The organism is Paenibacillus helianthi (assembly GCF_001909055.1).
Taxonomy (GTDB): domain Bacteria; phylum Bacillota; class Bacilli; order Paenibacillales; family Paenibacillaceae; genus Paenibacillus_AQ; species Paenibacillus_AQ helianthi.
Genome location: NZ_LVWI01000063.1, coordinates 1 through 45,034 on the forward strand (window position 1 = coordinate 1; position 45,034 = coordinate 45,034).

36 protein-coding genes and 1 pseudogene are annotated in these 45,034 nt (G+C 47.1%); 28 read left to right on the forward strand and 9 right to left on the reverse strand.

What is annotated here, in order from left to right; genetic code table 11:
• A pseudogene (locus tag A3844_RS23380) lies at positions 1 to 187 on the reverse strand (IS110 family transposase); the annotation flags it as partial.
• A 153-nt stretch (positions 188 to 340) separates the two neighbouring features.
• Between A3844_RS23380 and A3844_RS23385 the strand changes: the two are divergent.
• Genes A3844_RS23385 through A3844_RS23400 form a run of 4 tightly spaced genes read left to right on the forward strand, consistent with a single transcriptional unit; the run spans position 341 to position 5,190 of the window.
• Positions 341 to 2,818 (forward strand): ABC transporter permease, encoded by a 2,478-nt coding sequence (locus tag A3844_RS23385; RefSeq protein WP_074108621.1) that lies wholly within the window; start codon positions 341 to 343, stop codon positions 2,816 to 2,818.
• Positions 2,819 to 2,835: 17 nt separating this feature from the next.
• Positions 2,836 to 3,555 (forward strand): ABC transporter ATP-binding protein, encoded by a 720-nt coding sequence (locus tag A3844_RS23390; RefSeq protein ID WP_074108622.1) that lies wholly within the window; start codon positions 2,836 to 2,838, stop codon positions 3,553 to 3,555.
• Entirely contained in the window at positions 3,552 to 4,457 is a 906-nt protein-coding gene (locus tag A3844_RS23395) for an ABC transporter ATP-binding protein (protein ID WP_074100015.1), read from the forward strand. Before A3844_RS23390 ends, A3844_RS23395 begins: the two co-directional genes overlap by 4 nt.
• A 7-nt stretch (positions 4,458 to 4,464) precedes the next feature.
• Complete coding sequence (locus A3844_RS23400) at positions 4,465 to 5,190, forward strand: ABC transporter permease (RefSeq protein WP_074108623.1); 726 nt, start codon at positions 4,465 to 4,467, stop codon at positions 5,188 to 5,190.
• Between the two features lie 146 nt (positions 5,191 to 5,336).
• Here A3844_RS23400 and A3844_RS23405 read toward each other — a convergent pair whose 3' ends face one another.
• Complete coding sequence (locus A3844_RS23405) at positions 5,337 to 6,155, reverse strand: SDR family oxidoreductase (protein ID WP_074108624.1); 819 nt, start codon at positions 6,153 to 6,155, stop codon at positions 5,337 to 5,339.
• 41 nt (positions 6,156 to 6,196) lie between these two features.
• Complete coding sequence (locus A3844_RS23410; RefSeq protein ID WP_083606984.1) at positions 6,197 to 6,727, reverse strand: PadR family transcriptional regulator; 531 nt, start codon at positions 6,725 to 6,727, stop codon at positions 6,197 to 6,199.
• A 287-nt stretch (positions 6,728 to 7,014) separates the two neighbouring features.
• On the opposite strand from A3844_RS23410, the gene A3844_RS23415 reads away from it, so the two are divergent.
• A complete protein-coding gene (locus A3844_RS23415) occupies positions 7,015 to 8,268 on the forward strand; it encodes an acyltransferase family protein (protein ID WP_074108625.1) in 1,254 nt (417 codons plus the stop codon).
• Here A3844_RS23415 and A3844_RS23420 read toward each other — a convergent pair.
• A complete protein-coding gene (locus A3844_RS23420) occupies positions 8,259 to 8,792 on the reverse strand; it encodes a TetR/AcrR family transcriptional regulator (RefSeq protein WP_074088252.1) in 534 nt (177 codons plus the stop codon). The genes A3844_RS23415 and A3844_RS23420 overlap by 10 nt on opposite strands.
• Before the next feature lie 116 nt (positions 8,793 to 8,908).
• On the opposite strand from A3844_RS23420, the gene A3844_RS23425 reads away from it, so the two are divergent.
• The 3 genes from A3844_RS23425 (at position 8,909) to A3844_RS23435 (ending at position 11,886) form a co-directional block, all read left to right on the forward strand.
• A complete protein-coding gene (locus tag A3844_RS23425) occupies positions 8,909 to 9,952 on the forward strand; it encodes an SDR family oxidoreductase (RefSeq protein ID WP_074108626.1) in 1,044 nt (347 codons plus the stop codon).
• A gap of 87 nt (positions 9,953 to 10,039) precedes the next feature.
• On the forward strand, positions 10,040 to 11,146 hold the full coding sequence (locus A3844_RS23430) for a phosphotransferase enzyme family protein (RefSeq protein ID WP_208619453.1): 1,107 nt from the start codon (positions 10,040 to 10,042) through the stop codon (positions 11,144 to 11,146).
• Between the two features lie 359 nt (positions 11,147 to 11,505).
• The gene (locus A3844_RS23435; RefSeq protein WP_074108627.1) at positions 11,506 to 11,886 is read left to right on the forward strand and encodes a hypothetical protein; all 381 of its coding nucleotides are present in this window, start codon (positions 11,506 to 11,508) and stop codon (positions 11,884 to 11,886) included.
• Positions 11,887 to 11,993: 107 nt separating this feature from the next.
• On the opposite strand, the gene A3844_RS23440 is transcribed toward A3844_RS23435, so the two are convergent.
• Positions 11,994 to 13,346, reverse strand: coding sequence for an MATE family efflux transporter (locus tag A3844_RS23440; protein WP_074088255.1), 1,353 nt, complete (start codon positions 13,344 to 13,346; stop codon positions 11,994 to 11,996).
• A gap of 133 nt (positions 13,347 to 13,479) precedes the next feature.
• Here A3844_RS23440 and A3844_RS23445 point away from each other — a divergent pair, with 133 nt between their 5' ends.
• Together A3844_RS23445 and A3844_RS23450 are read left to right on the forward strand one after the other, a co-directional pair.
• A complete protein-coding gene (locus A3844_RS23445; RefSeq protein ID WP_074108628.1) occupies positions 13,480 to 14,160 on the forward strand; it encodes a TetR/AcrR family transcriptional regulator in 681 nt (226 codons plus the stop codon).
• Positions 14,161 to 14,318: 158 nt separating this feature from the next.
• Positions 14,319 to 15,095: a hypothetical protein gene (locus A3844_RS23450; protein WP_074088257.1), complete on the forward strand. Its 777-nt coding sequence runs from the start codon at positions 14,319 to 14,321 to the stop codon at positions 15,093 to 15,095.
• 132 nt (positions 15,096 to 15,227) lie between these two features.
• Here A3844_RS23450 and A3844_RS23455 read toward each other — a convergent pair whose 3' ends face one another.
• A complete protein-coding gene (locus A3844_RS23455; RefSeq protein WP_074088258.1) occupies positions 15,228 to 16,721 on the reverse strand; it encodes a peptide MFS transporter in 1,494 nt (497 codons plus the stop codon).
• Between the two features lie 245 nt (positions 16,722 to 16,966).
• On the opposite strand from A3844_RS23455, the gene A3844_RS23460 reads away from it, so the two are divergent.
• From A3844_RS23460 to A3844_RS23480, 5 genes are all read left to right on the forward strand, one after another.
• Positions 16,967 to 17,938, forward strand: coding sequence for a helix-turn-helix transcriptional regulator (locus A3844_RS23460; protein ID WP_074088259.1), 972 nt, complete (start codon positions 16,967 to 16,969; stop codon positions 17,936 to 17,938).
• A 410-nt stretch (positions 17,939 to 18,348) separates the two neighbouring features.
• Positions 18,349 to 19,026, forward strand: a complete 678-nt coding sequence (gene pnuC, locus A3844_RS23465) for a nicotinamide riboside transporter PnuC (protein ID WP_074088260.1) — start codon at positions 18,349 to 18,351, stop codon at positions 19,024 to 19,026.
• On the forward strand, positions 19,023 to 20,033 hold the full coding sequence (locus tag A3844_RS23470) for an AAA family ATPase (RefSeq protein ID WP_074088261.1): 1,011 nt from the start codon (positions 19,023 to 19,025) through the stop codon (positions 20,031 to 20,033). The genes pnuC and A3844_RS23470 overlap by 4 nt, the downstream gene beginning before the upstream one ends.
• A 27-nt stretch (positions 20,034 to 20,060) precedes the next feature.
• Entirely contained in the window at positions 20,061 to 20,951 is an 891-nt protein-coding gene (locus A3844_RS23475; protein ID WP_074088262.1) for an NUDIX hydrolase, read from the forward strand.
• A gap of 198 nt (positions 20,952 to 21,149) precedes the next feature.
• A complete protein-coding gene (locus tag A3844_RS23480) occupies positions 21,150 to 22,418 on the forward strand; it encodes an amidohydrolase family protein (RefSeq protein ID WP_074088263.1) in 1,269 nt (422 codons plus the stop codon).
• Positions 22,419 to 22,475: 57 nt separating this feature from the next.
• Here A3844_RS23480 and A3844_RS23485 read toward each other — a convergent pair whose 3' ends face one another.
• Positions 22,476 to 23,558, reverse strand: coding sequence for a GntR family transcriptional regulator (locus tag A3844_RS23485; protein ID WP_074088264.1), 1,083 nt, complete (start codon positions 23,556 to 23,558; stop codon positions 22,476 to 22,478).
• A 291-nt stretch (positions 23,559 to 23,849) separates the two neighbouring features.
• Here A3844_RS23485 and A3844_RS23490 point away from each other — a divergent pair, with 291 nt between their 5' ends.
• From A3844_RS23490 to helD, 4 genes are all read left to right on the forward strand, one after another.
• A complete protein-coding gene (locus A3844_RS23490) occupies positions 23,850 to 25,463 on the forward strand; it encodes a xylulokinase (RefSeq protein WP_074088265.1) in 1,614 nt (537 codons plus the stop codon).
• A gap of 1 nt (position 25,464) precedes the next feature.
• Positions 25,465 to 26,160 carry an L-ribulose-5-phosphate 4-epimerase gene (locus tag A3844_RS23495; protein WP_074088266.1) on the forward strand — a complete coding sequence of 232 codons (696 nt, stop codon included), beginning with the start codon at positions 25,465 to 25,467 and terminating at the stop codon, positions 26,158 to 26,160.
• Between the two features lie 34 nt (positions 26,161 to 26,194).
• Complete coding sequence (gene araA / locus A3844_RS23500) at positions 26,195 to 27,619, forward strand: L-arabinose isomerase (protein ID WP_074088267.1); 1,425 nt, start codon at positions 26,195 to 26,197, stop codon at positions 27,617 to 27,619.
• Between the two features lie 332 nt (positions 27,620 to 27,951).
• Entirely contained in the window at positions 27,952 to 30,363 is a 2,412-nt protein-coding gene (gene helD, locus A3844_RS23505; protein WP_074108639.1) for an RNA polymerase recycling motor HelD, read from the forward strand.
• On the opposite strand, the gene A3844_RS23510 is transcribed toward helD, so the two are convergent.
• Positions 30,355 to 31,290: a helix-turn-helix transcriptional regulator gene (locus A3844_RS23510; RefSeq protein ID WP_074108629.1), complete on the reverse strand. Its 936-nt coding sequence runs from the start codon at positions 31,288 to 31,290 to the stop codon at positions 30,355 to 30,357. The two genes, helD and A3844_RS23510, sit on opposite strands and share 9 nt — an antisense overlap.
• Positions 31,291 to 31,368: 78 nt before the next feature.
• On the opposite strand from A3844_RS23510, the gene A3844_RS23515 reads away from it, so the two are divergent.
• The 8 genes from A3844_RS23515 (at position 31,369) to A3844_RS23550 (ending at position 42,905) form a co-directional block, all read left to right on the forward strand.
• Positions 31,369 to 31,899 (forward strand): dihydrofolate reductase family protein, encoded by a 531-nt coding sequence (locus A3844_RS23515; RefSeq protein WP_074108630.1) that lies wholly within the window; start codon positions 31,369 to 31,371, stop codon positions 31,897 to 31,899.
• A gap of 141 nt (positions 31,900 to 32,040) precedes the next feature.
• The gene (locus A3844_RS23520) at positions 32,041 to 32,580 is read left to right on the forward strand and encodes a DinB family protein (protein WP_074108631.1); all 540 of its coding nucleotides are present in this window, start codon (positions 32,041 to 32,043) and stop codon (positions 32,578 to 32,580) included.
• Entirely contained in the window at positions 32,568 to 33,014 is a 447-nt protein-coding gene (locus A3844_RS23525; protein ID WP_074108632.1) for an EVE domain-containing protein, read from the forward strand. The genes A3844_RS23520 and A3844_RS23525 overlap by 13 nt, the downstream gene beginning before the upstream one ends.
• A 299-nt stretch (positions 33,015 to 33,313) precedes the next feature.
• A complete protein-coding gene (locus A3844_RS23530) occupies positions 33,314 to 34,837 on the forward strand; it encodes a malate:quinone oxidoreductase (RefSeq protein WP_074088272.1) in 1,524 nt (507 codons plus the stop codon).
• A gap of 305 nt (positions 34,838 to 35,142) precedes the next feature.
• Positions 35,143 to 36,168 carry a sugar phosphate nucleotidyltransferase gene (locus A3844_RS23535; RefSeq protein WP_074108633.1) on the forward strand — a complete coding sequence of 342 codons (1,026 nt, stop codon included), beginning with the start codon at positions 35,143 to 35,145 and terminating at the stop codon, positions 36,166 to 36,168.
• Between the two features lie 134 nt (positions 36,169 to 36,302).
• Positions 36,303 to 37,502, forward strand: a complete 1,200-nt coding sequence (locus tag A3844_RS23540) for a glycosyltransferase family 8 protein (protein ID WP_074108634.1) — start codon at positions 36,303 to 36,305, stop codon at positions 37,500 to 37,502.
• A gap of 248 nt (positions 37,503 to 37,750) precedes the next feature.
• On the forward strand, positions 37,751 to 38,668 hold the full coding sequence (gene hprK / locus A3844_RS23545) for an HPr(Ser) kinase/phosphatase (protein WP_074108635.1): 918 nt from the start codon (positions 37,751 to 37,753) through the stop codon (positions 38,666 to 38,668).
• Positions 38,669 to 38,906: 238 nt separating this feature from the next.
• The gene (locus tag A3844_RS23550) at positions 38,907 to 42,905 is read left to right on the forward strand and encodes a glycosyl hydrolase 53 family protein (protein WP_074108636.1); all 3,999 of its coding nucleotides are present in this window, start codon (positions 38,907 to 38,909) and stop codon (positions 42,903 to 42,905) included.
• A 457-nt stretch (positions 42,906 to 43,362) separates the two neighbouring features.
• On the opposite strand, the gene A3844_RS23555 is transcribed toward A3844_RS23550, so the two are convergent.
• Entirely contained in the window at positions 43,363 to 44,730 is a 1,368-nt protein-coding gene (locus A3844_RS23555) for an erythromycin esterase family protein (protein ID WP_083606985.1), read from the reverse strand.
• Positions 44,731 to 44,831: 101 nt separating this feature from the next.
• On the opposite strand from A3844_RS23555, the gene A3844_RS33185 reads away from it, so the two are divergent.
• The coding region (locus tag A3844_RS33185) for a hypothetical protein (RefSeq protein WP_208619398.1) at positions 44,832 to 45,034 on the forward strand (203 nt) is incomplete at its 3' end.

A 45,034-nucleotide genomic window follows, 5' to 3' on the forward strand; every position in this document is an offset into this window, starting at 1 on the left:
ACTGTACCAGTTGCTCCAGACCTGTTCGTGTATTGGAGAATACACAATCTTTCCCCAGTTCAATTCCCCGAAAGTCAATGGCTCGGGCCACATGGGTTTCCTTAGCGATGTCTGCCCCTACGACAAGGGTCTTGTCGGAAATTCTCATAATCCGTTGATTCTGTTTCTTCGATTGTTTATACTTCATGTTGAGTGCCTCCTGCGCTGGAATTTGTTCTCTGGACGGAACGTTTCCCAGTATACAGCTGGCGCTTTTTTCATTCAAACCTCAAATTAATTCATTACAGGAATGGCTCCTTACAATGAAATCATGAAGCACAAATGTTAGGAGTGGAATGCTGTGGGATTATTTCTGAAATTTGTTATGACATCAGCGATGGAGAAGAAGGGGAAGTTTATCATGCTTCTATTTGCTATCCTGATGAGTGCTACTTTGTTCATTGCAAGCTTGGGAGTCACAGACGTTATGATGAATAACTACATCGAGTCCTATACTCAGGTGATGGAGAACAAAGAGATTTCAATTAAAAGCAAAGACCCAAGCGTTGGAATTCAATTAGATGAGGTGAATTTGAAAGGGGTACAAGATATCGTTCCCCAATTAGAATTGAAGGGGATTTACCGCCATGACTTGGATAACAGTACAGTGACAGTCCTCGGCAGGAACACACAAGATATCATCACTAAAAACATTAATGAAAAAAGAGCACTGGACCATTTTCATGGTGCAACATGCATTATTTCACAGAAAGTGAGTCAGGATCTTCATTTGAAAGTGAATGATACCTTACAGCTTAATGTGAATCATCAGGACATAACCGTTCAAGTAGCGGGACTGTTCCTGAATGAGGGGATCTTTTTTGGAGATACCAACGAAGCGTTCCAAATGATTGTACCGTACGATTTTCTGGCTGGGCAATCGAATATGCCGGGAATGTACAACAACATTATCGCTACAGGAACAGGACCATCTACTCAAGCGTCAATTGATGAGTTTAATAGTGCCAATGAAAACTATGTTGCAAGAACAAGTTTTACGGATCAACAAGGAATGCTGAATGCAATTAAAGAAGGAAGAATCATCTGTTTTGCCCTGTTAGCCGTCGTAATGTTACTCAGTGCGGTGATTATCTCCAGTTCTTTCAGACTCATTATTGCAGAAAGAATGCCTGTGATTGGCACTTTTTTTAGTCAAGGGGCTACGAAACCTAACATTATTAACGTTCTACTATTGGAAAGCATCCTTTTTGGCGCAATTGGCGGTGTTCTATCATTTTTAGCTGGTAGTGGAATCACCTATGGAGCAGCTTACTTTCTGTCCCCGCATAGAGAGTATGGGATATTCAAATGGCCCACCATCCCCATCTATTACTTTGTATTGGCAGTTCTGTTTGGAATCTTGTTGTCTGTGATTTCATCGATCCTCCCCATTCTGCAAATCAATAAACTATCCATCAAGGATGTCATATTGGGAGCAGCTGTAGAGAACAGAGCAGGCAATAATACAAGAAAGCTATTAGGCAGTGGCTTTCTTGTCATTTCTCTCTTATTGTTTCTTGTGCAAATAGACGGGATCGTAAGCATTCAGTGTATTCTGCTCATTGCGGGGATTTTATTAGTTCTCCCGAATCTGATTCATGTGGTAACAGCTAAGCTATATGGGATACTCAAGGACAAAGTACCTGTATTGGCTCTAGCCCTTAATAATATCCGGACTTCGAAAGAACTGTTAGGCAACATTACCTTAATGCTGATCGCAGCATTATCGGTAATTACGATCACATCCGTTGGTGATAGTATTCGAACAGTTATGACAGATGGTTTTAACAGAAATAACTTTCAGATACAGATTACGGTTCCGTCAGAAGCTGGCAATATTACGGACACTCTAATGAAAAATGAGCTGAACCGCAGTGATATAGAACAAGATACGCTTCAGAAGCTAAAAGTATTTGGGGGCCAGCGTAACGGAACAGCTTTTCAGATTGCGGGAATAGATAAAGATAAGTATTTAAGCTATGACGGGTATATTGACTGGACAAAGCCTAAGAACCTAAACATATATGAGGAATTCAAGAATGCCAAGGTACCTTCGGTCATTGTCTCCAAAAGTATGGCTAAAGCCCTCGGTATACAAGCTGGAGATAAGCTGCCACTAACGGTTAATCAAACTGAAAAGGAATTGTATGTTACAGGACTTGTAGATATGAAGATGCTGTACGGGGGCTATGTTGTATTAGTAGATAATGATGTGTTACAGCAACAATTTAATTATGTTGGTACGAATATGATTAATGCTAAGGCAACGGGAAACGATGTGAAATTAAGAGATGACCTGCGGAAACAATTGAGCAATTATAACGTAAAGGTAGTGACGTATGAGGAACTAGAAAGAGCCAATATTGCTGAAAACGAAAAGACCATTGCGGCATTTAGCCTGTTCTCATTGATGGCCTTGGTCATTGCGTCGTTCGGTGTATTAAACAACACCAAAATCAGTTATTTAAACTCAAAGAAGAACATCGCTCTGTTGCACGCAATCGGGTTAAGCAGACAACAGAAGAATAGGTTATTGCTGTTCCAGTCTATTTTTGTGGTGCTTTGGGTGATGCTCCTGCTTATCCCTTGTTCCTATGCGATGATATTTCTGACAAAAGACTTACTGAGCCTCATCGGAATGCTATATGATATCAGGCTAAATCTAATATATGTTCCGTTAGTATTAGGATTCTTGCTAGTTTTAATTGTCCTTTCCACACTTCCAGTCCTCTTAAATGGCAAGAGATTTTCAATAATTAATGAAATGAAATACGAATAGAAGGATAGGTGAGTGTGATGAACAACAGCATCGAAATCATAAATTTAAATAAATCATTCTATATGGGCAAGGAAGAGGTACAAGTATTAAATGATCTGAGCTTTTCGGTAGAAAAGGGTAGTTTTCTCTCCATCATGGGACCTTCAGGCTGTGGGAAATCTACATTGCTATATTTGCTTGGCGGCCTGGATGACCCAACTTCTGGACAGATTATAATCAATGGAAAAGACATAGGTAAATTAAAGGAAGATGAAAAAGCAAAGATGAAACGCAGGGACGTAGGCTTTGTATTTCAATTTCATAACTTGGTGCCTAATCTGTCGGTTGAGGATAATATCCTCCTGCCCATTATATTAGATGGTAGGAGTGTAAAGGATTATCGTATAGAATTGAAGGGAATTCTTGATTTGATAAAACTGTCTCATAAGAGAACAGCAACGCCCAGAGAATTATCAGGTGGGCAGCAACAAAGAATTGCCGTCGCAAGAGCCTTGCTGTTTCAACCGGAGATTATTCTTGCTGATGAACCTATAGGTAATCTGGATTCCCACAATGGTGCTACTATTATGGAGCTGTTTCAGAGTATTAATAGGGAGTTCGGAAAAACGATTATTCAGGTTACCCATTCAGAAGCATCTACGCTATATGGCGACTCTGTTATTCATTTAAAAGATGGCGTAATTGAGTCGCAGGAATCCCTACGACCCTGCGGGAGAGGAGTGATTACTACTTTATGATGGTGTTAGAAACCAATGGATTGACCAAAAAATATAATGACCAGCTTGTAGTAAATAATCTCAATATGCATGTGCGGCAAGGGGAGATTTATGCTTTACTTGGCCGTAATGGTGCCGGAAAGACGACAACTTTAAAGATGGTGATGGGTTTGGTAAAACAAACCCGTGGGGAGATTACCGTTTTCGGTGAAAAACTGACTACGTCCAATACAGGAGGATATAGAAGGATCGGGGCACTTATTGAAGCCCCGGCCTTTTATGAAAACTTAACGGCTATAGAAAATTTGAACTTGATTGCTTCTTTGCGGGGTATCCATAACAAAAACGCAGTGAACAACACATTGGAATTAGTAGGATTGGAGAAAGATACAAACAAGAAATCAGGAAAATTCTCTTTGGGCATGAAGCAACGCCTTGGAATTGCATTGGCCTTAATGCATGATCCTGAATTTATTATTTTGGACGAACCAACGAATAGCCTTGACCCAGCAGGTATTCAGCAAATGCGTTCACTCATTCTCAGGCTAAGTAAAGAAGCAGGAACGTCCATACTCATTTCTAGTCATATTCTAAGTGAGGTGGAACAGCTTGCCGATACCATAGGAATTATTCATCAAGGCTGCCTAGTTGAAGAAGTCCCCATGAATGAAATAAGACGGCGTAATCGCCATTTTATAAAAATGGTAGTATCCAACACAGCCTTAGCCGTACCCATTTTAGAGAAGCAGTTAGGGATTACCGATTTCGATGTTGAAAGCGACTATATTCTAAAAATTTATGAAATAGAAAGAAACATGGAGGACGTAAACAGGTATTTTCATGATGCCCATATTGGTGTTAGCGAAATCAGCATGAACAAAGGGAATTTGGAAGAATACTTTATGAAAATAACAGGGGGGTGAACTAATATTGTTTAGATTCATTCGAGCTGAGTTTATGAAACTCAAAGGCTCCAGTATAATCTGGGTTTGCCTTGCTGCTTGTTGTCTTCTTCCGTTAATCGGTTTTGTTGTAAATCTAGAGGCATCTACTCAAACCACATGGGTCTCCTACTCCGCTCAAAATTTATGGTTGGCAATATTACTGTTGTGGCCATGCGTATTTGGACTTATTGGTACTTATATCTTCACAAGGGAATCCATAGAGAATACATACCGGAACCTGTTTATCATCCCTGTTGGTCGTGTACGATTAGCCCTAGCAAAATTAGCTACACTACTTCTAATTATTTTAGCGATGGTCTCTCTATCCTACTTGCTCAACTTTCTTGGCTTGTTTATTGGAATCCCTTTTGAAACGGCTTCGTTTTGGGATGGGTTGATAACTTATTTGAAGTCTGGCTTACTTATGTTCTTTAGCCTTTTACCCGTTCTATCGGTCGCGGTAATTTGCCGTAAAGGTTATCTTATCGCTATTTGTGCAACGATGATGTACACAGTGTTATCTTTTGTTGGAGTCTGGTCATCTATGCTATCCTCTATCTTACCTATCGTTACAATTCTGAGGGTCCTCCAGGTTACATCCATTAAGATTGAATATGCATTTCCCATGAGTGTTTCATATTCTTGTATGGCGGCTATTGGCGTTGTTTCCGTGGTCAGTATTTTATGGGTACTAAAAAAACAGGATTTATAGGTTGTTATCTTTATCAGGCGAATGCGCAGCAGGCATGTGTTCGACGATGATACAAACGGCAACTTCGGGGTTTTGGGCGATCTGCTGCATCTTGCCTGAGGTCGTGTAATTTATTGCAGAACGATTATTTCAAATTCTCCCCTTTTTCAAGAAAAATGCTGAGCGATATTAGTTAAATACTCTGTTTCATCCGTATTTTCTTTCATATGAATGAGCATCTTGGCATCTTCTCCAACTACATATCGGAATTGACTTGTACCGTCTGTGGCCGCTTGGTATATGGTTTCGGCAACAATTTCTGGAGGCGAAGCGTATGCCGGGTATTTTTCCATCTCAGCCAATTTACCCCGAAACGCAGTAGTAAATGGCAGATAGTCTGTTAAAGCATCATCAAAAAAGAATTCCATTGATCTTCCACCAAAGTCCGTATTAATAGCACCTGGTTCAATCAATTTTACTTTGATGTTTTGTGATGCTAATTCATAAGATACGGACTCAGAAAAACCCTCCACTGCAAATTTGGATGAATGATACAGAGACATCGTGGGAAAGGTCACTTTCCCTCCCATAGAAGAGACATTGATCAGCAAACCTTCTTGATTCGATCTAAAATGTGGTAGCATGGCTGTAGTCATACTGATTAGACCAAAAACGTTCACTTCAAACTGTCTTCTAATCTGCTCATCCGTAGCTGCTTCTATAAGACCCATTGTTCCATATCCAGCATTATTGAGAAGAACATCAATTTTACCAAACCGCTGAGTCGCTTCCGCTAACGCAGATTGAATCGTATCTTTTTTCTCGACATCAAGCCTTAGCACTAACACATTATCTAGTGAAATGAACTCAGTTTCTTGTTCAGGTGAGCGCATCGTGGCTACAACGTTCCATCCTCTTTCGGCAAAATGTTTTACTGTAGCTCTCCCAATGCCCGATGAAGCACCCGTGATAAAAATTGTTTTCATAAAAATTCCTCCTAAAAGTTTTGGATTCACTACATTCAGTTCTACTCTTGCACTAACTTCTCGAGGCTTACCAATCCCTCGGCAATGGTCGTAAGTTTAGCCTTATATTCTTCTATCCCAATTTGAATGCAGATGATCTGCGCTGGATGCATTTCATCTTTATGAAGCGAATATTGCTCTAATAATTGATCTAATTTTGTGTGTGATTCCTCTTGGGCTTGCTTCAACCAAATAATCAACTTGTCATACCCGACGAATTCACCAAAATATAGCCTCATCATAAAATCAGATTTCCTGATGCTGTCTGCTACCAGCGGCGCCAGTAAATAGGCTTTAAAACGTTCTCTGCCTTTAGGCGTTATATATATAAGATTTTTGTTAGGCTTACCATCCTGGAGCACATTTTCCTTAGTGATCAACCCCTCCTTTTCCATTCGGGCAAGCGTGGGATAGATCGTTCCATAACTAGAACTATAGAAATTAGAGAATACATTTTCTAATAACTGTTTTATTTGGTATCCAGTCAACGCTCCTTTCATAAGCGTGCCTAAAATAACATCCTGACTGTTCAAAATTGGACCTCCTTGTAGTTTGGGGGGATTTGTATACCGCGATCAAAATATATCACAGTGTTATATATCGAGTCAATACATACTGGTTCAATATATAAAACACTTTTTCCCACTGAATAATACAATCGTTGAAGGATTTTCCTGTGATTTCTTGAAAGATAGGAGTACCTGAAATCGATGTACGGCGCCATTGGAAATGGGAGTAGCGGGCACGCAGATGTAGTGTTCTAGGCTTCGGGGGCGATCATCCGTTTGGGAATCATTTGCGAGAAGGGGAAAATGAACTGATGTCAAAGATTCAGTTAGGCAGTACCCGATTAACAGGAGCGGATGGCATTCGTGCGATCGCTTGCCTGTCCGTCATCCTGCATCATTTGTCACAACGGCTGATGATGCCCGCACAAAAGCCCTGGTTTCAGGATGTGCAATCGGTTTTCTTGCTAGGGAACAGCGGGGTTAGCTTGTTTTTCTTGTTAAGCGGATTTTTGCTGTCATCCCCCTTTTGGAGCGCTTACTTAGAGAATGAGCCGTATCCGAGTATCCGGACGTATGCATTGCGCCGTGCTGCAAGAATTATGCCCGGCTTCTATGTATCATTCCTGGTTTGTCTGTTGCTTGTATGGAGGCTGGACATTCCTACGGAGTTCATGTGGCGGCGAGTCCTAACGGGGTTCACGTTCACGACGGGTTTCCACTATACAACGTTTTTCCCGTCCGACTTGAATGGGCCACTCTGGTCGATCAGCTTCGAGGTGTTTTGCTACGTGCTTATGCCTTTGTTAATGGCGGTATTGTTTGTGCTCAGCAAGCGGCGTTCGTTTGGAAAAGCGATCTTATTCTGGGTCATCGCGTTTGGATTGGTGCTTGCCGTAAACGCTCTCATCCATCAGTGGTTTACGCCAAGCGAGCAGGACCGGGGCTGGGATTATGGCCTAATTGGTGGTGCGAAATTCTGGATGCCGAATTACAATCCCGTCGGATTCTTCGGCCACTTCTCGATCGGCATCCTGGCCGCAGGCGTAACGACCGCGATCATGCAGCGCGGCACTGCAGTAGAACGGCTCCGCAAGCTCGGGGTGTTCGACGCCGTTGGAGCAGCCGCTGTGGGGCTTGCCGGTTTGCTGATCTGGCGTATGCGCCACCAGGGCGAATTTGACTTCAGCCTCCAGCAGCAGCCATACTACTTCCCGGCTTATGCCATTTTGTTCGGATTCGTGCTGCTGTCGGCACCGTTCAGCGTGATCGTAGGCCGCTTGCTTGATAACCGCTTTTTCCGGTTTACCGCAAAAATTTCGTTCGGTCTGTATATTTGGCACTATTTGTTCATTACGTTAATCGAAAAGTACGGCATCCAGGATTACCACTATTCCGGGATTAGGGACGTCTGGCGATGGCTCGGCATCAGTATATCCGTCGTCGCAATCTCGTATGCGGCGGCCACGATATCATATTATGTCATAGAGCAGCCGTTCATCAATTGGTCAAAGGGCAAGCCGTTCTTTCGGCACAAGCGGGCGGATACACACTCTTTTTATTTATGAAAAAGCCGAATGAGGGATGAGATTTCTTCTAAGGTTTCCTTTTGACCATTTTTGATCCACATCACCCAAATTTCAAACACACCGGCACTCATGAAGTCAATCCAATAGCTCCGTTTCGCACCTGTCCAGTCCGGGAAGGGAATGATCTCATCATAGAACTGGGCAATATGGTGCTTAAAGATTTGATACAGCAGCTCTTTGTAATCATTATCAATGGCTGTGTGGAAATCATTGGATAGGGCATGGAAAAAATTCGTCAAATCTGTTACTTTCTGCTCATGGCTGGTCTGAAAGGCAATTTTATTAAAGATATCTGCATATTTAGGTTCATAGTACTCTTCTAATACTTGTTCAAGACTTTCGTAATTCCTATAAAATGCCATTCGGCTGACGCCGGCTTTCTTGACGACTTCTGAAATGGTTAGTTTGGATAATGGCTTTGTCTGTAAAAGCTCCAGTAATGCAATAGTAATCCATTCTTTTGTGTCCCTTTTTATATTTTGGGCGTGCTCCGTTGCTGCCATAACACTTCCTCCATTCTGTCACAGATGTTTGTTGTCCACTTGTTTTAGATCCTGTTCGGTCCTAAAATAGTGTACATCCGTTACAGTTGTAACGTCAATGGAGAGGAGCGCTCGAGATGCCACAAAATAACAATCCCTTGGTGCTTGTGACCGGAGGTTCGGGATTCATAGCTGTTCATATCATTTTGAAATTACTAATGCAAGAATATCGTGTGCGGACAACACTTCGTACCATGGGCAGACAAGATGAAGTAAAAGCCATGCTAAGGTCAGGCGGGGTGACTAATTTTGCAGGTTTGTCATTCATTCAAGCGGATTTATCCTCCGATATGAACTGGGCTGAGGCAGTGAAAGGCGCGGAATATGTCATCCACGTGGCTTCTCCGACACCCAATAAAGTTTATAAAAATGAAAATGAAATGATTGGGCCCGCACGTGAAGGTGTTCTGCGAGTGTTGCGGGCGTCACGTGATGCAGGGGTTAAACGTGTAGTGCTAACTTCTGCCTTCGGGGCGATTGGTGTGGGACATAAGCATCATAAAGGGCCTTATACCGAAAAAGATTGGTCCAATACAGACGCAAACATTCATCCCTATCAAAAATCGAAGACACTTGCAGAAAGGGCGGCTTGGGATTTTATCCGTCAAGAAGGAAATGGATTAGAACTGGCAACGGTAAATCCCGTTGGTGTAATGGGGCCCATTCTAGGCAATGATTATTCTCATTCCAATGAGACCGTTCGCCAAATGATAGAAGGCAAGCTAAAGTCTGTCCCTAAAATTTATTCGGATTATGTAGATGTCCGGGATGTTGCGGAGTTGCATATATTGGCTATGGTTCGCCCCGAAGCAAGCGGGGAGCGTTTTATAGCTTCCAGTGCGGAGAATCTGTCGATGCTCGATATTGCAAAGATCCTGAAGAAGCATTTAGGGGAAGATGCGAGAAACATACCCAACAGCGAGCTTCCAAATATCGCGGTACGTATTGTGGCGGTGTTTAACCCTAAATTGAGAATGATTGCAAAACTCTTGGGAGAGGATATGTCCACTAGTAATCAAAAAGCCAAACAATTACTTGGCTGGACCCCGCGTCCGGCTGAAGAAGCCATTATAGCAACGGGTAGGAGCATGGTGAAAATCATCAAAGGGCAGATGAAGTAATCGAGAGCACAAAAAGAAGCTTGGCTTTAGGTCAATTTAATTATACTGAAAGTTTACCTAGAATTCGCATGGTGCGGCAGGTAAAATATGTTAAAGAGTTTTTTTACTGGAGGAGATATTATAAATTATAACGAGGTTGTTGAAATCAGTGATGCATATTTACTTCCATTTGTATCAGAGTTGTACCGATTGGAAGGCTACGAAATGAAGCCGGTTAAGGAACATAAGAGAGGGCGTAATGTCGTTTATACCTGTGTGAAGGAAGGCACTGATGCAAAAATACTCAGAATCTCCTTCATAAATGACAGAAGCCGGGAAGATTTGCTAGGGGAACTTGAGTATGTCAGGTATTTATTCGAGCATGGCGGCAGTGTCTCGAATGTAGTCAGTTCCCAGGATGGGAATCTGCTGGAAGAGATAACTCATAATCATCACACCTTTTTTGTCTGCCTGTTTGAAAAGGCTAAAGGAAAAATGCTTGTGGAAAACCATTATCGGTATCGGGAAGGCGTTCCTCTTTCTGAATACTATTATAACTGCGGTAAAGTTCTGGGGAAGCTGCACGAATTGTCAAAAGGGTATGCTCCAGTCCATCCCCGGTACAGTTTTTTTGATAAATACAATGCCGAATATATCGATAAACTGATCCCCAACTCGTTATCTTTGCTTAAGGAGAAGTTGTTAGGGCTCCTTAAAACCTTGGAAGGGTTGGACAGGAACCATGAGTCGTTCGGTATGATTCATTTTGATTATAACGATGGGAATTATTTTATTGATTTTGATACCGGGCAAATAACCGTTTATGATTTCGATAATTCTTGTTTCGGTTGGTATATGTTTGACTTGGCCAGTATCTGGGGTAACGGAATGGGCTGGATACAATCTGAACCAGACACCGGTAAACGCAAAAAATTTATGGAGGATTATTTTGAAAGAGTCCTCGCGGGGTACAGATCCGAAACCAGGCTTGATCATTCATTGTTGAATAGTTTGCCCTTGCTTATTCAAGCAAACCTCATGGAGGGTATTATAGATGCATTCGAGGTCATGCGAAACAACGGCGAAGAGCCGGAATGTGATGAGGAGCTGTCCTATTATATAAAATGCCTGGAAGACGATATCCTGTATTTCGGTTTTTTCCATGAGGTTTATTCGTGTGAAGAACCCTTTAAGTATGAGAAACGAAATATGTAGTCTTTTTGTAGCATCCTTCGTATTACAAGTAGAGGCAAGTTTTTTGTAGAAAAGCTCACGGGAGCCTGTATTTACATCATACCGATCATAGGAGCAGGGTAGGTTACTCGTCGGGATGATATGTAGATATTTTTCCTGTGGGCTTGTTTATGTTACAAATGACACTTGAAGGGACTTTTACCATCCTTGGTGGGTCTTTGGTATGGTTGAAACAAGCGGCAGACTGGGACTATGCGACGATTATTTTTCGATATGGGGATGAAATGTTGTCATGGCGGGGCCGGCTGGGTAATAGAGATAATTAGAACTTTCGAATTGGCTTAATTTGGATGGGGAGCCACGGAAATGGGGGGAAGATCATGGCGGCACAGACAGTGTCAGGCATCAGCCCGGTACAGGCTATTGCAGCTTACGGTGACACACAAAGCGATGTCAGTTCCATGGAGAAACAGCGCAACCGGTTGCTGATGGAACTGGACAAGGTGAATGAAGCGCAGGGCGGAGAGATGCAGACGCCTTATCGCCGGGAGCAGCTGCAGCGGCAAATTCGACTGCTGGAGGCCCAGCTAGTGCAGAAAAGCGGAAGCAGCACCTCGGTCCATTTTGTACCGGCTCCTCCGCTTCAAGACCATCTCCCGGTCTGGCAAACGGAACGAATGGGAGGACTTAAGGGCATCGTACTGACCGATCCACGGACGGCGACGGTCAACTCAGAGGGCCATTTCAATGCGTTGATTTAGACAAGAAGGCGAAGGTGCAAAAAGTATCCGGTGATGCACCGGCTTTTTGCACCTTCTTTTTTTAAAGAGAGAACTCCGGAATTGGCTGATTTGGGTGAATATAATTTCTACTGTACCAAATAGTCTAATTCCGGCTGTAATTTGTTCCGCAGAACATACAGCATGAAGGCACCGACAAGGAATGCGGCGGCATCCGCAATGACAAGCGACCAGACCACCCCGTGGAAGCCGTTCATTTCATTGGCGATATAAAGCACAGGAATCAGTGTAACGCCTTGAATGATCGACATAATAAATGCGGCCGTTCCTTGCGCTGTTGCCTGGAAGACTCCGGTGAACAGAGTGGTCATTCCTGTAATGAACAAGGATAAGAACGTCACATGCAGAATGTAGCTGCCCATTTCAATTAAATGCGGGTCATTTGTAAATAGCCCAATTAAATGGTCGGCAACGAAGTAGACGATGATACCGAATACGGCTGCTAACCCCACAATCGCTTTGATCGTAAATCCAATGGTATTTTTCATGCGCAATTTATCCGCTGTAAAAGAGAAGGCAATGAGCGGCACGACCCCCTCGCATAAGCCCATCAGAATAAACTCAGGAAATTGCAATAAACGTGATGAAATTCCGTAAGCCGCGATGGCTGCATCCCCGTATTCGACAAGAAAATGGTTGAAGATCAGCGACATGGCCCCCAAAAAGATGCTCATAATAAAGACGGGAACCCCGATTTTGAATACATTGCCCAGAATGTCTTTGGTAGCCTTAAACCATTTTACGGAGATCGTTAAAAATTGGCTTTTATTTCTCATATAGAGGGCAAAGTATACACTCGCAACTATGTTGGAAACGACCGTAGCTGACGCAACGCCGATCACGTCCCAATGGAACACGAAGATGACGAGCGCATCGAGAATGATATTTACAACAACACTTAGAATCATCCCGGTCATCGATGTGATGGCTGCACCCTCCGAACGCACGATATTCTCCAGCGTGAAGAATAATACAACGAATGGTGAACCTATAAGCATAATAGTGACATAGTCTTTCGTAAATCCGAAGGAGTCAGGTGTTGCCCCCAGGCCATGAACGATGAGATTGATGAGCGGGAGGCCCACGGCCATCGCGATAAGACCGAGAACTAAGCTGCTGTAAAAAGCGAATGAAGACACATGCTTTACGTCATCGTACTTTTTCTCACCTAGCATCCGGGAGATGTAGGTACCGCTGCCCATGCCAATCAAGTTGCCCAGCGCCATAATGATTGCGAATAACGGCAAGGTTAGCGCGAGAGCGGTTAACATAGCAGTATTATGCAGTGTGCCAAGGAAATAGGCATTCAAGAGGGAGTATATAACATTCATTGATGTGCCTAGCATCATCGGTACAGCGAAGTGAGCTACGGCCTTTGCGACCGGTGCTTTCTCAAAGTAATAGAGGTTTTCTGAATCCATGTTGGATCACCACTTTCTTTTATTTTTTACAGTCTAACGGTGTTAGATTGAACCTTACAGTGTTAGATGATATCATGAAGCTATAGACCTGTAAAGCATAAACTTACACTGTTAGATAAAAGGGCGGATATTGATGAAAAAGAAGCAGCCTCAAATTTCGGAGGACAGGATTCTGGAAGTCTCGTGGGAGCTTCTTGGGGAGGAGGACATCGAGAAATTCAGCATGAGACGACTGGCCGACAGGCTGGGAATTCAGGCTCCTTCCCTTTACTGGTACTTCAAGAGCAAACAGAATCTTTACCAGCGCCTGGCCAATCAGGTATCGAAGGTGATCCTGGAGGAATTCGATTCCGAGGGGGATTGGAAGGAGCAATTGACAGGGCTTGCAGTAACCGTAAGGAACGTGCTTAGCCGATATCCCTGCTCTACGCAGCTCATGATGATCACGCTGCCCCATGAACCGGACATCATCCGGTTCACCAACCGTATGCTGCTCTGCGTGGAATCGACAACGCTTGACCAAGCGCAGAAAATGCAGGTGGTTACTACGCTTGTGAACTATGTCTTCTACTTCGTTCTAGACAATTATCAGCATGAGCGCAATGTCACCGCGATTCTTAAAGACCAGGGGGCGCCTCCGGGTGAGGAGCTGATCCGGCTCATGGATTCCATGGGGGAGGTGGATGCAGGACTGTTCCGGAGGATGTTTACGAACGGGCTGTTCGAGATAATGGGGACCGACGAGGCGTTTGAGTTCGGCCTGAAGCTGATTCTGCTCGGGATTGAGCAGGTGATCAAGGAGCAGGAGAAGTAGAAATGCTCCAGGAGTGAACCTCTGCAAGTTATTACGATTGACAGCAACAATCAATGCGCTATAATTCTAGTATAATAAAGGCAATGAAACCTTCGGGTTCAACCTCGCTGAGAAGTGGGTTGGACCCTTTTTGTATTTAAAACCAGGGGAGGATACGTATGCTGAGAACAGAATTGCTGTTACAGCGGCTTAACGAGATCGGCAGGTCGCTCGAACGTATGGGAGGAGCTCTTTTATTATTAGGTGTTGGTTCTGTTGGGGTCGAGACAGAACGGTTAGATGAATATTCGGATTTGGATTTCTTTGTTATAGTGAGACCGGGGCATAAAAACAGATATATCGACCGACTGGATTGGCTCGAAGAAGTACATCCTCTAGCCTATTCATTTAAGAATTCGGATGTTGGATACAAGGTATTGTTCGAGGACGGAATTTTTGGGGAATACGCTGTATTCGAGGAATGGGAGCTGGCGAACGCCTCCTATACGGAGGGCCGGGTTATATGGAAGGATCAGATGTGCGACAATACGGAATTAGCCAAGCCTTCCAATCCGATCCCAACCCTAAAAAACGATTCTTTGGACTTTCCTTTGAACGAAGCCTTAACTAATCTATACGTAGGGCTCGGTCGCTATGCAAGGGGAGAGCGCCTATCGGCTTCGCGGTTTGTTCAAGGTTACGCTATAGACAGAATTCTATCAGTACTCCATTTATTGGAGAAGGAGGTGGATTACTTTCCTGACCCATTCGGGAATGAGAGGAGGTTAGAGAAGAGATACCCCCGTTTTGCGGAAATCATCGGTGACATGATACAGGGATACAATCATGTTCCGGAATCGGCACTTCGTATTTTAGATTTCATAGAAGGAGTGTATCCAGTCAACCGAAGGTTAAGTGATGAGATACGGCGATTGGCTAATCTAACTTGCCGATAAAAACAGCAGGGTAAACCGTATCATAAGTTGGGCTAAAAGCCAACTATGGCGTACTCATCGTTGAACTAGTTAACCGACAAAAAAGGAGCACCATAATAATCTGGTGCTCCTCAATAATCTGGATAAATTCTTTTATTGTATCCCTTTCATATACCCCTGAATTTTCGAGGAGAATGAGTAGAGCAGAATACTGAGGAGGATTGCCGCTCCTCCAATGACACCAAAGTATACCATCTCAGTCTCTGGCGAATAAAATCTGACAATCTGCGCATTAATCGCTTGGGCAGCCGCATTGGATAAGAACCATAAGCTCATGGTCTGAGCGGAGAAGGCGGAGGGCGCTAGTTTGGTCGTAGCTGATAGGCCGACAGGAGACAAGCATAATTCCCCCACCACAACGATGAAATAGCTAAGCACGAGCCATAAAGGATTCACCAGGGAGTTCTCACCGCCAAAGTAAGCCGGCAAGAGGATCACCAGGAAGGACAATCCGGCAAACAATAGACCCAAGGCGAATTTCTTCGGTATCGTGGGCTGCCGTTTCCCAAGCTTCACCCATAACCAGGCGAACAGAGGGGCTAACGTGATAACAAACAAAGGATTTAAAGACTGAAACCAGGCTGGCGAAATATGCAGTCCGGCAAAATGGAGTTCTGTACGTTTATCTGCATAACTGGCAAGAATAGTTGATCCTTGCTCTTGAATGGCCCAGAACATAATCGCTGCAATAAACAGCGGAATATAAGCAACGAGTCTTGAGCGTTCCACGCTGGTTGTTCTTGAACTACGGAACATGACAATGAAGTATAGGGTTGGAATCAGAATCCCCAGAATCCCTACGATCACGATAAAGGATTTAAACGTTAACAGGCCTAATGGAATCGTAACCGCAACGATAACAGCGAGAAGTACTGCACTGGTACCGAATAAAAGAGACACTTTTTTACGTTCTGCGCTTGATAACGGACTTGCCACTAAAGTGCCTGCAAGACCGAGGTTTTTTTTCTTGGTAGAGGCAAACATGATTAATCCCAGAAACATCCCGACGGCTGCAATACTGAAGCCCAGGTGGAAATTGTAATCCATGCCGATGGTTCCTACTATTAGCGGAGCGATGAATGCCCCCAGATTGATGCCCATGTAGAAAATACTGAAGCCTGCATCGCGGCGCCCATCATCCTCGCTGTACAGTTGACCTACAATACTGGATACGTTAGGCTTCAGTAAGCCTGTACCCAGTACGATTAAAACCATGGAAACAAAAAACAATGAAATACTTCCCGGGATAGCCAAGGTGATATGCCCTAGCATGATTAAGATACCGCCGTAGAATACAGCCTTCGACGCTCCGAATACCCGATCCGCTAACCAGCCGCCAATAATCCCGGACATATAGACAAGTGAACCATAAATAGACATAATGGCGAGAGCGGTGCTCTCCTCCATGCCGAGTCCGCCTTGACTCAGTTCGTAATACATATAATAAACAAGGATAGCTTTCATTCCATAATAGGAAAAGCGCTCCCAAAACTCTGTGAAGAACAGAGTAAACAGCCCTTTGGGATGTCCGAAAAACCCCCGTTGCGGAACACTCTCCACGATTCTTTGTTTGTTAAAATCGGCCATGCTGATACTTCCTCCCTTGGTGGTAACAAAATTGTGTGTTCAAAGTATCATCCCTTAGTAAGAATACCCATTATGAGACATTTTCAACTTTCAGAGGCCCATATTAGATCCCACAGCGGATGCAAAAAAATTAGTATACAACATTGGGTGTAAGGTTGGATGTGACATAACTCCAAGAATGGAATCGTAGTAGAATTACACCATAACAAATCAGTTTCATGTACTCGAGGAAAGGGGGGCTCCCGGTGGCGAAGTGGGATAACATGCTGTCCATGCTGTGGATGCTGCGATCTGGAAGGAAGCTTACCGCTGCGCAGATCGCGGACAATTTGGAGATCAGCGTCCGCACCGTGTACCGGTATATAGACGCATTATGCGCCAGCGGTGTGCCGGTTGTTGCGGAGTCAGGTCATGAAGGCGGTATTCGCATTTTGGGGAATTTCAAGGAGACGCCATTGTTCTTCAACTCTGTAGAGCTGAAGGCACTCATGGATGCATTTAAATTTGCGCAAGGCGCGGGCTATCCCTATACAGAGGAGCTGGAAAGCGCATTGAAGAAGGTGGAGAACGGACTACACGAGGAGCAGCGCCACGATCTGTCCCTTCAGATGAGCGGCTTGGATGTAATCTCTCCGGTGCGTCCGCCTTCCGCTGTTCTGTTGCTCAAGGAACTGGAGCAGGCGGCCAAGGACGGGCGAACGCTCCACATCGCCTATCGTAAAGTGAATGCGGAGCTGGCGAGCGAACGTGACATCGATCCGTACGGGTTGGTGTACGACCGAAACGAATGGTACGCTGTCGCGTTCTGCCGGCGGTCGCAGGCAGTGCGGACATTCCGCGTGGACCGCATTGCACGGCTGGAGCTGACTGAAGCGCGGTTCGAAAAGCCAGAGCGTTTCTCTGCGTCCGTCTATTTCCGTGATCAATCCGAGCGGAGACGGGAGGCGGATGGACCGCTGACCGTTATCCGCATTGAGGGAGAGCCTGGCACGCTGAACGCGGTTTGTGGCCACTGGCATCTGCGTCACTATTTAACGGAACGGACCGATCGGGAGGCACGGTTTCTACTCGACGTCCCGACGATGAACAAGTACCTTCCGATGTACCTGATGACGTTCGGCACAGCCATTCGCATTCGGGAACCGCTGGAGCTGAAGCGCCAGATCCGGGAAATGGCATATGGAGTCGCAAAACATTATGAAGACGGTCCGGATTAAACTTCGCTGACAATGATTGTCAGTGAATCCGGTATACGATAGAGTCAAGGCTGCGGTAGTGGCAGCCAAAACAACGAAAAAAAAGGAAAGGTGGATTCATCCATGGTTCAGCACGCGCATCCATTGTACGAATACTTGCCGTCACAGCCAGTGCAGACCAAGTATAACTAGGGATGAATGTTGTCTGAGGCTCTGAGGCTTAACATGTTCACCCGGCTATTTTAAGCGGCCTTGGTTCTGATTTCATGGGACTGAGGCCGTTTTGTTCTGCGTTAAAGAGGGATTTTACTTGAATATTGCCGGATTCTCTGTTATGTTGATAGTAACAAATAGTAAATATCAATGTATTACTAAGTTATTGGGCTAAGTGACTTTCAGCAAGCATAAACGGGGAAATGGAGGGATAGAACATGAAAAGGGCTGTGGGCGGTTGGAAGTTGTTCGAAGTGGTCTGGCTGGTGTTGTTTACTTTAATTGCTGTCAGTTTTACGTTTCTTTCCAAGGATTCTTTTTTCGGATTCACAGTCTTTATCACCGGAGTGCTATGTGTAGTGCTTTCGGCGAAGGGGAAGCTGATGAGTTATGTTTTTGGCATGTATAATACCTTTGGCTACGCCTATTTGGCTTATGTCAACGGATTATTTGGCGAGGTGACGCTGAATTTGATGTTCTTTGTTCCGATGAATGTCGCCGGCTTCTACATGTGGAAGAAGAATTTTCAGAGTGGTAAGCTGTCTATGCGCCAGATGGAGCTTAAAGGTATGTTCCTCGCTTTGGCGGTCTGTATTGTAGGTTCCCTGCTGCTGGGGTTCAGTCTATCGTTCATTTCGGGGCAGAACTCGCCTTACATCGATGCCATAACGACAGTGTTATCCATAGTGGCCACGATTTTGATGGTGAGAAGATTCAAGGAACAATGGCTGGTCTATATTGTGCTGAATATGTTCACGGTGCTGCTATGGGTGATCCGGACGCTGGAAGGCAGCGGTGAGGGCCTGTTGATGATTGTCATGTGGAGCGCCTACCTGATTAACGCGGCCTACGGCTATTATAACTGGAACAAAGGGGCTAAGGAGGCGCTCGCATGAAGACTCTTGGATTAACGCTCGGGAAGTTCGCTCCGCTGCATAAAGGACACCAGTACATGATCGAGATGGCGCTGCAGGAGGTAGACGAATTGATCGTGGTCATTTATGAGACGAAGGTTACCCCGATTCCGCTGCATATCCGGGCGGGCTGGATCCGTAAGCTCTATCCGCTGGTTCGGGTAATCGAAGCCTGGGATGGCCCGGATGGGTACTCGGACGACAGGGAGCATGAGATCCGGGAAGAACTGTATATTCTGGGGCTGCTTCAGGGCGAGCGAGTGACCCACTTTTATTCGAGCGAGTTCTATGGCGGGCATATGAGCATTGCATTAGGTGCAACAGACCGGCGGGTGGATGAAGCTCGCCAGCATGTACCGGTATCAGCTACAATGATCCGTTCCGATCCTCATAAATACCGGGATTATGTAAGTGATATCGTGTACCGGGATTTAATCACGAAAGTGGTTTTTGTGGGAGCGATGTCAACCGGTAAGTCAACCATCACCGCAGCATTAGCCCGGCGGTACGGGACAACCTTTGCCAGTGAGTACGGGCGGGATTATTGGACTGAGCATCAGGTGGACCGCCGGATCGGCCTCAGTGCCTTTGATGAAATTGCCGTGGGCCATATGAAGCGGGAAGAGCAGGCGCTGCTGGAAGCAGACCGGTATCTCTTTGTCGACACGAATGCAATTACCACGTATATGTATGCCTTGGATTACCACGGACGGGCTCCGGAGCTTCTGACCCGGATCGCTCTGGAGAACGCGCAGCGGTATGACTTATTTTTCCTGTGCGACGACGATATTCCTTACGACGATACGTGGGATCGCAGCGGCGATCAGAAGCGCCATGTTTTTCATAAGCAAATCCTAGCGGATTTGAAGGAGCGGCGGATTCCCTTTATTACGTTAAGAGGAACGCTGGAGGAACGTATGCGTAAGGTAGACGGTGTGTTAGCGAACTTTGAGCCTTATTGCAATTATTTCGGAGAACTGCAAAACTAAAAGAAAAGAATCAGGGAGGCGGAGACATTGGAATTGGTGGATCGTGACGGACTTACAGAGCGTGAATTTTTGGAGCAATATCGGGCAGGGGATTACGAGCGGCCTTCGATGGCGGCGGATATGGTCATTTTTACTGTGACGAATACGGAGGCGGACAACTACCGCAAGCTTCCGGAAAAAGAGCTGCGTATCCTGCTCATTCGCCGGGGAGGGCATCCCTTCTTGGGAAAATGGGCACTGCCCGGCGGATTCATCCGGCCGGACGAGAACGCTGATCAGGCTGCCGCGCGGGAACTGAGCGAGGAAACCGGCGTTGATGACGTATACTTGGAACAACTCCACACCTTTACCGATGTCGGGCGTGATCCCCGCACTTGGGTGATGAGCTGCAGCTATATGGCTTTAATCGACAGCAGCCGGTTTCAGCTAAAGGCGGGTGACGATGCCGAAGATGCTGCCTGGTTCAAGGTAAGCTACCGGCATCTGCGGGAGCAAAAGGAATTGCTGGACGAAGGATACGTCAAAACCTTGACCTACGAGCTTAAGCTTAGTGCCGAAGGAGAAGAATTGACGGCGGTTATCAACCGGACTGTAACGGCAAAGCCGACCTCTAAGTCAGTCGTTTACGCTATCATGTCGAATGACGGATTGGCTTTTGATCATGGAAAAATCATTGCTAGCGCAATCGAACGACTGCGATATCAAACCAATGAAACCGATATTGCCCTGCACCTGATGCCGAAGCTGTTTACCCTGACGGAATTGCAGCAGGTGTATGAGGTGATTCTGGACAAGGAACTGCTAAAGGCTGCCTTCCGGCGTAAGGTGGCTAATCTCGTGTCCGAAACCGATCACTACACAGAAAATGGGGGACACCGTCCTCCCCGCTTGTATCGGAGGAATTGGGAGCAAGCCTGAGGATAATTGTATGGAGACAGACCGCCGTAAGAGATCCCTTTCTTCGAGAGAGAGGGTCTTTTTTTATTTTTACGAATAGGGATTGTCAGATGAACACTTAAACTTAGATATCAATTAATTATAAAATTGACAGTTAGTATTCTAAGTGTTATGTTTCTAACATGAATAAATCACATTTCATAATAGGAGGGTAACACGATGATTACTGCAATCACCAACGCGCGTATATTTGACGGCGAAAAAGTGATCCGAGCCACGACGGTTCTGATCGAAGGCGGACAGATTCTATCGGTTGGCGGGGATATACCGGAGCATGCCGTCATTATTGATGCAGAAGGAGGGACTTTGCTGCCGGGTCTGATTGATGCGCACGTTCACACTTCCGTAGAGGGCTTGCGCGACGCATTGAAATTCGGAGTTACAACTGAATTGGAGATGATGGGCGGGTTCACCAAAAGCGGCCGCGAGACACAATTGAAAGGGCTCGATGACATTGCAGACGTACGATCTGCCGGGATGGCGGTCACACCTCCTGGGGGACATCCCGATGAGCTCATGCCGGGGGATGGAGAAATTCCGGATTTTGTACTGAAGGAATTGGAGAAGATGAGCGAAGAAGACCGTAACGCCATGCTGGCTGCCCACTCGCATGATCATGGGGAGGCGCCTACGGTAACCAGCCGGGACGAAGCGCTGGCCTTCGTGGGCGAACAAGTTAGTGCGGGAGCCGACTATATCAAGATTATGATTGAGGAAGGCACGGTATTGGCTGCGCCCGGACTGCCTGTCTTAAGCCAGGATATTCTAAGAACGGCTGTAGAGGAAGCGCATCGTCATCACAAGATTGCGATTGCCCATGTATTGACTGCTGAATCCGCCCGGCAAGCTATAGAGGTTGGGGTTGAGGGACTGGCTCATTTATTCATTGACCGCCCTGAAACTACTCCAGATCTGGTGAAATGGATTGCTGAGGCTGGTGCGTTCGTTACGCCGTGCCTGGTCTTGAACTCCTCGATTATCGGTCACCCCGCATCGGAATTGGCGAAGGATCCGCGTGTGAGCTCCAAGCTCAGTCCGGAATGGATCGATACTCTGAATGCCAGCTTCAATACGTACCCGCAAGGCAGCATGGATGACAACTACCGGAATGTAATGGATCTTCATCGTGCAGGTGTAGACATCCTGGTGGGTACGGATGTCTCCGTACCGGTTCCATCGCTGGGCGGACTTGCCCATGGTGTCAGCGTACACCACGAGATGCAGTTACTAGTAGAAGCGGGATTCACACCCATAGAGGCCTTACAGTCAGCTACCTCAAAAACAGCCCGCCGTTTCGGCTTGAATGATCGCGGGCATATCGTTGCGGGGGCAAGGGCGGACCTGGTCTTGGTTGACGGAGACCCGACAGTAACGATCTCGGATACATTATCGATTCGCGAAGTATGGCAGCGCGGTATCCGGAAATAGGAACTTAAGAATCTAATTTGCTCCATAGGCGAAATCCTTGATCCACAAGGGTTTCGCCTATCTCTTCCTTACCGTCTCCCCTTCAATTAACACAGGCTGATAATAGGTGCTGTTTCTTAAATCCTTCTTCCCTTGCAGTTTCTTAATCACCCAATCGGCGGCATCACGTCCCATTTGTTCCTGCGGGTGTGTCAATGTCGTCAGTTTGATGTTCGCATTTTTGGCAATATAGGAATTATCCTGACCGATAATAGATAAGTCTTCGGGAACAGATATATCAAGTTGTCTGCACACATGTACGACTTCCAGGCCTACCTCGTCGTTATAGCAGACAATCGCTGTTAATCCGCCTCTATTTTCGGTTAGGAATGTCTTCAAGTTGATGGACAGGTCCTGCTTGGTTTCTGTATAGAATGAAAGTACCTGCTCGGGGTGAAAGCGTAATTTGGCTTCTCCGAGAGCTTTGATATACCCCTTCATCCGATATTTTCCTTGTAAATCATCCATTTTGGCAATGATTCCAATCTGTGTATGTCCGTTAGAGATCAGCTCTTTGGTGGCCAGATAGCTGGACTGTACGTCATCGAGACAAAAGAACGGGACCTCGAGTTCTTCATAATAAGCATTAATCATGATGAATGGAACATCCTGCTCCTTGAACGACAGATAGTAAGCGATATTGGGATTGTATAAATTGCTCTTCGTAGGTTCAATAATAAGACCATCCACACCAAAGGACAGCATCATCTCCAGAGCTTTCTTTTCCTGTTCGACATCATTATTGGTACTGGCTAATAGTAATGAATAATTATCTTCATTCAATCTGGATTCAATCCCGCGAATAATAGAAGGGAAGATGTAATCAGAAATGTAGGTCGTGATGACTCCGATTGTTTTATTATTTGAATTTCCGCCGGTTTTTGACCGGAATTGGTTGCTGACATAAGTCCCCGAGCCTTTTTCACTTCTTAAAAAACCCTCATTGGATAGTTCCAGAATAGCCTTTCGAACGGTCTGCCGACTAACTTTATACATATCCTGCAAGGCAGATTCCGTTGGAATCTGGTTTCCTATGCCGTATGTTCCTGAAAGAATATTGCTTTTGATATCCTCAAGAATGACCTGATACTTTGGTTTCACTGTACTCCTTCTTTCCTGGTTGTTCTAATACCAATTTATCCACCCGTAATATTTGTATGTACATATTTTAGCATAATTATAAGCTGATTAGATACTATCGTCTTACATGTACTAATACTTCAGCTGAAATATGATGAAAAGCCCTTGGTATTCACGATATTTGTAGGTATAACTATGAATGTATGTTGACAAATGTACGAACAAAAAATATACTGAAACTGTAAATAAGGGAAAGCGCCTTCTTTCTAATATGGCGGTTAAAACAGTTGTTCAGAGAGGAGTAACGTGTGCATGGATCAAGACATCAAACAAGCGATACTCAAGGGAGAAACCTCACTTGGGATCGAATTTGGATCCACACGTATCAAGGCAGTGCTGATTGATCATCGTTTTGAAACAATCGCATCTGGAAGTTATGAGTGGGAGAACCTCCTGGTAGACGGGTATTGGACGTACAACTTAGAGAGTATTATCGCGGGTCTGCAAGAGGCTTATAGTGGAATGAAGCAAGAGGTTGAACGGAAATATGGAATCACCATTCGAACAGTGGGTTCTATAGGCTTCTCTGCAATGATGCACGGGTATATGGCTTTTGACAGCGCGGGTAAGCTGCTTGTTCCGTTCCGGACTTGGCGGAATGCGACAACCGGTGCTGCAGCAAAAGAGTTAACTGATAAATTTCAATTCAACATTCCTGAGCGCTGGAGTATTGCTCACCTGTATCAAGCGATATTGAACGAAGAAGAACATGTTCCTCGTATCGATTTTATTACGACGCTCTCTGGATACATTCACTGGCTGCTGACTGGAAATAAGGCTATTGGTGTCGGAGACGCTTCGGGTATGTTCCCGATCGATGAAACTACACATGATTACAACGAATCCATGGTTAAGCAGTTTGATGAGCTCATTGCGGCCAAAGGCTACTCCTGGAAGCTGAAAGATATTCTCCCGGAGGTCCATATTTCAGGTCAGCAGGCAGGTGCATTAACGGCAGCGGGAGCCAGAATTTTAGATAAATCCGAAAATCTGCAGCCACGGATTTCGCTCTGTCCTCCGGAAGGTGATGCGGGAACAGGCATGGTTGCTACGAATAGTGTGAGAAAACGGACGGGCAACGTCTCCGTGGGAACTTCGGTTTTTGCTATGCTTGTATTAGAGAAGGAGCTTACGGCGGTATACCCGGAAATTGATCTGGTGACAACACCGGGCGGCAATCCGGTCGGAATGGTTCATGCCAACAACTGTTCAAGTGATATCAACGCCTGGCTGGGCTTGTTCCGTGAATTCTATGAGGCTATGGGGCAGAAGGCGGACACGAATCATTTATTCGGTGTGATGTTCAATAAGGCGCTGGAAGCAGACCCGGATGGCGGCGGATTGCTTAGCTATGGTTACTTCTCAGGCGAGAATATCACCGGAATGGAAAAAGGCCGGCCATTGTTTGTACGCTCCCCTGAGAGCCGTTTCAATCTGGCCAATTTCATGCGCACTCATCTGTTCACTGCTTTTGGTGCATTGAAAATCGGGATGGATATTCTGACAAAGAAGGAAAATGTCGAAATTGACAGCATTCTGGCACACGGCGGTTTATTTAAAACCCCTATCGTCGGACAAAAAATTGTTGCAGCTGCCTTAAATGTCCCGGTATCCGTGATGGCTACAGCCGGTGAAGGCGGAGCATGGGGGATGGCTATTCTGGCTTCTTACATGAGTAACAAGGATCAGCAAGAAAGCCTGGAAGACTTCCTCGACCAGAAAGTATTTAAGGATACCGAAGGACAGGAGATTTATCCTGACGGCTCCGACGTGAAGGGATTCGAAGCATTTATGGAGCGCTACACTCAAGGTCTGGCGATTGAGCAGGCTGCTGTAGATAATCTAGTGGAAAACTGGAGGGGTTGACGTGTTAGAGCAACTGAAAGAAGAAGTATTTCAAGCGAATCTGGATTTGCCTAAACATGGGCTTGTAAAATACACCTGGGGGAACGTAAGCGCTGTTGACCGCGAGAGCCGCTTATTCGTTATTAAGCCTAGTGGTGTCAGTTATGAAACGATGAAAGCCAGTGATATGGTAGTTGTTGACTTTGACGGCAATGTGGTTGAAGGAGCGATGAGACCCTCTTCAGATACACCAACTCATGCCGTACTGTATAAGCATTACGCAGAGATCGGCGGTATTGTGCATACCCATTCGACTTGGGCGACCATTTGGGCTCAAGCGGGTCTGGATGTACCTGTTATGGGGACTACTCATGCAGACACCTTCTATGGTTCGGTTCCCTGCGCCCGTTTCTTAACCCAAGAGGAGATTGACCGTGGTTATGAAGCGGAAACCGGCCGAGTCATCATCGAGACGTTTGAGCAGCGCGGGCTTGATATTTTAGCAGTGCCCGGTGTCCTGCTTAAGGGTCATGCTCCGTTCACTTGGGGCAAAGATGCCAAATCCGCAGTCATGAACAGTGTCGTGCTTGAAGAGGTTTCGAAAATGAATTTATTCGCACGGCAATTGAATAGTTTTGCTGAAGAATTGCCGCAGCGCATTCTAGATAAGCATTACTTACGCAAACACGGGAAAGATGCCTACTACGGGCAGAAGTAATACCAACTACTAATTTATGAAAAGAGGATGAATGATGTCAACAGTAGGTGCAAAAGAATTCTGGTTTGTCGTAGGTTCACAACATCTGTATGGGGAAGAAGCGTTAGCAGAAGTGAAAGCAAATGCACAAGTAATGACCGATGCCTTGAATAAGAGCGGCGTTCTGCCTTACCCGCTTGTATTGCAGGATCTGGCAGTCACTGCAGACAAAATCACTGCCCTCATGAAAGAAGTCAACTATCGTGACGAAGTTGCCGGTGTCATTACCTGGATGCATACCTTCTCACCTGCAAAAATGTGGATCCGCGGTACTAAAATGCTGCAGAAGCCGCTGCTTCATCTGGCTACACAGTACAATGAAAGTATTCCTTGGGCAACCATTGACATGGACTTCATGAACCTCAACCAGGCAGCACATGGTGACCGTGAATATGGATTTATCAACGCCCGTCTGAAAAAACAGAATAAAGTAGTAGTAGGATATTGGGGACGCGCGGAAGTTCAGAAGCAAATTGCAGAGTGGATGGATGTAGCGGTTGCTTACAATGAAAGCTTCAATATCAAAGTGGCCCGCTTTGGCGACAACATGCGTAACGTTGGCGTTACCGAAGGCGATAAGGTCGAAGCTCAAATTCAATTTGGCTGGACCGTGGACTACTTCGGAATTGGCGACCTTGTTGGGTACGTGAATGCTGTGAAGGAAGAAGAAATCGATGCTTTGTTCGCGGAGTATTCCAAAGCTTATGAATTTGACTATGGTACTTACAGCAAGGAAGCTTGGGAAGCCAGTGTAAAAGTGCAGGCAAGCTATGAAATTGCCCTCAAGCGCTTCCTGGATCATGGCGGCTACACGGCCTTCACTACGAACTTCGAAGACCTCTACGGGATGAAACAGCTTCCGGGTCTGGCCGTTCAGCGTCTGATGGCACAAGGATACGGATTTGCCGGTGAAGGGGACTGGAAGACCGCTGCCCTTGATCGTCTGCTGAAAGTAATGAGCCACAACCAAAACACCGGTTTCATGGAAGATTACACCTATGAAATGGCAGCAGGTCAGGAATCCATCCTTCAATCCCATATGCTTGAAGTTGACCCGACGCTGGCAAGCAATAAGCCCAAAGTCCTCGTGTCTCCGCTCGGTATTGGCGATCGTGAAGATCCGGCCCGTCTGGTGTTTGACGGCAAGGCAGGAGACGGCGTAGTTGTGTCCATGGCTGACTTCGGCACTCATTACAAACTGCTGATCAATGAGGTTACTGCATTTGAACCAACAGTTCCTGCTCCCAATCTTCCAGTAGCCCGTGTACTATGGAACGTGAAGCCGAACTTCCAGGACGGGGTTAAGGCATGGATTGAGAACGGCGGCGGCCACCATACCGTGGTTTCCTTGAATCTAACTACAGACCAGATTGTTACTTATGCAAAACTGGTTAACCTGGAATACGTAATTATTAAGTAATCAGAAGATGGTTATCTATAAAAGCATTGGGTCCGTTCAAAGGACCCAATGCTTTTTTGATTGATGAATGAGGTTGTCTTGGCAAGCTGACCTAGAGGGAGAAACGAGGTAATGAAATAGAAAAAGCCTGGCAGACGCGCCAGGCTAAGACCTATAAAATCATTGCATACAAAGAAGCAATATGTTAAAGTTGAAGGACTGTCGATATTCATAACATAAAGACAGACTTGTTGATTATCTTTATACTTTGATTATAGCAAAAGAATTTGCGTTTTGTCAACCGTCCTTTTTTCTTTTCTAACTTAGTTTGAGAAGGAGTGTATTCAGGAATGATGGACTCAAATGAATGGCGGCAGGAGCAGCAGCGGCTGGATCTGGTGGTAGGAAAGCTGGAGGCAAGAATTGTTGAACTGGAGCCCAAGATAAGTCAATTAAGGGAGCAGGCGGCGGATATCCGCAAAAGGTTCTGGGATGAGGTTACGGTCAACACGAGCACGGATGAGGATTTTGAAGAGACGTTCTTCACGATTAATCAGCAAACTGCAGTGTTATCTGAACGGGAACGGAGCCACGGACGGTTGTTGCAGCAATGGAAAAATATGAACCGGCTACTGCCATCTCCATATTTTGGACGTGTTGATTTTCAGGAAGAAGGCCAGGGAATCACTGAGCAGGTGTATATCGGGGTGTCTTCCTTCGTCGATGCAGATGGCCTGAGCTTTCTGGTGTACGACTGGCGTACCCCTATGGCGAGTCTATACTATGACTATCCTCCAGGAGAAGCAGCCTTTGAAACGCCGGGAGGGCGCATCACCGGGACCATGAAGCTGAAGCGGCAGTACCAGATTCGTGACGGCCATCTCCATAATGTATTCGATTCGAGTATAACTATCGGTGACCAGTTACTGCAGCAGGTGCTCGGTCAGGGGGCAGATGCACAAATGAAGAGCATCGTGGGGACGATTCAAAAAGAACAGAATGCTATCATCCGCAACGATAACAGCCAAATGCTCATTGTGCAGGGAGCAGCCGGCAGCGGGAAAACTTCTGCGGCGCTGCAGCGTGTGGCTTACCTGCTGTATAAACATCGTGAAAGACTCACCGCTGATCAGATCGTTCTTTTTTCACCTAACCCCATGTTCAACAGTTACGTATCCACTGTTCTTCCTGAACTCGGAGAGGAAAACATGCAGCAGACCACCTTCCAGGAGTATCTGGACAATTGGCTTGCCTCAACGTTTCGTTTGGAAGACCCGTTTGATCAGATCGAATATGTGCTGACCGAGCAGCAGACTCTGGGTTATGAGGCTCGTATGAATGGAATTCAGTATAAGGCATCTAAAGCCTACCTTCAGGCACTCCGCGGCTATTCGTTGTGGCTGGTGAAGGAAGGAATGAGGTTTGACGATATCCGTTTCCGGGATCGCGTGTTAATTCCGGGCGAGCAAATCAAAGAAAAGTTTTACAGCTATGACTCCTCCATTCGCCTCACGAACCGCATCGCACTGGTACAAAAATGGCTGCTGCAGGAGCTGACCCGGCTGGAGAAGGAGGAGCAGGAAGCGTCTTGGGTACAGGAGGAGCTGAACTACCTCGATAGTGAGCAGTACGCTGAGGTGTTCAATATGCTGCATAAAGAGCAGGGGGTCTTTGACTTTGCCGAAAAGTACGCCCGAATATACGAAATCCTGCACAACCAACGCCGTCCGGATGAGAGTGATTTCGATTTTGCCGAGCGGGAGGAAGAGCTGCTCAGCCGAATGATTGTGAAGGAGGAATTCAAACCACTCAGACGGAGCGTAAAACAGTTCTCGTTCATAGACATGGTTGGACTGTACAGCCAGTTGTTCAGAGACGAGGCGGCATACAGGGAGATGACGAATGAAGCTGAGGTACCGGAGCTTTGGGCGGAAATCTGCAGGCAGACCCAAGAAAAGCTGGGCCGAAAAGAACTCTATTATGAAGATGCTACACCGTATCTATATCTGAAAGAACTTGTGGAAGGTGCCCGGACCAACACGCAGGTGCGGCATATCTTCATCGATGAAGGCCAGGATTATTCGATGTTTCAGTATGAGTTCCTCAAAAGACTCTTTCCCCGTGCCCGTATGACGGTACTCGGTGATTTCGGCCAGGCCATCTTTACGCAGGCAACGAATTTGCACGGGATGGACTCTCCCTTGATTCAGCTGTATGGCGAAGCGGCAACCAGTCAGTTTCTTCTTATCCGCAGTTATCGCTCCACCCGTCCAATTGTGGAGTTTACGAAGTCGCTTTTGCCGGGCGGAGATGCAATTGTGCCGTTTGACAGAAGCGGCAGGAAGCCGTCCCTCCTGAAAATGGAGTGCAGCGAGAAACGGGCGGAACGAATAGCGGCAGATCTGGCGGCGCTTCAGGCTGAAGGTTGTACATCCATCGCTGTTATAACGAAGACTGCCGCCGAGAGCAGAGAGGCTTACGAGACTTTGACAGCCGGGGGTTCCAAAGAGCTGTGGCTGATCACAAAGAACACACCCACTTTTGAAAAGGGTACGCTAGTTATTCCTGCCTATCTCGCTAAAGGTGTTGAATTTGATGCAGTGCTGATCTACGATGCTTCCCCGCAGTCCTTTGACCGGGAGAGCGAGCGCAAGCTCTTTTATACAGCATGCACACGGGCAATGCACCGGCTTTTACTGTATACGACAGGGGAATGGACGCCTTTTGTTCAGGCGGTAGATCCATCGTTGTATGAGCTAGTGTAAGCACCGGTACGGCTTCAAGCTGAGCTCCAGCAGCTGGATAACGGTCTCCTGCAGCTGGGGCGGCTCTGCGACCTTCACTTCAGGTCCGAACTTCAGCAGCCCCCGCGCCGTATAAGGGAACTCTTCCACGGGGACGCTGCTCTTCCAAAGATAGGCATACTCAGAAGGGAGCTCTGCCTGCTGCAGAGAGTGAAACATTGGGTCGGATTCCGCGAGCCGGGCGCCAAAGGCGGTAAACCATAGCGTAACCTCCAATCGGGGCCGCTCATCGGCAGCTTCCAGCCACTCCTGCAGATTTGGAGCGGAGAGGTCCTCTTGTTCCAGCACCTCCAACTGCAGAATGCGATCGGCGCGGTACAGAATCACACGGTCGCCTTTCTTGGCGGGCATATACCAGTAGCCGTTCTCCAGGTAGATGCCGACAGGGGTTGCTTGTGCGTCCTTCGTTCCGCTCCGCGAGCGGTAGGTGAACGCAATCTGCTTCTTGGCAATTGCCGCTTGCAGAATAGCTGTCGTAAACGGCGCAGGCTGTGCAGGCTGCTGCTGGAGGACGGCGATGTGGCTGCGCATCCGGTCGATCGAGTCCTTCACGTCAGGCGGCAGACTGGCATAGTACTGCTCGGCCAGGTGCGTCCGGAACGACTCATAGGGGAAGCTCTGGATTTGCTCCATGACCTGAATCATCAGGAAAAGACCCAGAGCTTCGTTAGGTGTAAGCCGCAGCGGTGGCAGAATCCGGTTAGGCAGCGCCCGGTAACCGCCATGGGCACCTACTTCGGCATATAACGGGAAGCCGATCTGCTGCAGGTAGTCGAGATCGCGCTGAATCGTACGCAAGGACACCCCGAAGCGTTCGGCCAACTCACGGGCAGTGAATTTTCTGCGGGAGTCGATGATTTGCATCATGGCTAGCCGTCGGTCATTCATTTTTTGCACCTCGTTTAATTACGACGTATATTGTCATAGTTCCAGTTTATCATGAAAGCATGAGAGGAGCGATGAACAATGAAGCAGAGTAAAGTTGTGCTGTATGTTGCCATGAGTCTGGACGGGTATATTGCCAAGCCAGATGGTTCAGTGGATTGGCTCTATGATGTCCAAGGGGATGGGGGCGACAACGGCTACGGTGATTTTTACAAGGGCATTGGCGTGGTGGTTATGGGAAGGCTTACCTATGATGAGGTGCTGAAGATTTCGGATGAATTTCCTTATGCCGGCAAGCCTTGTTACGTTCTGACCAGAAGAGAGCAAGCTCCAGACAAGTATGTTCATTTTACCGACGAGGCACTGGACAGCTTGATCCCGCGGCTGCAGGCCATGAGCGATGGGGATGTCTGGCTGGTGGGGGGCGGCCAGCTGGTGCAGGCGTTCCTGGAGCATGAACTGATTGATGAAGTGCAGCTAACCCTGATTCCGAAGCTGCTTGGCGAGGGGATTCCGTTATTTCCTGCAGGAACAGTTCCTGGCAATCTGAAGCTGACAGGGCTGGAGCGTATGGGTCAGATGGCATCGATCTGTTATGAAGTCATCAAGTAAGAAGCCTGGCGGCGGGAGGGTCTTTGCGGAACCGGGTTCGTGACGAAGCTGAAAAATAATTAAAATGCTACTGACATAACGTTGTCAGTAGCGTTTTTGTATAATCAGATTAGATCAAGATAAAGGAGCTGTTCGAAAAGTATGAATACCACCGAAGCGTTGCAGCGGTTTGAAGAAACGGCAAATTACTATCTCCATCAACTGGATGATTTCAGTATGGAGCAGTTGAAGCGTCAGCCAAGTGAGGACGAGTGGTCGCTTGGGCAAATGTATCTGCATCTGATTCACTCGGCTCTGTATATGCAGCTTCGCAATGTTGAACAATGCCTGGCTCCAGGCGAGGATTCTGTTGCCTCTATCGCGGAAAAAACAAGAGAGGGTACAGAGATTTTTGATCAAGGAAGCTTCCCGCCTATTCGTGTCCATGTCCCGCCTTCTCCACAATATACCCCGGTGCAGCCAGAGAGCAAAGAACAGTTAATTCAGGGATTGAATACCGTGATCGGCCGAATGAAAGAAACCTTGCCGAAGCTTGAACAGGTACCTCTACAGAATACGGTACCCCATCCGCGATTCGGTCCACTCAACTCCAAAGAATGGTTTTTGCTTATTGAAATGCACTATCGTCATCATCTTCTGCAGATGGACCGGTTGAGGGCATTTCTAGAATGCAACGTATAAGCGAGCAAAGCCGCTGCTGGATTGGGGTTGTCTCCGCTTCTCATGTGAAGCGGGGGGTGCTCGGTGGATTCGCCCAGCTCAACCATGGCAAGTCAGGACCTTTGCGGCGGATGAGCCGTGGCGATTGGCTAATATACTATTCTCCACGGACGGATATGGCGAAGGGGGAGGTCCTCCAGGCGTTCACTGCCATTGGTCAGATTGAAGATGACAGCATCTACCCCTATCCGATGTCCGAAACCTTTGTGCCCTACCGCCGGAATATCCGCTATTTTCCGTGCCGGGAAGTGAAGATTGCGGATCTATTGAACCAGCTTAGCTTCACACGCGGGAATCGAAACTGGGGGTATAGCTTCCGTTATGGTCATGTCGAGATCAGCCGGGAGGATGGTCAGACGATTGCGGCCGCCATGCTGGACCCCATAAGAGAATAAGCGGATGCGGTTCCGTCTTATGAACATCTGGTAATAAATAATAATTCAAGAAACGGCTGGAACAGGGGGACCTGAACCAGCCGTTTTTTATATTTTAGCGGAGTTATGGGGAGGGATTCACTATGTTATATAAAAAACTAGATAAATATTAAAATTTATATGTAATAGTGATACACTAAGATCAGGTCATCATTGATCAATAAAAGGTGTGTGACGAAGTCGCGCCCTGGCTTGTTATAGCGCCTAAGCAGGAGCGCCTGAATCTTCCTGCAAATCGTAGGGTAGAAGGACGGGTAAACATGAGCAACCAACAAACAAAAACAGACGTTATTTTAATTGGTGCCGGAATCATGAGTGCGACGTTAGGTTCTATGCTGAAAGAATTAGTCCCGGACTGGACCATCACCGTGTTTGAGCGGCGGGCGGGCGCAGGCGAGGAGAGCTCTAACGAATGGAATAATGCGGGAACAGGGCATTCCTCACTGTGCGAGCTGAATTACACCGTAGAGGGGCCGGATGGATCCATCGATATTAGCAAGGCTGTAAAAGTAAATGAGGAATATCAGTTCTCCAAGCAATTCTGGTCTTATCTGGTAAATAGCAAACGGATACAAAACCCGCGGGACTTTATTGTGGCCGTACCCCATATGAGCTTTGTCCAAGGGGAAACAGATGTTGCTTTTCTAAAAAAAAGATATGAAGCGCTTTCGGAAAATCCGTTGTTCCAAGGGATGGAGTTTTCCGATGACCCGGAACAGCTGATGAAATGGATTCCGCTAATGATGAAGGAAAGAAGAATAGAACAGCCTATAGCGGCAACCCGAATTGAATCAGGTACAGATGTGAACTTCGGTGCTTTAACACGCATGTTGTTTGACCACCTAGAGAGTAATCAGACCGATATCCGATTCAAACATCAAGTGGAGGATATTACCCGTGCCCGTGACGGCTCTTGGGACTTGAAGGTGCAGAATCTCGATAAGGGTACCACTTCGCATCATTCTGCAAAATTCGTCTTTATCGGCGGCGGGGGAGGAAGCCTGCATTTGCTGCAGAAATCCGGTATTCCTGAAGGGAAAGGGATTGGGGGATTTCCGGTAAGCGGACTGTTCATGGTGTGCCAGAAGCCGGATATTGTAGCAAAGCATCATGCCAAAGTATACGGAAAAGCTGCGGTCGGAGCTCCTCCAATGTCTGTTCCGCATCTGGACACGAGAGTGATCGACCAGAAGGAATCGCTGTTCTTTGGACCGTTTGCCGGCTTCTCGCCAAAGTTCCTCAAATTCGGCTCGATGTTTGATTTGATTACTTCTGTAAAGCCGGGCAATCTGACAACGATGCTGGCAGCGGGGGCAAAAAACCTTCAGTTGACCAAATACCTGATTGGACAGGTGATGTTATCCAAAGAACAGCGTATAGAAGCTTTACGGGAGTTTGTCCCGGACGCCAAGAGTGAGGATTGGGATTTGGTGGTGGCAGGCCAGCGTGTGCAGATTATCAAAGATACCGCAGCCGGCAAAGGAACGCTGCAATTTGGCACAGAAGTGATCAGCAGTGCCGACGGGTCGATAGCGGCTCTATTGGGGGCCTCTCCCGGTGCTTCTACCGCTGTTTCTGTCATGCTGGAAGTCATCATCAAATGCTTTCCGCAGCAGATCAAAGCATGGGAATCGAAAATCAAAGAGATGATCCCTTCCTATGGTGCCACCTTATTGGATAACCCCAAACTAATACAGGACATTCACACCTTAACGGATCGCTCCCTTGGTCTAACGAATGAAGCGGGAGAGTATGAGACACAGAAACATGCATTTACTTCATAAATGTTTTTCTGGAAATATTCGAAATTCTTGAATGGGTCAGTAAACACCCGGTTCCCGATTGACGCGGAATCGGGTGTTTGACATGGGGATTTATGGGGGCGGCTTGTCCCTTCTTCGACCGGCTATTCATCCAGTAAGTTCTATCATAGTAATCTCCCTCAATACGGGCGTATATCTGCAATCATAGTTTAATAGGTCATTGATGCTTAATATATACCCAAGCTCCTTTATAGCTTGTGCATAAAATATAAAGAGCTCATCTGCACCGAGCCGAAATATTTATTTTATCAGTAGGGGGGATATTTATGAAAGGATTAATCCTGTGTGCCGGCCGAGGGACGAGACTGCAGCCTTCAACATATACCAAACCAAAGTGCATGTTACCTGTTAACGGGGAGTATATTCTTGTCTCAATCATTAATAAACTTGTTGCGGCCGGAATCACCGAGATTGGAATCGTAGTGAACCATTCGCAAGGAGAGATCCAGCAAACGATTGGAGATGGGGAGCGATGGAACGCCTCGTTAACCTTTCTTCTGCAAAAAGAAGCAAAGGGACTGGCGGATGCGGTCAAAAGCGCGCGGTCCTTTGTGGCGGATTCCCCTTTTTTAGTGATGCTTGGCGATAATTTGTATGAGGGTGATCTGATGCCATTCATCCGATCATTGGAAGCGGGTAAGGCTGCGGCCTCGATCCTGCTTCAACAGGTTAAGGACCCTAGTCAATTTGGCGTTGCCGTCATCCATGATGGACAAATTGTCAGTCTGGAAGAGAAACCCCGCATCCCTAAATCCAATCTGGCGATCGTCGGTGCATATGCTATTACTGCAGCTATCTGGCCGGTATTGGACAGACTGACACCCTCCCCACGTGGAGAATACGAGATGACGGATGCCATCCAAATGTTAATCTCAGAGGGCAAGCATGTTGCGTACAGCATAACGACCGCACCGTTTTTTGATATCGGGACCCATGAACGATGGCTTGAAGCGAACCGATACAAGATGGATCAAGATCCGCAGAACTTCATGAACTCATCTGACATCCACATATCTGCTCAATTCATTCCTCCGGTTAGGATTGATCCGACTGCAAGTGTAACGAACAGTGTTGTTGGACCTTATGTGTATATTGGTCCGAATAGCGTGGTGCAAGATTGCATTCTAACCAATAGTATTTTAACTGATCAGGTGGAATTGTCCCATGTTCATGCGGAAGGAAGTGTTTTTGGATCGTATGTTCATCTGGCTGAACAAGAAACTCAGGAGCGGCCGGCTCGTTATATCCTGGGCGATCGTGCATCAGTCACAAGAGTCCAAGGGGATTCGTAAAATGGATTCAAAATAAATTGCATATGTACTGGGGAATAGTCCAATCCGGTCACTGGGGCAAACATACACTTAAAGTAGTCGAATGCATCAGGCAACTATGCAAAAGATACTTTAAAGGTAGGTGATCGTTGATAATGGTTGATTTAGTTTTAACGATTAACGATAAAGACGGGAGCTATACGGAGCATGCGGGTGTTGTTCTTGCATCAGTTTTTGCTAACACCCAGCAAATGATCAATGTGCACATTGTGCATGATGATTCCCTAAGCGAAGAAAACAAGTTAAAGCTCACTCAATTAGTGGATGTATTTCATCACAACATCTTTTTTTATCATGTTTCAATTCCTTGGGATATGCAAGAGGTTGCAGCCGGCGTGCATAAAATCGACTACTGGACAATGGCCAGTATGTACCGTTTGTTGCTTCCGATCATTATTCAGGCTGACAGGGTTATTTATCTCGACTGCGACATTTTGGTTAATATGGATATCAATGAACTATGGAGCATCGACCTGGGAGAACATTATTTGGGCGCAGTACTGGATCAGGGCGAAAATTTGCTGGAGTACTTCATCTCACTCGGGCTAAGTGCAGAGCTGTATTTTAACTCAGGGGTCATTCTGTTTCAACTGAACAATATCCGTGGTAAAGAGAACTGGTATGGCGAAATGCTTGATTTCTTGCGTAATTACCCCACGATGACCATGCCTGATCAGGATATTCTGAATGCTGTTTATAGCTCTAACTATTTGCAAATGGATCAGCGGTTTAATACGTTTGCTCATAGCGATCTCGATTTAGAGAATAAAATTGTGCATTTCGCCGGAGACAATAAGTGGTGGGATATCAATTCACCCAATGCACCGATATACAATAATTACCTTGCCATGACTCCGTGGGCCAGAGAGCTTACACCAGTGCCGGTTTCCGAGCCGGCGCCGGCTGATATCCCGGCCGATATCCCGGCTGAACCGCCAGCTGATATCCCGGCTGAACCGCCCGCTCCGGAAATCCAGCTCCCGGAAACTTCAGTTCTGGAAAACCCGGCTCCTGAAGTGCCTGCACCGTCCCCGGATATTCCTGTGAAGCGGCACAGACGAAAACGCCGCAGAACGTTGCGGCTGATACGCAGACTGAGAAGAAGAAGAATGATCCGCGCCAAATACCGTTCAATCAAGCGGGCAAGGCTGATCAAGCATCGATATGTAAAGAGAAAGGCACTGCAACTGAGAATGAGAAAACTACGGGCGGTAAGAAGAAAGCGCAGATATGTGATCAATCAGCTCTCTCTGAAAAAAAGCAAATACACCCGGAAGCGTAAGCGTGTCTCATAAAGTAGGTTAATGAATATAATCCCGCAAAAGAAGCAGATGTGTCGGATACCCCGGCAGACCTGCTTCTTTATTTTTTTGTATTTCTACTGGCCAATGCAATCAGGCAAATAAAGAGGAAAGAAAGTTCAGGTCTGCTCCTCCCCCATTGGCAGGAATACTCCCTCGGATCGTGGAATATAAACCGGGAGCAAAGGATTCGAAATACAGGCGTATCCTGGATATGTCCTAACCGCAGGAGGAGAACAACAATGAAGTCTATCACTGTTCAAGGTCTTACGGAGAAGTTCCACTTGGAAGTGCTGGCGGGCTCCAGCCGTATGGACCGTGAAATCACCCGTCCACGGACGCATAGACCGGGGCTGGAGTTTGTCGGCTATTTTGATTTTTTTCCCATGGAGCGGGTGCAGGTGCTCGGCCGTAAGGAAATTACCTATTTATTGACGCTAAGCGTAGAAGAGCGCATGCTGCATATTGGAAATATCGTTAAATATCATCCACCGTGTTTTATTGTGACCTCAGGACAGCAGGAGATCCCCTACCTGACTCTATTCTGCGACCAGGAGGGGATTCCGCTGCTGCGGACAGGTGATACCACAACAGAGTTCATTGCCAAGCTGGACAGCTATCTGGTGAAGACGCTGGCGCCGGAGCTATCGATCCATGGAGTATGTGTGAATGTGTCAGGCATCGGTGTTCTGCTCAGGGGCAAGTCCGGGATTGGCAAAAGCGAGACCGCACACACGCTAATCGGCAGAGGCCACCGGTTCGTGGCAGACGATATTGTGGTGCTCAAGAAGCTGGGTCCGTCCACGCTTCTCGGGACACATAATGAGACCACACGTGAATTTCTCGCGCTGCGCAGTATTGGCCTGATCAATGTGGTGCGCCAATACGGACGCAAGGCCTTTCAGGACGAGACGCGCATTGTGCTCGATATTGAGCTATCCCCATGGCGGGAGAATTCACTGAACAACGACCTGGAGCTGGTGCCCCAGTTCACGGATTATCTCGGTGTCCAGATTCCGCATATCGAGGTCCAGCTTCAGCCGGGGCGCGATGTAGCGGGGTTGATCGAAGCGGCAGCCAACAATTGGTACCTGAAGCAGCTTGGCTACAGCGCTGCTGAAGAGTTCATGCAGCGGATTGAGAATGGAATGGAGTCTTAGAACGATAGAACAGCCGTTTTCCGTCATAACCGGGGAACGGCTTTTTGCCGTGTGCGCCTGGGATGATACCTGATGCAAAAGTGTGCCAACGTACAAAATGCTTGCTTAAGCATACAAAATGTTTTCTTTTCATACGTTACCTAATATTTTAACGATTGATATATTTATATGTAAGTGCTTACGTGCAACAGGAGTACTCATTGGCATCGAAAGACGGGCATAGAAAGGTGATCAGAACATGAGAAATAGAGTAAAGGGCATATCCGTGGTATTAGCAGTATTGTTGATGTTCAGTTCATTTTCATTCCAAATGGGGACGGCGAAGGCTACAGCTTCGAATGGTCCGCAGATTGTGAACGGCGGTTTTGAGACGGATTTCTGGGCCGACCATTCATGGAGTGTAGAAACGGCAGACTGGAATCAGGTAGAGATTAGCCGTTTTGCATATGCCACTGATAAATGGCTCACACCGGATCAAGGGACTTATGCATTTAAATATTGGATGAAAGATGCGGCGACTGGAAATCAGGCCATCACGGTGAAGCAGACCCTGAATTCTCTTCCGGCAGGGAGCTATGAATTGTCGGTCAAGTCGATGGGCGGCGCTGGAACAGCAGCGGGTAAGGTTGAGTTGTTTGCGGGAGACGGCAAATCATCCGTTACTGCCACCACCGGTTATAATGCCTGGGGAACGGTCAGTCTGAAATTTGTATTGGCACAGAATACCTCCAGTCTTGTCATCGGGGCGAATATCAGCGGTGCTCCGGCAGCGTGGGGATATTTGGACAGCTTCGAGCTGAAGCAGACAGGCGTAGAAGCTGCTCCGCCGGTAGCGGCAGATATTTTTGTGAAGAAGGTTGAAGGACTCTCGCCTGACTTTATTAAGGGTGTGGATATTTCCAGCATCATCGCTTTGGAGAATAGCGGAGTCAAGTTTTATAATGAGGCCGGAGCAGTGCAGGATATTTTTACAACGGTACATGAAGCCGGAGTGAACTATGTTCGGGTGCGGATCTGGAATGATCCTTTTGATACAGCGGGCAGGGGGTATGGAGGCGGCAATAATGATCTGGCAACCGCCATTGAAATCGGCAAAAGAGCCACCGCCAATGGAATGAAGCTGCTGGTGGACTTTCACTATTCCGACTTTTGGGCCGATCCGGGCAAGCAGCATACGCCCAAGGCATGGGCAAATCTAAGTTTCGAAGACAAGAAGAACGCGCTGTATACGTATACCAAAGAAAGCCTGCAAGCCCTGCTCGATGAGGGTATTAATGTAGGCATGGTACAGGTAGGTAATGAAACCAACGGGCAGTTCGTCGGGGAATCCGATTGGACGAAGATGAGCGCATTGTTTAGTGAGGGAAGCAGAGCGATCCGGGAAGTCAACTCTAATATCCTGATCGCACTACATTTTACGAATCCGGAGTCATCGGGCAGATATGTTTCCTATGCACAGAAGCTGAAGGATAACCAAGTAGACTATGATGTGTTCGCGAGTTCCTATTATCCGTTCTGGCATGGCACATTAAGCAATTTGACATCTGTTTTGAAGCAGGTAGCCGATACTTTTGGCAAAAAGGTAATGGTAGCCGAAACCTCTTACGCGTATACCGCTGAAGATGGGGACGGACACGGAAATACAGCGCCGCAAAGCTCTGGCCAAACCTTGGATTATCCCATCAGCGTTCAAGGCCAGGCCAATTCAGTCAGAAATGTGATTGAGGCGGTTGCCAATGTTGGTGAAGCGGGAATTGGCGTGTTTTATTGGGAGCCGGCATGGCTTCCGGTAGGTCCGAAAGAAAACCTGGAGCAGAATAAACTCCTGTGGGAAAAATACGGTTCAGGTTGGGCCGCGAGCTATGCGAAGGAATATGACCCTAAAGATGCAGGGGTATGGTATGGCGGAAGTGCGGTCGACAACCAGGCATTGTTTGACTTTGGCGGGCATCCGCTTCCTTCACTGAATGTATTCAAATATGTGGATACTGGGGCGGTTGCTTTGCTTGCCATTGATGAAATCGGGGCGGTCTCGGTGACTGCGATGGCCGGGGAGCCGGTTGAATTACCGACGGTTGTAAGTGTTACTTACAATGATGGAAGTACCGGAAAGATACCGGTGGTATGGGATCAAGCCGCACTTGATCAGGCGACCAGCCAAGGGGCGGGCAGCTATATAATTAGCGGAACCGTAGAAGGCGGTCATGCGGTGAAGGCTTCTCTTGTCATTAAAAAAGAGAACTTCATCGTTAACGCGGGTTTTGAGAATAGCGACAGAAGCATGTGGAAGATTACGTACGGAGAGGGAAGTTCACCTCATACGGATTATCAGAATAAGGTTTCCGATGCCAAGACAGGTAATTATTCGCTTCATTTCTACTCCGCAAACCAAGTCAACTTTAGTGTAGTACAGACCGTTTACGGGCTGAAGCCGGGATACTACAACCTCTCCATGTCCATTCAGGGGGGAGATGCTGTTCATCCCGAGATGAACCTCTTCGCCGTGACGGGCGGACAAGAAGTGAAAGTGGACACCGGGGTTAACGGGTGGGGGCAATGGAATAACCCTGAAATCGGGAATATCCCCGTTACCGATGGGAAGCTGACGATCGGAGCCAATATTAAGGCCGATGGCGGCGCATGGGGAACGATGGATGATTTCTACCTAAGCTTTGCCAAAGATATGGAGCAGGAGCCTGATCCAGGAACGGGGACCCCAGGAAATCCTGGCGGAGAAGTACCTCAGCCGGGAAATCCTGGTGGAGAGGTGCCTCAGCCGGGGAATCCTGGAGGGGAGCAGCCTCAACCTCAACCGGAGACTCCGGCTACTCCGCAGCCTCAGCCAGAGACGCCAGTTAGCCCGCAGCCATCTGCCGGAGGGACACAACCTGTGACCGAGACGATCACAGTTAACGTGGATGGCGGGAATGCAGGGGGGCAACCGGTATCCAATGTGGTTATTAACCGGACAACCCAACCGGATGGAACCCAAAAAGACAAGGCTGATTATACAACGGCCAAGGCACTTGAAGCCGTAGGTAAAGTTACTGCAGCGGGTCTTGATACAGTCCGGCTAGTCCTTCCGGATAAGGAAGACAAGGTCTCCGAGCTGGATCTTGGATTGTCCCAGGATACCTTGAAGACACTTGCTTCCGGCAAGGTCAATCTGGAAATGTACACGAATAATGCCAGATTGATCCTGCCACAGCAGACTCTAACTCTGCTAAACGGAGATTATCGGTTCAAGTTCATCCCTGTGAAGAATACGGCTGCGGTCAAGTCTGTAGAGGAACGGGCCAAGAAGGAGGCTGTCGTCCAAACGGCTGCAGGTACCGGAAGTGTAGAAGTTGTAGGACGTCCGGTGACCATTGAGACGAGTCTGAAGGATCAGCCGGTCGACTTGATTCTCCCGATTCCAAGCCACGCTGTTCCCACCGGTGCGGCTGATCGGGCGGCATTCTTAGCGAAGCTGGTGATCTACATTGAGCACAGCGACGGCGAGAAAGTGCTGGTACAGCCAGAAGTGGTGCAGTATTCAACCGAGCAGCTTGGACTGAAGTTCCGCGTGACCAAATTCAGCACATTTACTGTACTGAGTATGGATAACTGGGCAGCATCCCAGCAGAGTCCATCCACGCACCAACCCTATATGAAGGGGTATCCGGATGGCGCCTTCAGACCGGGTCAAGCGATGACCCGAGCTGAAATGGCAGCGGTTCTGTCCCGGATTGGAGCAAGTCAGAATACAAAGGCCCAGCCTATAAGCTATAAGGATATGAGTGATTTTGGGTGGGCGGCAAACGATATTGGTACAGTAACATCGACAGGATTAATGACAGGATACAAGGATGGAACCTTCGGAGCGAATGTGTTCATCACCCGGGCTGAAATGGCAGCCATTGTGGTGCGCTGGATGAATCTGAGCGGAGAGCCCGCATCCTCATTCACGGATACTCAGGGTCACTGGTCAGAACACAATATTGCCTTGGTTCAGCAGGCAGGGTATATGAAGGGGATGCCGGACGGAAGCTTCGGACCGGATAAGCTGCTCAGCCGGGTAGAAGCGGTGACTTTAATCAATAGAGTACTTAAGAGAGGACCTTTATACGGTTCCCTGACTCCGGCATGGTCAGATGTGCCCCTGGGCTATTGGGCCTTTCAAGACATTGAGGAAGCCTCCGTCAGTCATAGCTACACCCTTCGGGAAGCTGGCGGGGAAGAGAACAAGGGGGAGTAAGAGGAGGACAAGAGGGAGAACAGGGTCAAGTAGCAAAATCCTTCCGCATCCTCAAAAATTGCATTACGATGGCCTTCTGTTGTGGATAAGATGTGTATAGTTGCCGAAGTGGAATTAGTCCACTTAAATAGACGAAAAAGCTTTTTGCGGAGGCAATAGTGGGAAAGAGTAGACTTAATTTAAGCGAATTTACCCGAAAGGGTGGGAATCGGCCGGATTAGATTTACTTTTTCCAACATGCGCTTGCGGAGAAGTGGGTGAATAAGATTTAAGTTCACTTTGTCCAACTTGCTTGCCGCCGAGTCTAATGAGGCCATCCAAGCAAGTCTAAACCAGAAATCCACAACGGCTATACTGTCCAGCGAAGGACGGTGTAGCCGTTGTGTCTTGGGAGTAGTCCGAGCATCCTCCCCGTGGGCCAGCCAAACAGCTGGTGCAGATTCTGATACTTAGTCTTCTAATACGCAGGAGTCGGAGTGTTGACCTTGTCGATGACCATCAGGCCGTCGAACTGCTCCTTCGGAACAAACTTCATCGACATCGGAGCAATGACCTCGCTTGTCATCCCGTCTTCAGCGGCATAGATTGGCTTAAACATCCAGCTGTTGGCGGCCTTTGCCTTGGTGTGGCCGGACAGGTCGACAAAAGTATTGGCGTAGCCAGACTTCATAATGGTTTGCTCCAGGCTGCCCTTTGGCATAGGGGTGATTGAAAATGGCTTCATAGTTGTAATTGAAACGGTCTTGCCTCTGTTCATAAAGAAACCGACTACGTACATTTTATCCTTGAGCTTTTGGTGCAGGAGTTCTCCCATGCTCTTGAAGCTGCCCACCCATTTGCCGCCCTCGAGCACCCGGATGTCCGAGGTGTTTTTGGCAAGGTGGTCATTATGTGCCCACAAAATGATTTTTTTACCCGGATATCGGACTTTCATCAACCATTCCACATGCTCGGCCATAGCCCGGTCGCGTGCCTCGTAGGATTCCTGCACATTTGTAATCAAGCCACTTTGCAAAAATTGCACACGATCCTCCAGCGATTTCAGGACAACATCAACGATAAAAGGATTTTTTGGATAGGCCGCCGCAAACTGCTCCCGCCGGTCTTTGATGAACTGGATATACTTTTCATATTCCGGTACATTGCGCTGGTTGACTTGTTCCATCCCTTGCTTATACTCTTTACGCTCAGGATGCAAACCATATTCATTCGCTACATCATAGAATTCGGTGATCGCTTGCAGATCAAAATGTTCAAAGGCCTTCCCGTACTCCTTGTCTTGAGTGGAGATGAAGTCTCTCACGCCGTAGGTCAGCAGAGGGTTAGTGAACTGGTTATCAAAACCGGCCAATTCCAGTGGCTTGTCTGTCTTACGCGACTTCTTAATATAGTTGAACAGCTCAAGCGTCTCTTTGGAATGCCAGACCGGCAGGACGGAATACATCATCATCTGGGTGGCAGTCAACTGATCGGCCTGTTTGTTGATAAACTCGGCATCGCCCAGGCCAGATTCAAAGGCAATGACATCAAAACCAAGCTCTTCGTGCAAATATTTAATCATTTTCGTCTTCATACTTGCGTATTCGGCTACCCGGTGAAAGTTCTCACCCAGACTGACTACCGTTTTACCTGCAAGCAGCGGCTTTAGAAAAGCCAGATCGCTGTAATCCTCTCCGCGGAGTGACTTGATCTCGTGCGCATAGGCCAGCGGCTTCGAAGCAGACTGTGGTACAGCCCCCGCTAGAGCGCTCTGACCGGGCAACAGCACCAGCAGTGCAGACAATAGAGTGATTACCCTCCGGTTCCATTTTAATTTCATAGACATTGGTGTTCCTCCCACTATAAATTAATAAATACTCTTGTTTACTCACTCGTTCTAAGATTTTCAGCCATAGACAGATTGAGAGCTGGAGAAGTCATGTAAGGATGACATTATTTTCTGGTGAAGCCGGTGGCGGGAATAGAGAGCGGGGGATTCATCCCCAACCCAAGGATACGTTCTGTGATCGCACTTTGGATATCCACACCTGTCTCCTGACGGCTTACCCTCCCATGTCACGCGGGGTCTTTGCCCTTACATTCCTTCGTTCGGCCTCTCAGGAGGTGGACGCCGTTTCTTGCTCCTTTAC

What these genes read in the sequence shown, in the direction of transcription:
- A3844_RS23415 (WP_074108625.1), top strand. Translation starts at nt 7,015, where the DNA reads ATGTCAAAGATTCAGTTAGGCAGTACCCGATTAACAGGAGCGGATGGC.
- A3844_RS23480 (WP_074088263.1), top strand. Translation starts at nt 21,150, where the DNA reads ATGATTACTGCAATCACCAACGCGCGTATATTTGACGGCGAAAAAGTG.
- A3844_RS23450 (WP_074088257.1), top strand. Translation starts at nt 14,319, where the DNA reads ATGCTGAGAACAGAATTGCTGTTACAGCGGCTTAACGAGATCGGCAGG.
- A3844_RS23390 (WP_074108622.1), top strand. Translation starts at nt 2,836, where the DNA reads ATGAACAACAGCATCGAAATCATAAATTTAAATAAATCATTCTATATG.
- A3844_RS23510 (WP_074108629.1), bottom strand. Translation starts at nt 31,290, where the DNA reads ATGAATGACCGACGGCTAGCCATGATGCAAATCATCGACTCCCGCAGA.
- A3844_RS23405 (WP_074108624.1), bottom strand. Translation starts at nt 6,155, where the DNA reads ATGAAAACAATTTTTATCACGGGTGCTTCATCGGGCATTGGGAGAGCT.
- A3844_RS23435 (WP_074108627.1), top strand. Translation starts at nt 11,506, where the DNA reads ATGGCGGCACAGACAGTGTCAGGCATCAGCCCGGTACAGGCTATTGCA.
- hprK (WP_074108635.1), top strand. Translation starts at nt 37,751, where the DNA reads ATGAAGTCTATCACTGTTCAAGGTCTTACGGAGAAGTTCCACTTGGAA.
- A3844_RS23455 (WP_074088258.1), bottom strand. Translation starts at nt 16,721, where the DNA reads ATGGCCGATTTTAACAAACAAAGAATCGTGGAGAGTGTTCCGCAACGG.
- A3844_RS23430 (WP_208619453.1), top strand. Translation starts at nt 10,040, where the DNA reads ATGTTAAAGAGTTTTTTTACTGGAGGAGATATTATAAATTATAACGAG.
- A3844_RS23490 (WP_074088265.1), top strand. Translation starts at nt 23,850, where the DNA reads ATGGATCAAGACATCAAACAAGCGATACTCAAGGGAGAAACCTCACTT.
- A3844_RS23425 (WP_074108626.1), top strand. Translation starts at nt 8,909, where the DNA reads ATGCCACAAAATAACAATCCCTTGGTGCTTGTGACCGGAGGTTCGGGA.
- pnuC (WP_074088260.1), top strand. Translation starts at nt 18,349, where the DNA reads ATGAAAAGGGCTGTGGGCGGTTGGAAGTTGTTCGAAGTGGTCTGGCTG.
- A3844_RS23520 (WP_074108631.1), top strand. Translation starts at nt 32,041, where the DNA reads ATGAATACCACCGAAGCGTTGCAGCGGTTTGAAGAAACGGCAAATTAC.
- A3844_RS23555 (WP_083606985.1), bottom strand. Translation starts at nt 44,730, where the DNA reads ATGTCTATGAAATTAAAATGGAACCGGAGGGTAATCACTCTATTGTCT.
- A3844_RS23395 (WP_074100015.1), top strand. Translation starts at nt 3,552, where the DNA reads ATGATGGTGTTAGAAACCAATGGATTGACCAAAAAATATAATGACCAG.
- A3844_RS23420 (WP_074088252.1), bottom strand. Translation starts at nt 8,792, where the DNA reads ATGGCAGCAACGGAGCACGCCCAAAATATAAAAAGGGACACAAAAGAA.
- A3844_RS23470 (WP_074088261.1), top strand. Translation starts at nt 19,023, where the DNA reads ATGAAGACTCTTGGATTAACGCTCGGGAAGTTCGCTCCGCTGCATAAA.
- A3844_RS23440 (WP_074088255.1), bottom strand. Translation starts at nt 13,346, where the DNA reads ATGGATTCAGAAAACCTCTATTACTTTGAGAAAGCACCGGTCGCAAAG.
- A3844_RS23530 (WP_074088272.1), top strand. Translation starts at nt 33,314, where the DNA reads ATGAGCAACCAACAAACAAAAACAGACGTTATTTTAATTGGTGCCGGA.
- A3844_RS23540 (WP_074108634.1), top strand. Translation starts at nt 36,303, where the DNA reads ATGGTTGATTTAGTTTTAACGATTAACGATAAAGACGGGAGCTATACG.
- A3844_RS23535 (WP_074108633.1), top strand. Translation starts at nt 35,143, where the DNA reads ATGAAAGGATTAATCCTGTGTGCCGGCCGAGGGACGAGACTGCAGCCT.
- araA (WP_074088267.1), top strand. Translation starts at nt 26,195, where the DNA reads ATGTCAACAGTAGGTGCAAAAGAATTCTGGTTTGTCGTAGGTTCACAA.
- A3844_RS23445 (WP_074108628.1), top strand. Translation starts at nt 13,480, where the DNA reads ATGAAAAAGAAGCAGCCTCAAATTTCGGAGGACAGGATTCTGGAAGTC.
- A3844_RS23550 (WP_074108636.1), top strand. Translation starts at nt 38,907, where the DNA reads ATGAGAAATAGAGTAAAGGGCATATCCGTGGTATTAGCAGTATTGTTG.
- A3844_RS23525 (WP_074108632.1), top strand. Translation starts at nt 32,568, where the DNA reads ATGCAACGTATAAGCGAGCAAAGCCGCTGCTGGATTGGGGTTGTCTCC.
- A3844_RS23515 (WP_074108630.1), top strand. Translation starts at nt 31,369, where the DNA reads ATGAAGCAGAGTAAAGTTGTGCTGTATGTTGCCATGAGTCTGGACGGG.
- helD (WP_074108639.1), top strand. Translation starts at nt 27,952, where the DNA reads ATGGACTCAAATGAATGGCGGCAGGAGCAGCAGCGGCTGGATCTGGTG.